Origin of the sequence: Pseudoalteromonas sp. XI10 (assembly GCF_001469895.1) — a bacterium.
In the GTDB taxonomy this organism is placed as follows: domain Bacteria; phylum Pseudomonadota; class Gammaproteobacteria; order Enterobacterales; family Alteromonadaceae; genus Pseudoalteromonas.
Map to the genome: position 1 here is coordinate 115,343 of NZ_LOPY01000039.1, position 57,671 is coordinate 173,013.

General features: G+C 40.0%; 56 protein-coding genes (1 of these 56 cut by a window edge). 21 read left to right on the forward strand and 35 right to left on the reverse strand.

The features are described 5' to 3' along the window. The 3 genes in view from AUR67_RS09015 to AUR67_RS09025 are tightly spaced (at most 8 nt apart) and all read left to right on the forward strand, a layout consistent with a single transcriptional unit that may run on beyond the window. Positions 1 to 687 carry the 3' portion of a DUF58 domain-containing protein gene (locus tag AUR67_RS09015; RefSeq protein ID WP_058585017.1) on the forward strand. The gene continues 273 nt to the left of window position 1, outside the view, so 687 of the gene's 960 nt are visible here — the last part of the coding sequence; its start codon lies beyond the left edge, outside the window; its stop codon occupies positions 685 to 687. Positions 688 to 689: 2 nt separating this feature from the next. Next, positions 690 to 2,630, forward strand: a complete 1,941-nt coding sequence (locus AUR67_RS09020; protein WP_058585018.1) for a transglutaminaseTgpA domain-containing protein — start codon at positions 690 to 692, stop codon at positions 2,628 to 2,630. 8 nt (positions 2,631 to 2,638) lie between these two features. Then, entirely contained in the window at positions 2,639 to 3,961 is a 1,323-nt protein-coding gene (locus tag AUR67_RS09025) for a Na+/H+ antiporter family protein (RefSeq protein ID WP_058585019.1), read from the forward strand. A gap of 41 nt (positions 3,962 to 4,002) precedes the next feature. Here AUR67_RS09025 and AUR67_RS09030 read toward each other — a convergent pair whose 3' ends face one another. After that, positions 4,003 to 5,973 carry a response regulator gene (locus AUR67_RS09030; RefSeq protein ID WP_058585020.1) on the reverse strand — a complete coding sequence of 657 codons (1,971 nt, stop codon included), beginning with the start codon at positions 5,971 to 5,973 and terminating at the stop codon, positions 4,003 to 4,005. A gap of 173 nt (positions 5,974 to 6,146) precedes the next feature. On the opposite strand from AUR67_RS09030, the gene AUR67_RS09035 reads away from it, so the two are divergent. After that, positions 6,147 to 7,052, forward strand: a complete 906-nt coding sequence (locus tag AUR67_RS09035; protein ID WP_058585021.1) for a gluconeogenesis factor YvcK family protein — start codon at positions 6,147 to 6,149, stop codon at positions 7,050 to 7,052. Here the strand turns inward: AUR67_RS09035 and AUR67_RS09040 are convergent. After that, entirely contained in the window at positions 7,017 to 7,349 is a 333-nt protein-coding gene (locus AUR67_RS09040; RefSeq protein ID WP_058585022.1) for an Hpt domain-containing protein, read from the reverse strand. The two genes, AUR67_RS09035 and AUR67_RS09040, sit on opposite strands and share 36 nt — an antisense overlap. 20 nt (positions 7,350 to 7,369) lie before the next feature. On the opposite strand from AUR67_RS09040, the gene AUR67_RS09045 reads away from it, so the two are divergent. Then, positions 7,370 to 8,404 carry a glycosyltransferase family 4 protein gene (locus tag AUR67_RS09045; protein ID WP_058585023.1) on the forward strand — a complete coding sequence of 345 codons (1,035 nt, stop codon included), beginning with the start codon at positions 7,370 to 7,372 and terminating at the stop codon, positions 8,402 to 8,404. Here AUR67_RS09045 and AUR67_RS09050 read toward each other — a convergent pair. The 14 genes from AUR67_RS09050 to AUR67_RS09115 all read right to left on the reverse strand — a co-directional run bounded on the left by AUR67_RS09050 (position 8,373) and on the right by AUR67_RS09115 (position 25,838). Further along, positions 8,373 to 9,827: a sigma-54-dependent transcriptional regulator gene (locus tag AUR67_RS09050; RefSeq protein ID WP_058585024.1), complete on the reverse strand. Its 1,455-nt coding sequence runs from the start codon at positions 9,825 to 9,827 to the stop codon at positions 8,373 to 8,375. The genes AUR67_RS09045 and AUR67_RS09050 overlap by 32 nt on opposite strands. 103 nt (positions 9,828 to 9,930) lie before the next feature. After that, complete coding sequence (locus tag AUR67_RS09055; protein WP_058585025.1) at positions 9,931 to 11,388, reverse strand: SpoIIE family protein phosphatase; 1,458 nt, start codon at positions 11,386 to 11,388, stop codon at positions 9,931 to 9,933. A gap of 8 nt (positions 11,389 to 11,396) precedes the next feature. Continuing rightward, entirely contained in the window at positions 11,397 to 12,095 is a 699-nt protein-coding gene (locus AUR67_RS09060) for an AAA family ATPase (protein ID WP_054561487.1), read from the reverse strand. Next, positions 12,092 to 14,158 (reverse strand): SLBB domain-containing protein, encoded by a 2,067-nt coding sequence (locus tag AUR67_RS09065; RefSeq protein ID WP_058585026.1) that lies wholly within the window; start codon positions 14,156 to 14,158, stop codon positions 12,092 to 12,094. The genes AUR67_RS09060 and AUR67_RS09065 overlap by 4 nt, the downstream gene beginning before the upstream one ends. A gap of 1 nt (position 14,159) precedes the next feature. Continuing rightward, positions 14,160 to 15,017, reverse strand: coding sequence for an OmpA family protein (locus AUR67_RS09070; RefSeq protein ID WP_054561489.1), 858 nt, complete (start codon positions 15,015 to 15,017; stop codon positions 14,160 to 14,162). Between the two features lie 8 nt (positions 15,018 to 15,025). Further along, positions 15,026 to 15,346: an STAS domain-containing protein gene (locus AUR67_RS09075; RefSeq protein ID WP_054561490.1), complete on the reverse strand. Its 321-nt coding sequence runs from the start codon at positions 15,344 to 15,346 to the stop codon at positions 15,026 to 15,028. Between the two features lie 186 nt (positions 15,347 to 15,532). Beyond that, entirely contained in the window at positions 15,533 to 17,344 is a 1,812-nt protein-coding gene (locus AUR67_RS09080) for a sugar transferase (RefSeq protein WP_058585027.1), read from the reverse strand. A 9-nt stretch (positions 17,345 to 17,353) separates the two neighbouring features. After that, positions 17,354 to 18,433: a glycosyltransferase gene (locus tag AUR67_RS09085; protein WP_058585028.1), complete on the reverse strand. Its 1,080-nt coding sequence runs from the start codon at positions 18,431 to 18,433 to the stop codon at positions 17,354 to 17,356. Next, positions 18,430 to 19,905 carry a GumC family protein gene (locus AUR67_RS09090; protein WP_058585029.1) on the reverse strand — a complete coding sequence of 492 codons (1,476 nt, stop codon included), beginning with the start codon at positions 19,903 to 19,905 and terminating at the stop codon, positions 18,430 to 18,432. The genes AUR67_RS09085 and AUR67_RS09090 overlap by 4 nt, the downstream gene beginning before the upstream one ends. Before the next feature lie 169 nt (positions 19,906 to 20,074). Continuing rightward, the gene (locus tag AUR67_RS09095) at positions 20,075 to 21,211 is read right to left on the reverse strand and encodes a glycosyltransferase (protein WP_058585030.1); all 1,137 of its coding nucleotides are present in this window, start codon (positions 21,209 to 21,211) and stop codon (positions 20,075 to 20,077) included. Next, complete coding sequence (locus tag AUR67_RS09100) at positions 21,208 to 21,918, reverse strand: acyltransferase (RefSeq protein WP_058585031.1); 711 nt, start codon at positions 21,916 to 21,918, stop codon at positions 21,208 to 21,210. The genes AUR67_RS09095 and AUR67_RS09100 overlap by 4 nt, the downstream gene beginning before the upstream one ends. After that, a complete protein-coding gene (locus tag AUR67_RS09105) occupies positions 21,911 to 23,275 on the reverse strand; it encodes an O-antigen ligase family protein (RefSeq protein ID WP_058585032.1) in 1,365 nt (454 codons plus the stop codon). Before AUR67_RS09105 ends, AUR67_RS09100 begins: the two co-directional genes overlap by 8 nt. Beyond that, a complete protein-coding gene (locus tag AUR67_RS09110; RefSeq protein WP_058585033.1) occupies positions 23,259 to 24,677 on the reverse strand; it encodes a lipopolysaccharide biosynthesis protein in 1,419 nt (472 codons plus the stop codon). The genes AUR67_RS09105 and AUR67_RS09110 overlap by 17 nt, the downstream gene beginning before the upstream one ends. Positions 24,678 to 24,686: 9 nt before the next feature. After that, positions 24,687 to 25,838: a glycosyltransferase gene (locus tag AUR67_RS09115; RefSeq protein WP_058585034.1), complete on the reverse strand. Its 1,152-nt coding sequence runs from the start codon at positions 25,836 to 25,838 to the stop codon at positions 24,687 to 24,689. Positions 25,839 to 26,058: 220 nt separating this feature from the next. Between AUR67_RS09115 and AUR67_RS09120 the strand changes: the two genes are divergently transcribed. Then, entirely contained in the window at positions 26,059 to 26,976 is a 918-nt protein-coding gene (locus AUR67_RS09120) for a glycosyltransferase family 2 protein (RefSeq protein ID WP_058585035.1), read from the forward strand. Then, positions 26,973 to 27,377, forward strand: coding sequence for a response regulator (locus tag AUR67_RS09125; RefSeq protein ID WP_058585036.1), 405 nt, complete (start codon positions 26,973 to 26,975; stop codon positions 27,375 to 27,377). Before AUR67_RS09120 ends, AUR67_RS09125 begins: the two co-directional genes overlap by 4 nt. Here AUR67_RS09125 and AUR67_RS09130 read toward each other — a convergent pair. The 4 genes from AUR67_RS09130 to AUR67_RS09145 form a co-directional block, all read right to left on the reverse strand. Then, on the reverse strand, positions 27,350 to 28,264 hold the full coding sequence (locus tag AUR67_RS09130; protein WP_058585037.1) for an endonuclease/exonuclease/phosphatase family protein: 915 nt from the start codon (positions 28,262 to 28,264) through the stop codon (positions 27,350 to 27,352). The two genes, AUR67_RS09125 and AUR67_RS09130, sit on opposite strands and share 28 nt — an antisense overlap. A gap of 144 nt (positions 28,265 to 28,408) precedes the next feature. After that, on the reverse strand, positions 28,409 to 28,843 hold the full coding sequence (locus tag AUR67_RS09135; protein WP_054561502.1) for an acyl-CoA thioesterase: 435 nt from the start codon (positions 28,841 to 28,843) through the stop codon (positions 28,409 to 28,411). Positions 28,844 to 28,848: 5 nt separating this feature from the next. Beyond that, positions 28,849 to 29,667 (reverse strand): M23 family metallopeptidase, encoded by an 819-nt coding sequence (locus AUR67_RS09140; RefSeq protein WP_058585038.1) that lies wholly within the window; start codon positions 29,665 to 29,667, stop codon positions 28,849 to 28,851. Beyond that, positions 29,660 to 30,517 carry a 6-carboxytetrahydropterin synthase gene (locus AUR67_RS09145; RefSeq protein WP_058585039.1) on the reverse strand — a complete coding sequence of 286 codons (858 nt, stop codon included), beginning with the start codon at positions 30,515 to 30,517 and terminating at the stop codon, positions 29,660 to 29,662. Before AUR67_RS09145 ends, AUR67_RS09140 begins: the two co-directional genes overlap by 8 nt. Positions 30,518 to 30,724: 207 nt before the next feature. Here AUR67_RS09145 and fabA point away from each other — a divergent pair, with 207 nt between their 5' ends. Further along, positions 30,725 to 31,240 carry a bifunctional 3-hydroxydecanoyl-ACP dehydratase/trans-2-decenoyl-ACP isomerase gene (gene fabA / locus AUR67_RS09150; RefSeq protein ID WP_054553819.1) on the forward strand — a complete coding sequence of 172 codons (516 nt, stop codon included), beginning with the start codon at positions 30,725 to 30,727 and terminating at the stop codon, positions 31,238 to 31,240. A 78-nt stretch (positions 31,241 to 31,318) separates the two neighbouring features. Here the strand turns inward: fabA and rmf are convergent, their stop codons facing one another. Next, a complete protein-coding gene (rmf, locus tag AUR67_RS09155) occupies positions 31,319 to 31,489 on the reverse strand; it encodes a ribosome modulation factor (RefSeq protein WP_036968408.1) in 171 nt (56 codons plus the stop codon). A gap of 374 nt (positions 31,490 to 31,863) precedes the next feature. Between rmf and AUR67_RS09160 the strand changes: the two genes are divergently transcribed. The 4 genes from AUR67_RS09160 to gloA all read left to right on the forward strand — a co-directional run bounded on the left by AUR67_RS09160 (position 31,864) and on the right by gloA (position 34,840). Further along, complete coding sequence (locus AUR67_RS09160; RefSeq protein WP_058585040.1) at positions 31,864 to 32,496, forward strand: TetR/AcrR family transcriptional regulator; 633 nt, start codon at positions 31,864 to 31,866, stop codon at positions 32,494 to 32,496. 61 nt (positions 32,497 to 32,557) lie between these two features. After that, on the forward strand, positions 32,558 to 33,550 hold the full coding sequence (locus tag AUR67_RS09165; protein ID WP_058585041.1) for an MDR family oxidoreductase: 993 nt from the start codon (positions 32,558 to 32,560) through the stop codon (positions 33,548 to 33,550). A 90-nt stretch (positions 33,551 to 33,640) separates the two neighbouring features. Then, a complete protein-coding gene (locus AUR67_RS09170) occupies positions 33,641 to 34,057 on the forward strand; it encodes a VF530 family DNA-binding protein (protein ID WP_055021352.1) in 417 nt (138 codons plus the stop codon). A 252-nt stretch (positions 34,058 to 34,309) separates the two neighbouring features. After that, positions 34,310 to 34,840, forward strand: a complete 531-nt coding sequence (gene gloA, locus AUR67_RS09175; protein ID WP_058585042.1) for a lactoylglutathione lyase — start codon at positions 34,310 to 34,312, stop codon at positions 34,838 to 34,840. 33 nt (positions 34,841 to 34,873) lie between these two features. On the opposite strand, the gene AUR67_RS09180 is transcribed toward gloA, so the two are convergent. From AUR67_RS09180 to AUR67_RS09235, 12 genes are all read right to left on the reverse strand, one after another. Then, entirely contained in the window at positions 34,874 to 35,326 is a 453-nt protein-coding gene (locus AUR67_RS09180; protein ID WP_058585043.1) for a hypothetical protein, read from the reverse strand. A 22-nt stretch (positions 35,327 to 35,348) separates the two neighbouring features. Next, complete coding sequence (locus tag AUR67_RS09185; RefSeq protein WP_152996511.1) at positions 35,349 to 35,762, reverse strand: hypothetical protein; 414 nt, start codon at positions 35,760 to 35,762, stop codon at positions 35,349 to 35,351. A gap of 281 nt (positions 35,763 to 36,043) precedes the next feature. Beyond that, complete coding sequence (locus AUR67_RS09190) at positions 36,044 to 36,304, reverse strand: hypothetical protein (RefSeq protein ID WP_058585045.1); 261 nt, start codon at positions 36,302 to 36,304, stop codon at positions 36,044 to 36,046. 61 nt (positions 36,305 to 36,365) lie between these two features. Further along, positions 36,366 to 38,180 carry a protein kinase domain-containing protein gene (locus tag AUR67_RS09195; RefSeq protein WP_058585129.1) on the reverse strand — a complete coding sequence of 605 codons (1,815 nt, stop codon included), beginning with the start codon at positions 38,178 to 38,180 and terminating at the stop codon, positions 36,366 to 36,368. 55 nt (positions 38,181 to 38,235) lie between these two features. Continuing rightward, complete coding sequence (locus AUR67_RS09200; RefSeq protein WP_058585046.1) at positions 38,236 to 38,724, reverse strand: hypothetical protein; 489 nt, start codon at positions 38,722 to 38,724, stop codon at positions 38,236 to 38,238. 108 nt (positions 38,725 to 38,832) lie between these two features. Further along, the gene (locus AUR67_RS09205) at positions 38,833 to 39,594 is read right to left on the reverse strand and encodes an SDR family oxidoreductase (RefSeq protein WP_058585047.1); all 762 of its coding nucleotides are present in this window, start codon (positions 39,592 to 39,594) and stop codon (positions 38,833 to 38,835) included. 9 nt (positions 39,595 to 39,603) lie between these two features. After that, positions 39,604 to 40,494, reverse strand: a complete 891-nt coding sequence (gene mmsB / locus AUR67_RS09210) for a 3-hydroxyisobutyrate dehydrogenase (RefSeq protein ID WP_058585048.1) — start codon at positions 40,492 to 40,494, stop codon at positions 39,604 to 39,606. 17 nt (positions 40,495 to 40,511) lie between these two features. Beyond that, entirely contained in the window at positions 40,512 to 41,654 is a 1,143-nt protein-coding gene (locus AUR67_RS09215; protein WP_058585049.1) for an enoyl-CoA hydratase/isomerase family protein, read from the reverse strand. Continuing rightward, entirely contained in the window at positions 41,654 to 42,433 is a 780-nt protein-coding gene (locus AUR67_RS09220) for an enoyl-CoA hydratase (protein WP_058585050.1), read from the reverse strand. Before AUR67_RS09220 ends, AUR67_RS09215 begins: the two co-directional genes overlap by 1 nt. A gap of 10 nt (positions 42,434 to 42,443) precedes the next feature. After that, positions 42,444 to 43,601 carry an acyl-CoA dehydrogenase family protein gene (locus AUR67_RS09225; protein ID WP_058585051.1) on the reverse strand — a complete coding sequence of 386 codons (1,158 nt, stop codon included), beginning with the start codon at positions 43,599 to 43,601 and terminating at the stop codon, positions 42,444 to 42,446. 106 nt (positions 43,602 to 43,707) lie between these two features. Next, positions 43,708 to 45,198: a CoA-acylating methylmalonate-semialdehyde dehydrogenase gene (locus tag AUR67_RS09230; protein ID WP_055197193.1), complete on the reverse strand. Its 1,491-nt coding sequence runs from the start codon at positions 45,196 to 45,198 to the stop codon at positions 43,708 to 43,710. A 91-nt stretch (positions 45,199 to 45,289) separates the two neighbouring features. After that, entirely contained in the window at positions 45,290 to 46,471 is a 1,182-nt protein-coding gene (locus AUR67_RS09235; RefSeq protein WP_058585052.1) for a thiolase family protein, read from the reverse strand. Between the two features lie 341 nt (positions 46,472 to 46,812). On the opposite strand from AUR67_RS09235, the gene AUR67_RS09240 reads away from it, so the two are divergent. The 9 genes from AUR67_RS09240 to AUR67_RS09280 all read left to right on the forward strand — a co-directional run bounded on the left by AUR67_RS09240 (position 46,813) and on the right by AUR67_RS09280 (position 56,388). Further along, on the forward strand, positions 46,813 to 47,247 hold the full coding sequence (locus AUR67_RS09240) for a MerR family transcriptional regulator (protein WP_054553803.1): 435 nt from the start codon (positions 46,813 to 46,815) through the stop codon (positions 47,245 to 47,247). A 44-nt stretch (positions 47,248 to 47,291) separates the two neighbouring features. Next, positions 47,292 to 48,467: an isovaleryl-CoA dehydrogenase gene (locus tag AUR67_RS09245; protein ID WP_054561519.1), complete on the forward strand. Its 1,176-nt coding sequence runs from the start codon at positions 47,292 to 47,294 to the stop codon at positions 48,465 to 48,467. A gap of 9 nt (positions 48,468 to 48,476) precedes the next feature. Further along, positions 48,477 to 50,084 (forward strand): carboxyl transferase domain-containing protein, encoded by a 1,608-nt coding sequence (locus tag AUR67_RS09250; protein WP_054561520.1) that lies wholly within the window; start codon positions 48,477 to 48,479, stop codon positions 50,082 to 50,084. Between the two features lie 10 nt (positions 50,085 to 50,094). Further along, positions 50,095 to 50,865 (forward strand): enoyl-CoA hydratase/isomerase family protein, encoded by a 771-nt coding sequence (locus AUR67_RS09255; protein WP_058585053.1) that lies wholly within the window; start codon positions 50,095 to 50,097, stop codon positions 50,863 to 50,865. An 8-nt stretch (positions 50,866 to 50,873) separates the two neighbouring features. Then, positions 50,874 to 52,838, forward strand: a complete 1,965-nt coding sequence (locus tag AUR67_RS09260) for an acetyl/propionyl/methylcrotonyl-CoA carboxylase subunit alpha (protein WP_058585054.1) — start codon at positions 50,874 to 50,876, stop codon at positions 52,836 to 52,838. Next, positions 52,838 to 53,743 (forward strand): hydroxymethylglutaryl-CoA lyase, encoded by a 906-nt coding sequence (locus tag AUR67_RS09265; protein WP_058585055.1) that lies wholly within the window; start codon positions 52,838 to 52,840, stop codon positions 53,741 to 53,743. Before AUR67_RS09260 ends, AUR67_RS09265 begins: the two co-directional genes overlap by 1 nt. An 11-nt stretch (positions 53,744 to 53,754) precedes the next feature. After that, positions 53,755 to 54,453 carry a CoA transferase subunit A gene (locus AUR67_RS09270; protein WP_054553797.1) on the forward strand — a complete coding sequence of 233 codons (699 nt, stop codon included), beginning with the start codon at positions 53,755 to 53,757 and terminating at the stop codon, positions 54,451 to 54,453. An 11-nt stretch (positions 54,454 to 54,464) separates the two neighbouring features. Next, positions 54,465 to 55,121, forward strand: coding sequence for a 3-oxoacid CoA-transferase subunit B (locus AUR67_RS09275; protein ID WP_054561524.1), 657 nt, complete (start codon positions 54,465 to 54,467; stop codon positions 55,119 to 55,121). Between the two features lie 388 nt (positions 55,122 to 55,509). Next, positions 55,510 to 56,388: a LysR family transcriptional regulator gene (locus tag AUR67_RS09280; protein ID WP_054561525.1), complete on the forward strand. Its 879-nt coding sequence runs from the start codon at positions 55,510 to 55,512 to the stop codon at positions 56,386 to 56,388. A gap of 45 nt (positions 56,389 to 56,433) precedes the next feature. Here the strand turns inward: AUR67_RS09280 and AUR67_RS09285 are convergent, their stop codons facing one another. Next, positions 56,434 to 56,781 (reverse strand): hypothetical protein, encoded by a 348-nt coding sequence (locus tag AUR67_RS09285; RefSeq protein WP_058585056.1) that lies wholly within the window; start codon positions 56,779 to 56,781, stop codon positions 56,434 to 56,436. A gap of 98 nt (positions 56,782 to 56,879) precedes the next feature. Then, on the reverse strand, positions 56,880 to 57,332 hold the full coding sequence (locus AUR67_RS09290; protein WP_058585057.1) for a hypothetical protein: 453 nt from the start codon (positions 57,330 to 57,332) through the stop codon (positions 56,880 to 56,882). Positions 57,333 to 57,671 lie beyond the last annotated feature (339 nt).

Consider the following 57,671-nt stretch of genomic DNA (forward strand, 5'->3'; position numbering starts at 1 on the left):
TCGGTCAAATACCAATCAGTTAATGATAGTTATGCGCCAAAAGCCCCTTTTGCTCGTTTTCAAATTCAAGCACAATCATACTGTGAACTTATAAAACTGGTTAATGATAACCTTGAATCTGAAACTGTGTCACTGCAAAGTAAAGAGAAAAAAAACGTTGAAATATCGCTTAAATGTAGTGAACGTGGTGCATATGACTTTGATAGAATAAAAATCATTAGTCACTTTCCATTTGGTTTGGTGTCTGTGTGGAGTTATATAGAGCCAACCGAAACGGTTTATGTTTACCCACAGCCTATCGCCGTTGAAAAGCTTGATACTCAGCTCCATGACAATGACGTACACGACGGCGATAACGCACAAGTTAAAGCCGGTAATGATGACTTTTATCAGCTTACTCCTTTTGTACAAGGTATAGCGCTTAATAAGGTATCGTGGAAACACTACGCTAAAACTCAGCAACTATTAACGAAAGAATTTACCAGTGACGCATCACAGGAATTAGCACTTAATTTCAATATGTTGAGTGGCAATAATGAGCATAGATTAAGCCAGTTATGTTTTTTGGTGAACCAATTAACCGACCAACATATGGCGTTTTCGTTAACCTTACCCAATAAACACATTGCGAAAGGCCAAGGGATCAACCATCAAAAAGCCTGCCTACAAGCATTAGCGGAGTTTTAATTATGAATACACCGCTTATAAATACCGTTTTATCTCTGCTGTTTATTGTTACCAGTGGCTTTTTGTTTACTGAAGTAGCGACTCCATTCTTAGCCATATTGGCGGGCCTAAGCTTTTTAAACCTGTTTTTAGGTAAATTTTATAAAAAACTAAATGGGTTGGTGGCGAATATTTTGGCTGCAATTTGCTTAGTTGCCTTATTTGTTCTGGTTGGCGTGAGCGATACGGTCAAGTTATTTGTATCCATGATGCTACTTGCTAGCAGCTTTAAATTGCTACAAGCGAAAACCGTTAAACAGTATCAAACTGTGTGTTTACTGGTGTTTTTTAACCTTTCAACGGTGTATTTGTTTCACCAAGGGTTATTTGAAACCTTGGTAGTCAGTGTACTTTATATTGTTAACTTCGCAGTACTTGGCTATTTAACTAGCCCGCAAAGCTTTAAGGCCGCTAACAAACAAAGTTTTAAAACCATACTACTAGCCTTACCCATAGCGGCATTTTTGATTTTATTTTTACCTAAAATTCCAGCGTTTTGGCAGCTACCGGGGCCAAAGCTTGCTAAAACGGGGTTATCAGAGCAAGTTAACCCCTTTTCTATTGCGAAATTAGCTGAGTCAGATGACTTGGTTTTTCGGGTAGAGCAACAGCCAGGGCAAGACCTACAAGCCCCCTATTACTGGCGCAGCCTTATTCATGATGAGTTTAATGGTAGCGAATGGCTAATATCGGACATTTTGAAGTCTCAACAATTTAACCCAATTCGCCGTACAATTACTCAAAGTAATAGCGTTAATTATCAGGTTATTGCAGAGCCCTCATCATCAAACTGGTTGTTTGGGCTTGGCTTTGCGCAAAGTGCTAATTCTGATGTGCACTCAACCTACAATGGCTTGTTAAAACGTAAAGGTAACTTAAACAAAAACATTAAATACGCGGTAACCAGTAGTGAGGCTATGCTAAGTCTAAATGACTTTGAAAAACGCTTATATACCCGCTTACCGAAAACAACTAATCCACAAACAACGGCACTGGCAAACGAGTTGGCTGCTGAGCATGAAAATGCGCAAGCTTACTTTAACGCGTTGCTTGATTATTTTAATCAGCAGCAGTTTGCTTACACATTAACCCCTACATCCATGTATGGTGATAATACGCTAGACCAGTTTGTGTTTGATACCAAACGTGGCTTTTGTGGCCATTATGCCAGCACCGCTGCATTTATGTTTCGTGTTGCCGGTTACCCCGCCCGTGTTGTGTCTGGTTATTTAGGCGGAGAACAAACTAAAGCCGCTACGCTTAACATTTACCAATATGATGCACATGCTTGGGTTGAAGTGTTCTTTGATGAAAAATGGCATATTTTTGATGCTACCTCTGTTGTTGCCCCGGAGCGTTTAAACGGTTCGTTATCACAACTAGGTGATTTAAACGAAAGCTTTAACGACAATCTTAACTTTGGCCTAAAGCGCTGGAGTCATTTTAAAGCAATAAACTGGCTTAGAATTCATCTTGAAGAGCTCGACTATAAATGGACTAACTGGGTGCTTACGTTTGACCAAGAATCACAACAAAGTTTATTTGATTCACTGTTTGGTAATAAGTCAGCATGGCTAACGCCTTTAATTGTGTTAGGTACATTATTACTGAGCTTTACTGGCTATTTCTTATATAACAAACGCCCTTTTCGAAGTAGAGAGCCGCTGGTTGATGACATAACTAAGCTTTATCTGTGGGCAAAAAAGCAAGGTATTGAGCCAGTTGATACCAACACACCACTACAAAATATTGCTTTAATTAAACAGCAAAAACCTAGAACAGAGGCATATTTAAGTGAGTTTGAGCAAATAATCATCGAAGTACGTTATCAACAGCAATCATATAACCAAAATCGCAAAAACCGCGTACGAGTTCTGTTAAACTCTCTCAAAACAGCCAAATAGAGAACAATATGAATGCAGTAATTGTCGGCGTTATGTTGATGCTGATCCTGACACTTTGTCGAATTAATGTCATTGTGGCGATGACGGTAAGCGCAATTGTTGCGGGTTTGACCGCAGGCCTTGGTTTATCACAAACCGTTAATGCATTTAATGATGGCTTATCGGGCGGCGCTGAAATAGCACTTAGCTATGCGATGTTAGGTGCATTTGCGGTGGCTATTTCTAAGTCGGGTTTAACACGTATTTTAGCGTCTAAGTTACTAAAGCAAGTAAACGAGAATAGCCATAAAGGCGAAACAACGCTTAGTTATCTTATATTGAGTATTATTTTGCTGTGTGCGATCTCGTCGCAAAACTTGATACCCGTACATATCGCTTTTATCCCAATTCTCATTCCGCCATTACTTGTGGTGTTTAACAAGTTACGCCTTGATAGACGTGCCATTGCGTGTATCTTAACCTTCGGCTTAGCCACCTCTTACATGGTGCTACCTTATGGTTTTGGTGGCATTTACTTATACTCGATACTACACAAAAACCTCACTGAAAATGGCTTAGAGATTATTAATACTCAAGTGCCGATGGCAATGATCATTCCAGCCATTGGGATGTTATTTGGTTTATTGGTTGCAGTGTTTATATCTTATCGAAAACGCCGTAGTTATGAGTCTCACAGTCTGACAGAACAACAGCAAGAGGTTGTCATTGAGCAGCCTAAAAAGGTGTTAGCAGTGGGCATTACCGCCGTACTTTGTTCATTAGTGGCACAAAATATTAGTGGCTCTATGATCCTAGGTGGTCTTGTTGGGGTAGCTATATTTACCTTATTCGGTGTTGTAAAGCTTGAGCAAAATGGCGATGTATTTAGTAAAGGCATTGCTATGATGGCGATGATTGGCTTTATTATGATTTCTGCGCAAGGCTTTGCTTCGGTGATGAAAGCAACCGGTGATGTAGCTTCATTAGTTAGCTCTGCCGCAGGAATGATTGAAGGTAACAAGCCCCTTGCCGCAGCATTAATTTTACTCGTAGGATTATTGATCACCATGGGCATTGGTAGCTCGTTTTCGACGGTGCCAATTATAGCCACCCTGTTTGTACCACTTTGTATGGAACTAAACTTTTCTGTTATGGCTACTGCAGCACTGGTTGGTACTGCTGGTGCGCTAGGTGATGCAGGCTCCCCTGCCTCTGACTCAACACTTGGCCCAACATCTGGCCTAAATGCAGATGGCCAACACGACCATATTTGGGATTCAGTAGTACCTACTTTCATCCATTTTAATATTCCGCTACTTGTTGCTGGCTGGGTTGCGGCAATGGTGTTGTAGAGTCGAGTTACTTTTTGTTAAAAGCCCCATTAGGGACTTTTTTATTGGCTAAACAAAATACGAAGTGCGCGGTTTAAATCATGAAAGCGAATGGGTTTTGTCAGCACTTTGTTCATTCCTGCTTCTAAGCAAGTGGCTTTATCTTGATGTGATGCATTGGCTGTTAAGGCGACAATGGGTAAAGTCATTTTTAGTTCTTCACGCATGTATTTAGTTGCTGTAATACCATCCATTACTGGCATCATCATATCCATCAAAACTAAATCAAAGCTTTGCTGCTGAACTTTATCAATGGCTTGTTGGCCATTATCTGCAAGGGTGACATGGTGATTGAGCTTTTCTAAAAAGGCTTTTATAAGCACTTGGTTGGTTTTGTTATCTTCTGTAACAAGAATAGCCATTGGCTCAAGAGTTTGCTCATGTTCAATAGCTTGCTGATCATCCGCAACGATAGAGTATGGTATGTAAATATTAAATTTAGTACCAATATTGATTGCACTTGCTACTCTTATCTCGCCTTTCATTAAATCAACTAGGCTTTTGGTAATGCTAAGCCCAAGACCAATCCCTTCTACTTGTCGATTTACACCATAGTCATGCTGTTTAAAGGCATCGTAAATGCTGGCTATTTGAGATTGAGAGATCCCCTGCCCTGTATCTGCTATCTCAAATAACAAATGGGTGTCATTGAAATCAGCTGTGAAATTGACGGTGCCTACTTTGGTAAACTTAAAGGCATTATCTAAAATATTAAACAGAATTTGCCCGACCCGAACCCCATCAATATTAATTTTGTTGGGTAAGCCATCGCTTATCTCTGTGGTAAACAAGACATTAGAGCCTTGAGTGGTTTCTTGAAACTGTGCAGTAATATTTTTAACCAGCGCATTTATATCTGTTGCTTTAACATCAAGCTCCATCGAGCCACTTTCAATTTTTGAAAAATCCAGCACATCACTGATCAAATCAAGTAATAAATCAGCGCTTGAGTTTGCGTAATCGAGCCAACGTGTTTGCTTGTCATTAAGTTCTGAATCGGCTAACAACTCCAACATGCCTACAATTGCGTTCATAGGAGTTCTGATCTCATGAGACATCACCGTTAAAAACTGAGACTTTGCTTGGTTTGCTTCTTCTGCTTTTTCTTTTGCTAATTGTAGTGCTTGCTCGCGGTCTTTATTTACAGTGATATCTTTGGCAATACCTAAATAGCCGCGAAATTTCCCGCTTGAATCAAATTGTGGCTTACCACTCAAAGAGACCCAGGCCGGAGGCGACGAATTAACTTCAAATTCAAAATCTAAAAACTCAGCATGATCAGCCAGCAAGTGTTTAAAGTGCGACCATTTTTTTAACTGACTCTGTTCCTGCTCAGTGATGATGGCATCGAAATTTTTATGTAAAAAATGGCGTTTATATAAATTGCTATGGCTGGCGGTAGTTAAAACATTAATAAAGTGCTCATCTCTATTGGTACGCCAAAACCATTCGCTGGCAAAGTCTCTGAATAGTTCTGATAGCTCGCCAAGTCTTGTTAGTAAAGAGGTTGAGTGAAACTTTTGCCTGTTAAGCCTTGTTTGCGCAGCTAATTGAACCGCTACTTGCTGTAATAAGATCTTGATTGCGGTTTGTGATTTATCATTAAAACTAGCCTGCTCTTTTATATCGAAAAAGACCAAGCACTGCGTTGTGTGTTCAGAAATATCAACATGAAAAATTAGGTTATTTACGAACTCATTACTATAAAACAGCGAGTTATCTTCATTAAGTAACCACTGTGACTGCGCTTGTTGTAACTTAGACTTTAATATTGTTTCGTCAAATTCAATGTACTTGATAGTGCGCATTTCGAGGGATGCTTTTGAATCTTCGAAGTTTATTAAGCAAAACTCTTTAAACGAAAAATATGGCAGAAGCACTTTTTCAAGCTGAGCTTTTAATGCACGGCTATCGTTTATGCCATGAAATGCCGTTAGCTCAAGTTGTAATTGCTCTAAGTTTAACTCTGCCATTGCCATTCCTAGTTAATATTGCATCGCATATTGCAAATATAGAAAACAGTTCTCAGTTTAGCCATAAAAATATCAAAATAAATTATTTAAATTTCATTGTGTTATATAAATCCGAACACTTGGTACGGGCCATGCTAACTAAATATTAATCAAGTTTAACCAAGGTGACTGTTATGAAAATAGTATGCATAGGCGGCGGACACGGTTTATCCCATATGTTAAGTGCAATTAGACCTCACTGCGCCGAACTGACAGCGATTGTTGCAACCACAGATAACGGCGGAAGCACAGGTAAATTACGTCAAAGCCAAGATGTAGTTGCCCTTGGTGATATTAGACGTTGTTGTTTGCAATTAGCTGATAGTGACTCATTAATCCATCAAGTTTTTCACCACCGTTTTGATAGTGGTGAACTCAATGGCCACAGCCTTGGTAATTTAGCCTTATTAAGCTTAACCCAACAAACTAACTCAGCAACTCAAGCGGTTGCATGGTTCAATGCCATGTTGGGTAATTCAGAAACGATTCTACCTATGTCAGACGAACCGACTGATTTATTAGCGGTTATGTCATCAGGCATTAAAGTATTTGGTGAATGCGATATTGATTCACAAGAAGAGCTCCCAGACTATTTAACCCTCTCACAAGATGTGAATGCTGCTCCTGGTGTGGTTCAAGCTATTGAAAACGCCGATATGCTAATAATTGGCCCTGGAAGTTTAATTACCAGTGTAATGCCTGCCATGTTAGTTGAAGACATAGCTAAAGCGGTGCAACAAACATCAGCATGCCGATTATTTATCGAAAATATTGCCAAAGAAGCCAGCGTAATTAAATCGCTCGATATGCAACCGGTTGATTGGCTCGAAGGCATGCTTGGTTACCGGTTTTGTGACATGAGTATCTCTTTAGATGCGCTTAGTGAAATTGTGTCTCACTTTGACGATGTTGTTAAATCGCCAAACCAGCAGCACGACATTGAGCAGCTAAGTAATGTATTTGGCGAAATATTAAAAATGCCGTTAAGCCTAGAAGCTGAGGAACTAGTCAGTAGCAATCAAACTTTGCGCGTGAGTTAGCGTTTGTGCAAATTGGTCTTGCAGTAAGGCTATTAAGCTTTGTAGTTCATCGTCAAATTGTGATGCCTTCGCTTTTTGCTCAATTTGTTCTGCAAGGCCGCCTACGGCTAATGCCCCGTAACTACGGCTACTGCTTTTTAAACTGTGGGCATTTATTTCGATTTCAGACTGTTTCGTTGCGTCAGCAAGATCAGCAACGATTTGGCAGGACTCAGTGATATATACCTGCAAAAGTTGTTTTGCTAAGTCGTCACCAACATCCTGTTGTAATTGCGTATAGGTCGCAGTATCTATCATGGTCTCACCTTGGAGTGAATATGAAATATAGTGTTATTTTATTCGTAGATTCAAGCTTAATTGGTGGCATCGAAAGCCATTTGATTGCCATGAGTAAGCTGTTAGAACGATATAATATTATGAGCTCGGTACTATTTTATCAAGATCATAATAACCGTGAATTATATAAGCGCTTAGAAAATGCAAATATCACTTTCGGTTTTGCTGGCGGAAATTTAAAAAGCTTGAACGAAATACTAAAAATGTTTCCTCGCTCAGCGTTACTCCATACCCATGGGTACAAGGCAAGTATCATGGGCAAGTTAGTGTGTCGCTGGCAAAACCGCCCTTGTATTTCAACATATCATGCCGGTGAAGCAGGCACGGGTAAGGTTTATTTTTACAATAAGCTCGACAAACTACTAAGTTACTTTTCACTTAACTTTGCTGTTTCTAGCAAACTCACCGAAGAGCTTTACAATGCTGAATTACTTGAAAATTTTATTCCAGTAAATGAGCATACTAAAGAATTAGGTCTAAAAAATAATGATCAATTAAACGTTGGATTTGTTGGTCGTTTATCCCATGAAAAAGGCCCTGACATTTTTATTGAAACAGCCAAACGATTCAACACACCTAACTTAAAATTTCATATATTTGGTGATGGCCCTATGGTCAATGAGCTTGATTTGTCAGCGGTGAATTATCATGGCCAGTGTGAGCAACAACAAATATGGCAACAACTTGATGTATTGGTGATCTGCTCTCGGGCTGAAGGTCTACCTATGGTGGCATTAGAAGCAATGGCACACGGGGTACTCGTTATTGCATCGCCTGTTGGTCAGTTACCACAGATAATAAAGCACCTATCAAATGGGTTAATGATGACTGAAAGTACAAGCGATGCTTTACATAAACAGCTAAACAACATACTCATGTTGAGTGCTGATCAAAGAAGTTACATGCTAGGCAATGCACAAATACTTGTTCAACAACGTTTTTCTGGAGAGCAGCAATTTAAACAGCTAGATAGAGTCTATAGCTCTAGCTTACTTGCATCTCTTCCCAGCTTTTAATTTTACGATAAATCGTAGATGGACTCACATCCAAAAGAGCTGCAGCTTTAGGAATATTGTTATCACAAGCATCAATGGCTTGCTCAATATAACGTTTTTCTACCAACCAAAGCGGTTCAATATCGGCTTGAGAAAATGCTGTTGCAACTTCGCTGATAACAGGAGTGGCTTCAGTTGATGGCGATGTAAAGCTTTGTGAAGGCGTCACCTCCGAGGCTACAGTATTAACAGTTGCTGCTACTGGTTGTGATTGATTTTGTGCGTTTGGTAGTGCTGGTATCATACTCGCTTCAATGTAGGCTTCATCATGCAAAACGAGAATGTTACGTATGGTGTTTTCTAATTGGCGAACATTACCAGGCCAGCCATAGCTCAAAAATAGATTTTTAACGCCTTCTGACATGCCTTTGTATGCACGGCCTTCTTCTTTACTTATTTTTTTAAATAATGCATCGGCAATTTCGATCACATCTTTGCCACGCTGATTCAACGGTGGTAAGGCAATAGGGATAACATGTAGGCGATAATATAAGTCTTCACGAAAACGGCCTTCTTGCACTTCTAATAATGGGTCGCGGTTGGTGGCGCACACAAAGCGCACATCAACTTTAACTTCTTTTTCGCTGCCTACCTGCTGGTAACAACCAGTTTGAATAAAGCGCAGTAGCTTACTTTGCAGATTGATGTCCATTTCACATAGTTCATCTAAAAACAACGTACCACCGTCAGCTTGGCCAGCCGCCCCTTCACGATTGGCAATCGCGCCAGTGAACGCCCCTTTTAAGTGACCAAATATTTCACTTTCGATTAGATCTTTTGGTATTGCTGCACAGTTAAGGGCTACAAAGGGTTTATTCGCACGCGGTGACGCTAAATGTACTGCACGGGCGCACAGCTCTTTACCTGTCCCGCTTTCACCAGTGATAAACACAGTGGCTTTACTTGCAGATGCTGATTTTATGATTTGGTAAACAGATTGCATTTCTGATGAGCTACCAATCAAATCATAGTATTTACCGTTCTCGTAAGTTGTTTGATAGCTTTTGACTGTTTGTTTTAAATCTTTAAGTTTTAATGCGTTGTTTACTGTAATGCGAAAACGATCGGCTTCGATTGGTTTTTCTAGAAAGTCACTGGCACCGAGTTTAATGGCTTTGATTGCCATTTCTTTAGTGGCATGCCCTGTTAAAACAATCACTTGTGGAGCTGAGTCTGGGTCTAAAGAGGATAAAATATCTAGCCCGTTCATATCTGGCAGCATAACATCTAAAATCACTAAATCAGGCTCAAATTCCTGTAGTGCAACGACGGCTTGTTCGCCATTGTAGGCAATGCGTGTTTCGACCCCGGTTGGGATCAAATATGATTGGTACATCAGCGCTAGCGACTCTGTATCTTCAACAATGAGTATTTTAGGTGGCATTAAAGACTTCCTTTATTATCGTTTTATGCTGAGATAAAGTGATTATTTAACAGTTCCTTATTAGTAGCTTAGTGCGTATTTGACCGGTTTGTAAACTCAAACTTTAGTGTTTATTGATCACAATTAATGAGGCATCGTCTATTTCAGCAGTTAACTCAACCTGGCTTGCCTGCCAAAGTGCATAAGCAAACTCTTCACTTTGCACATTTTCGTCAGTTAATTTAGTAATAATTTGGTCTACATCGCTTAATTGCTGATTATCAAGCCAACCATCGGTGAATAATAAAATGTGTTCAACGTCATTTAAGTCATAACTATAATGTTGATAAACATGATCATCACTAAGGCCAAGTAAGGGATCAGTACCGCTTAGCTGGATCAATTTGCCATTTTTGGTTATCACACAGGGGGCTGGGTGGCCTGCGTTAAACCAGTGAAGTGTGTTATTTTCAATAAAACTTATTAGTAAAGTGACTAAACTAGTTTTACATAACCGCTGTTCATACAGGGCTTGGTTTAAGGTTGTTAAAACGTTTTGTAATGGGATTTCTGTCGCTAAACAACCACTTAAAAAGCCCTTTATGGCAAAACTTTCTTTTAGTGCTGTTATACCGTGCCCCATCATATCGCCAATGATCACAGGCGTTTGCTGCTGGTGGGGGTACATACAAAAATCACCACCATTTTGGCTGATAATAGAGCCAAAATTATAGGCATTAAACTCCCCTATTTTTTGCCTTGTTTGCATGCGCTCTTCGTTAATTAAATACTTTAATGCGGAAAAACGATGCACAATGCGCTCAATACTCTGCAATAAGCGAGTTTTGCTAACGGGTTTTACTAAATAATCATCAACCCCTAACAGGTTTATACGTTTTATAAGTTCTTCACTGTCATCACCTGTCAGCATAACCACAGATAAATTAGTTTTTAGGTTAGATTGATTGAGTTTTTTAAGTAAAGGCTCACTGGTGCCATTTTTCAGTTTATGATCAAGCAATAAAATTGTTGCCCCAGAGGTGAGAATTTCTTGCCACCCCGATTCACTATCCTCACAGCAAATAACCTGAAAATGCTCAGATAAATAAGCATTCAGTAAAGCAAGTTGTGCCTTATCATCATCTATGTATATAAGCGTGGGTCGTTTATCGATATTGGTTAAACAAAAAGAGAATGTATTCTGCTGGCCGACAGTTTTATAACAAGCATTTGGAAAGTAATGCTTGATGAGTGCAACGCCCATACCCCCTTCCACTAATTCACCACTGTCTAATTGCCACCCTGATGCTTGTTGATTAAATAAATCATAGCTTGGCATGCTGTCTTTAAATTCTATTAGCAGCTGTTTATCGGGCAGTTTATGCATAGCAAACTGCACATTCATTGACGTTTCTTGGCTATGGCGTAACAGATTAGTTAGGTATTCGGTTGCTACTAAACCTGCTGCATCAATATCTTGATTTTTCACACTGATCGCCGTTAAAACATGTTTTAAAATATGGCGGATCTCACTGACTGTAGGCCAGTCTAAACTAAATGATTTTTGATATAAGCAGTCCATACAGGTTCTCAATAAGGTAAAAACAACCAGCGCTGTTTAATAACTTTGTTTAATAAGTACTCTGTGAGTTTAGGCCATTTTGGTTGAAACGCTTTGAGCGTTTTCACGATGCGGCTACCCAATGGAGCAAACTGATGCTGCGCAACAACAATCTTTACGTTATTGACGCCTGCGTGTTCTAAATTTGCCATACCGTGACATAAAGCTTCTTCGTCGTTATAACCAAGCGATACCGTTAAAAATGTCAGTTCGGTACATAAACTAAGCGCATGCAGCGGTACGTTACCGCGATTACATTTAAGAGCTGGGCTCATATCTAAAAATATATAGTCATACTCTTGTTTTATGCGTTCTATTGCATCATTAAGTACGCTTTTATTTTTCACCGATTCAAGCTCTTTAAGGTGCGCCATGGTGAGCAGGTCTACCTGCTCAGTATTGATGATATTCAGCTGACAAGAAATATCACTAAAGCACCAAGACTCTGGTTTTTTTGGTTCATCAAACTTAAATGGATTTAACGGATTTAAGTCGATTATAAGCACTTTGGCAGCTTGCAAACTTAAGCGCTGTGCAACACTAGCACAAAGTGATGTAGAGCCTTCGTTGCCGGTTAACGAAATAAAGCAGATGCAACGGGCTTTACTGTTATCTATTTCGTTACACACGGCTTCAAGTTCTTGGTATTGCGCTGGTATTAGTTTCATAAGCCCACCACTAAAGCTACAACAGTAATAAAATCTAAGAAGTTTGATTTAAACTGGCTCATTAAATCTTGGCCTTTGTCTGGTACATATAAAGTATCGCCAGCACGTAACACAGGGATATACGCTGAGTTAGGGTTTTTAACGAATTCTTCTAAATCAAATACACGAGACTGTTCTTTACAGCATGAATGATTTACGACAACGATTTTGTCGATAAGCGCTGAGCTTGATGGGCCGCCCGCTTCTGCTAGTACGTCAAGTACCGTCATAGTGTCATCAAAGCTGTAACGACCTGGCTTTTCAACAGCACCCATGATGCGAACTACTTGCTCTTTTGGCGTACGTAACCAGTCTTTATCTTTTTCTGGGATATAGATGGTATCGCCCGGTAAAACGTGTGGAAATAAGGTTTCATCACCGGTTTCAAAATACAGTGCAAGGTTTAATTTACTGACTCTTGCTGCATTGCCGTTACGATGAGTAATACGAATATTGCGTAAGTCAGCGTTATCTGTAGGGCCATCAGCAGCGGCTAAAATGTCGATAAAGTGCATATTTGTATTAAATGCATAGCGACCTGGTGAGCCCACCTGACCCATAATGTAAATAGACTTGCTTGATTCTTGACGGATCCATTGAGATTTATTGTCTGCAGGGTCAACCGGTAACTCTTCAACAATAATGGTATCGCCAGCCATTAAACTTGGCAGTTCATATTTGCCCGAATCATTAATAGTGTATTGCTCTAAATCGAAACGTTTGGTCACCTCACCGTTTCTTACAATTTTAATATCATTGATATTGGCACCCTTAGTTGGGCCACCGGCATGAGCAAGTAAATCGGTAAAGTCCATTTCAGGGCTCCACTCATAACGACCCGGAGATAAAATGGCACCGATAATTTTGATGGCACGTTTTGGCGGTACTTTTAACCAGCTTTTTTCGTTTTGATCGGTTTTCTCTGGTACAAAAATCACATCGCCCGGGTTAAGGCTTGGCACTTTTACTGTAACTATGCCTTCGCTGTAACCTTGTAAGTCAAATAAGATGCTTTCTCCTGCTGGAGTTAAGATTTTAATCTGACGAGTTTCAGCAAAACGGGTTGGGCCACCTGCATTAGCCAGAATATCTAAAAAGCTGGTGCTTTCGCCTGCTTCATAAGCGCCCGGCTTTTGTACTTCGCCCATGATATAAACTGTTCTTGAAGTGGTATTTACATCATCCACCATAATAGGCACATAAATAGTAGAACCCGCTTTTAGCTCTGGCATAGTGTCGTTATTAGGTTTATCTAAATACGCTTTTAAATCGAACACGACAGGGGTTTTATCTACGATAACGCGAATTTTGGTTACATCTGCATAGCGGGTTACACCCTCAGCACGCATTAGCGCATCAAGTACACTCATGTTTTCTTTAAATGAAAAGCTACCAGGGTTGTGCACCTCACCAAGCAAAGTAATAGCACTGTTATCACTTGCATCACCTGACGCACTTAAGGTTTGTGCATCAAAGTCAATTTGTACGTTACCTAACAGCGGAGACACTGGCACAAAGACTGTGTCAGCACTTTGTAATGCAGGTAATAAGTCAATGTTGCCTGAATCTAAGTAGGCTTTATAGTTAAACTCAATCATCTCGGTGCCACGGCGAATTTGTAAGCGGTCTAATTGAGCGCCTGGTTTTAAGCCTCCAGCACGGGCGATGACCATTTGAATGTTGCCATCTTTAGGAATACTTACTTGTGATGGGTCGTTCACATAGCCCATAACATTGATGAAAATATCTCGTGAATGAATTTCGACATAAAAGTCATCCATCGCCACATACATTTCACTTAATGCTGTGCGTAGCTGGCTTTGTACATCATCTAGCTGTAAGCCTGCTACTTTAAAACGACCTAGCTCTGGTAAGGTAATAGCCCCTTCTTTATCAACTTCAAACGGTTCGCTAAATTCAGCTTCGCCTGGTAGGTATAAGTAAAGTTTATTACCGACTTCAATCTCTTCAGCGAAAGTAGGTAACGTGAATATAAGTAAGCAAAGTAAGATTAACTGTTTCATGTTATTGCTCCTTAGGACCATTTAAGATTTTGGTCCAGCTGGATAATGCATGTTTTTGTTTAGTGGCTTTATCGTCACTCATGTCGATAATAATTGCCTCTACTCGTCTATCTGAATGACGTTTTGAGCGTGAGTCAGGTTCGTCGCTGTACGGTGTTAAACTACCTTGCGTTAAGGTTGTTATTGTCGCAGGGTTTACACCATAAATACCTAGCCAGTGTTTTACTGTTTCGGCACGCTTAAGTGCTAACTCATAGTTGTTTTGTTGCTGACCACTAATGTCAGCATGACCAACAAGCAGTAAGTTAACTTCATCAACTTGTTTAATTAAGTCAGCCGCTTGTGCTAAACGTGTGATGTATTTAGGAGTAACCTGAAAATCATTCAGCGAGAACTGGTTATCACTATTTAAAAGCTCAGTTATCTGGTCTTTAAGTGATGCTGTCATGTTTTTTTCAGTATCAGTAACGCCTGCACATTGGCTCATCGCATTAACAGTTTCAAAGTGCTTCGCAAGCTGATTTAAACCGTGATAGTGAATAAGTAAATCATGCTCAGCATCAGACCACATTTGCGCTGCTATTAGGCGTCTTATACGGTTTTCGTATATTTGTGCTTTTAGCAGTTGTGCTGGCATACATTGCTGTATCCCTTGTGCTTTTAATAAATCTAACTTTAAAACATGATGTTCAAATTCGCTTAGCACCACGGTTTCTTGTGTGTCGTAAATCATCTCGTGTTGTTCATCAGTAAGCGGATAATTTTGATATTTTTCAGCCCAGCCTCCTTGCCCCTCATCAGGCCAAGAAGCACATCCACCAAGCGTTAGCAAAATGATTGTAAATAGTATGTGCTTCATAAATCACCTCACGCGATATCAGCTTGTTCGATAAATGGAATCGTCTTATCAACTCTTAATAGACTCATTAGTTTGTGTGGTTGCCCAGACACATTAAGCAGTGATAGCTTTTGCCCTTTTTTCTCAATGCGTTTGTATAGGAACACCATGGCACCAATGCCAGATGAATCAATAAACGTAGTAGAGCTAAAATCGAGTACCACACTTTGTTGTTTGCCGTGTGCAACTTCTTCAAACTGATCTTTAAAGCCATCGACGGCTAGACCAGAAAAGTCACTAGGTAGTGAAATTAGTTTGGTATCGTTAGAAAATGATGTGTTGTTAGCCATGATCTTCACCTTAGTTAAATTGGTTAGTCATAGTAACTAGTACAACTAAAATGCCAGTTTATAAGGTTTTGAAATTTAAAGGCTAAATGATGCAGCGATGCATAATGCAATTAACTTTTTGCTGTTAATTTGCATTATGCAACGTGATTTGCTTAATTTATTTGGTAAAAAAGACGTGGATTGGTATCACTGCCCTTTGCCTGTAAAGACAACTTGTAATGTTTTAATCACAATTGAAAACTCAAGCTTCGCCCAAGCAAGAGGTGATGACATACTCAGTGAATAGGCGTAATCCCAGCCAATTTTACTACGTGCATCGTCTATGGTTTCGTCATAGCCGTTCATCACTTGAGCAAGACCAGAAATACCTGGTTTAACCCCGTAAGTACGCTGGCAAAAATAAGGAATGTCTTTTTCTAATTTACCATAAAACACAGGGCGCTCTGGTCTTGGGCCAATTAATGACATCTCGCCTTTAAGCACATTAATCAATTGCGGAAGTTCGTCAATTCGTGTTTTACGCATAAAGCGCCCTACTGCCGTTATTCTTGGGTCATCTTTACTGGCCCATACAGCACCAGAACGTGACTCAGCATCAACTACCATAGAGCGAAACTTATAAACATAAAATAACTCAACGAATTCATCTGAGCTTTCACCCACTCTTAGTTGCTTAAAAATGATAGGCCCTTTAGATGTAAGCTTTATAGCAAGCGCTGCAATTAAACATACAGGCCAAACTAGACTTAACGCAAATAAAGCGCCTGCAATATCTAAGCTTCGTTTTATGACTTTAATAACAGACTTTGTTTGTGCTTTACTCGCAGATTTTACACGTTGCCAAGGAGTGTCAAAGTAACCTTGTTCATAGCGAATGATCCCCCAAAGTGCTAAAAAGTAGCTATTTAAGATGTAATTAACTTTATCGACGATAGGAATACGTTTTTTAAAGGCGAATATAGTTTTAACCGCTTGTACTGTATGAAGCGATAAAATGCTTGTAGCAATCAATTGTGACCATACAGATTGCGTGACGATAGCTTCTATAAATACACAAGCATAAATACAGGCTAAAATAATTGGCATAACCCCACGTAATACTTTGTGCGAGAAAAAGTTCATACAAGTCCAGCCTAAACGCGGGTTAAGTAATATAAGCAGCGCTTTTATTTGTTGCCAATTACCGGCACCTAACCTTACACGACGTTTATAATCTTCACTTTGCTCATCGCATTCGCGCTCGTAAATGACAACGTCTTCATCAACAACAGCTTTCCCGCCTTTGCTTAAAGCTTTCATTGATAGCACGAAGTCGTCGTTAATTGTGTTATTCTCTAATTCATTTGCATACTCAGCGCGCATTGCAAACATTGCCCCTGGTACGCCAATCACAGCGCCAAGGTTCGACTCTGATTTTTTCACTTGGTTTTGGTACTGCCAGTAGGCTTTTTGCGCATCTGGTGCATTTTCATCTAAGGTGTAAACACCTGTCGAAATTGCCACTTGCGGATCACTAAATTGCTTAGCTACTTTGTTTAATGCATCAATACTCAATAAAGCACTAACATCGGTGAACAGTAAAATATCATTGTGATATTTCGCCATCCCCATCAAGGTATTTAACCCTTGTACTTTCCCTTGGTTTTCATCACGATGGTGAAAATAACACTGCACGCCTTGCTTATGTAATACCTGCTGTGCTTTAAGAGCTTGTTGATAGCTTTTATCGGTGCAACCATCAAAATAAACATGAATAGAATAATGATGAGTGTCATATACCAGTGATGCTAGGTTATAAAGCTTTTCTGCAATATGCTGTTGTTCATTGTAAGCACACATCAAAACAGCAATATTCGGTGTGTAGTTGTCATCAAAAACGGTTTGCTTGCTTGGTTTTTTCTTTTTGCCTGCAACACATTTTAGTAATAATGGGTAGCCAACATGATGATATGCAGCAATACACATTAAAATGATAAATAATGTAGTAAAAATAGTCATGGTTGGCTCCTACACTGCTAATGCAGAATATAAATTGTCGTATTTACTACTCATGGTTCTTGCATCAGCGACTGCAATAGCATGATGACGAATGCAAAGACCATGTGGCAGTTTACATGCTCTCAAAATAGCCGGTGCAAGCTTGTTAAACTCGTTCAAAGACACAAGCTCACCTTCGTTATCGGTGACAACTTCATGAATTCCACCTACATCAGATGCTACAACTGGAATACCACATGCCATGGCTTCAATAATCGATAATGGCAAACCTTCACGCTGTGAATACAAACACATTACGTCGATACTCGAATAAAAGGCTCGCATATCGTGAACGTTACCTAAAAAGTGCACACGTTCGTTAAGCCCTAAATTACGTACCAAATTCATTAAAATGACTTTTTGATCGCCATCTCCAGCAAACACCATATGGTAATCTTCAGGTAAGTAATGCAATGCATGAATAAGATCTTTGTGTCCTTTACCTTCAATCAACCTTGCAGCACAGCCAACTAGCTTAACTTTGTGGGGTAAATTGAGCTGACTTCTGGCGGTTGATTGATTAATTGCGACAAAATTATCGCAATCTATACCATTTAAAATGGTGCGCTCAGGAATGATTGCTGTTTTAGCTCTAAATTCATCGGCAACAATACGTGCATCTGCGACCCAATAAATATTCGTTAATGAGTTAAGTAACTTAGTGAAAGTACATTGTTTAACGTTATTTAAATACCAGGCATCATGAATTGTTGATATATGACGAACCGAATCACCGGTTAACGCACAAGCAAGGCCGGCATAAATAACAGGGCCAACATGATGACTGTGAATAATATCGATATCATGCTCTTTTATTAATGCCTTTATCTTTGCGATAACAGAAATACTCACGCCTGGTTTTTTGTTTAAACAAATCACTCGATGGCTATATTGTTCAAGCTCTGGCCATTGCTCAAACGCAGATTGTCTGTCTCCCTCAAGAGAAACAATAATACTCGAGCTACTAAATTGACTGTTTTTGAGTAAAGTAATTGCCATTTTTTCTAGGCCACCTACTTGTAGGTGTTGAACTAAGTGCATGACATTCATGATTTATCTCCTTCAATATTACCGAAGTTAGTTTCGGCATTGACGATAGGAAGTACTGTTACCACCTCTGCGCTGGTAAGTTTTTCGATGGTTTTAATATCTTTTAAGTGACTGTCACAAAGTGCAGCAACAAATACGCTTGCACTACCTGTGAAAATCCCAAGAACAATGCCAACGATAACAGTCATTAGCATTGAGGTATTGATAGGTTGTGTTGGGCTATAAGCTCGCTCGATAGTTTTTACTTTGTCAGGTCCTTCGTATTTAACTAATTTGCCCGTAACTTTGGCCATTTCGTAACGGCTAAGCATGTCTTTATAAAGTGACTGTTTAACATCGTAATCACGCTCTAGTTTACGTAATTGTTTTTCTACATCACTGGTTACTAACAGACGTTCACTGACGAGCTGCACTTGCTCTTCGAGCATTGCAAATTCTTGCTCTTGCTGAAGTAAATTATTACGGGCCTCTTCAAGCGCAAGAAGTTGAGAAACTAAAACGCTGCTCTCTTTACCATCACCAGACGGAAGCGTATTAACCATTTGCCATAACTGATCAAGATTCGTTGTGTCTAGCTCTTCACTAGATGCTAACAGCGCCTGTTGGCGACTTTTTAAGTTTGCCAGTGTGCGTTTTTTCTCGATAACCTTGCTATGTTTATCGGTATAGCGTGTTCTCAAAAGACTTAATTCAGATTCAGTACGAATTATCTTTTCTTCTAAATTGCCTAAAATGGGATTGGCTTGCCCTACTTTACTCACTAAGGCATTCAATTTTGCTTTAGCGCCTGAAAGAGCAATCAGCTTTTGTTGTTTTTCGCTTAGTAAGCTGTCGAAGGTTTGGCGATTGCTATGTAAAACATCGGGTAAGGTGTTACTGTTTTTGGTTTTAAAATCAGCAAGTGCTTCTTCAGATAACTCAAGTTCTTCGCGTAAACTATCCAGCTGTTTAAAGAAAAACTGCTCAGAAGTATCAAGTGATGCCTTTGTTGGTGCTAATAAACGTTCAATAAATTTTTCTACCACCTTTTCAAGCACTGGCTTCATTTGTGATTGGTCATGCCAAATAAAGTTAATGCGGACCAGCTCATCACCAATTAACGAAAGTGATAGTGCTTTAGATAGTTTTTGATGAATTTCTTCAACTTGCTTTGGCGTAGCATCTTCAGCTATTAATTGGGTTTCTTTTGCTACTGCAATAAGTACCTTACGGCTGATAACTAAGGTACGCAGTGCTGCCATACGGTCAGAAAGCTGAAACGAGAAAGACAGATCATCTAAGTAAGGATTAAGTAGTGCTGACTCTTCAATTAAGATGGTGGCGTGATTGGTATATTGTTTTTGCGCAGATAAACCAAGTGCAATGACGACGATTGGCACAATGCAAAACGGAATAATAAAAAGCTTAATACGCGTGTAAAGCGCATAAAGCCCTAAATAAATTAACCGTTTGATCTGCTCTTTAACTAACATACTTTACCTTTTGCTTTGCATTTTGCGAAATTGCTCGGTTTTAATTTGCAAATTGATAAAAACAACCGAGATTTCTATAGATAGTTAGTTAATTGCAGTTAGTGAGCCAAAATGAAAAAAGCCGCATCTTGTAGCGATACAAGATGCGGCTTTGGGTTGAAAGGTTTATTTAGCAAAACCTAAGTTGTTTACAGACTAACTTGGCTTTTGCTTGCCAGCTATGATCACTCGCCTGCTGAGATTGGTTGGCTCGCCAATTCAAGTTATGTGATTTACTTAGGCTTACAGCATAGTCTACACGCTCAATAAAGCCTTGGTGGTTGTCTGCTATTAATATGGTCTCTTGGTACGGATTAACCGCAGCAAAGCGTGTTGTCACAATTGGTGTGCCTGTGGCTATGTATTCTTTTAATTTAAGTGGATCACAGGCTCTGATCTGCTCATTATCAACAAATGGCAAGATAGATACCTGCCAATGCTGAGAAAATGAAGCTAAACGACCATGCTCTACAGCTTGTATATGGGTTACATTGTCTAACTTGAGTAGATCAGAGAAGTCTTCGACAAGGTGGCCTATCAATACTAATTGATACTCAGGCCTATCTTTAGCTAGCCTTAACAATAAGGCTTTATCAAGCCAAGCATTCAAGGAACCATAGAAACCAATAATTGGTTTGCTTATTTGCTCAAGTTCAACGGCTTTTGTGGTTTGCGTGGTAAAGAGCTCTAAATCGACACCATGAGAAAGCATTTTAACTTTAGATTTCGGCATTTTGTTGGCAAGAAACTCACTCACAACATAGATGGTGTCAGCTTTTTCGATAAGGTCGCTTTCAAAAGGCGCGACCATTTTATGATCAACACCCGCAAGTGCAGAGAAATCATCTCCACAATAATAAATGACTTTATCCTGCTCTCGAGGTGAAATTAGACTAATTGCAGTAGGCACACTAAGCCAATAAACAATTGGCTCATCATCTATGAAACCTTTTCGATTAAAAATCCATTTATTAAATAGCCTTACTATAAGGTTATCGTGCCAGGGTAAAACAGCTAATGTGTGTGATGTTAAATTAATGTTTTGGCTAGTATTCGTTGTTTTAGCATTTGACCCTGTGCGCTTTGATAAAAAAAGGCTTTTTAATTTATTAAAAACTCGTTTCACATCAATCAAGCGAAATGTTGGTTTTCGCATACCAATCGAGTTAATCCAAATAACCTGATGTTGTTTTGCTAGTTGTTTAAATAGGTGCTGTGTACTACTTGGGTGACTTTGCCAGTCTTCGCCGAATACAATAAATTTCATAGCGTGCCCTCCAGCTTTTTAACAATTTTTGCTGGATTGCCAGCAACAATAGTATTTGCTGGCACATCTTTAGTAACTACAGCGCTTGCAGCAACTATAGCACCCTCGCCTATTGTTACACCTGCAAGCACAGTTGCGCCGGTGCCTATCCAAGCGCCTTTTTTAATTATGATATCGCCAACTTGGCATTCATCATCAGGCTCACCAAGGGCACGTCTTTCAGAGTTTAGAGGGTGACCAGGAAAACCAGCTAAAAATACCCGCCCAGCAAGGCGAACATCATCTTCTAAAACAATTTTTCGACCAACAGAAAACGCATTCTGCCAACCAATATCAACATTACTGCCAATTATAAGTTTGGGTGTGTAATTACCATGACTACGCCCACAAAAAGTACTAATGCCACTAATTCGCGTGTTGTCATTACAGCTAATTTCAAGTTTTCCTAAAATTTGCGGCATGCCAGAATAAAGGTATAAATTTGCTTTTGAGCCCTTGATTTGGCTTTTAAATAGTGGTGTGTAATAAAAAATGCGCCCTAGTTCACTCACTACTGTTTTAACCAATAAATGCAGTTTATATATAACTGAATGAATACCTGGGATAACCCACATTTGTGGATTGCGAATCGATTTCGCAAATTGAAAAAGCGATTTTGCAAATGGGCTGTCACTTGTTTTAAGCCATTGTTTAATATTTTCACTCATGTGTAGTCTCCCTTTGTTTATCGATTACAAGCTTTTCTAAGGCAATAGTTAAAGCAAGAATGATATAAATAGGCCATGTAAATGCCTGAGTTAAAAAGGTTCCTGACACCATAAAGCCAATTAGGCCGCCCTTTAGAGCTTTCGCATTTACATCAATTTGTTTGTCATTAATCTGTTTATTCATTAAGAAAACACGGTTCAAGGTGCGATAAATACAGGCAATCACTAATACAAAAATACATATTCCAACGATGCCTGTTTCACCTAATACCTGAAACCACGTACTGTGTACTGCATGATTCTTGCCATCCCAATGTGGGCTGTAAAAATAGTAATTAACGACAAAGTTATTAACCCCAACCCCAGTTAATGGATTATGTATTGCCATATTGATTGCAGCTTGCCATGCGTAAATACGGCCCATAGCAGATTCATCAACACCACCTTCATGGGAGCCGCCACTTTGTCTATCTGCAATACCTGCAAAAGCAACCATGGCTAACATGCCCACGGCACCAATGCAGCCGACCACTACAGGATTTTTAACTTTCTGGTAAATAAAGAAACTAAGTACAGCAGCAATGCCAAGTAAGCCTCCTCGGCTTTGTGTTGCAATAACACCGCTGATTGCGATAACTAAGCAAATAAATGCAATGATGCGTCTAAATTTATGGGCACTTGAATCAAATACTTCAGCAGCTAAAAAAGACACGGGAAACATCATTACAAGTGATAAATCGTTAGGATCTCCAAGTTGTGAGCGAAGTTCTCGCGAAATAGTGACGCGGGTACCTTCTACTAGGCCAATACCATTCATTTTGTTACTCAGGGCAACTAAAGCAATGGCGGAACCTGAGATCATGATGCCAATTCTAACCACATTAAAATGCTTTAATGTGCTCATCCACCACGAGATTGCAAATACCATAATGAGTACTTTTGTCAGTACACCTGACCAATACTCCATCGCTAAACCGCGATTTGAGGCACTAAAAACGCAAACAGTAAGCCAAATAAACCAAACAAAAAATATCAGATGATTGGTATGCCAATGTGGCTTTAATTTTTGTGAGATAAACAGGTGCCAGGCTATTCCCAATAGCGACGCAAGCGCGAGTAACTTAGGAATTTTAAAAGGCATTAAAAAAGGAAAAGCTTCATGTAATCTAAAATAGCTAAATAAAATAAACAAAATTATAAAAGCCACACTTACCTTTACTGCAGTGAAAGCGGCAAAAGGTAATAGTAGCAATGCAAAAACTGCTATTGGGCCCAAAATGGCATAGGTAACAACCACAAGTAAGGTTACTAAAATGCCATTAATGAATAACTGATTTTGTTTATAGTAATTGAGCATGGTGATGCTCCTTCATTAAGCTTTTTATTACTTGCTTAATTAATGCTCTATATTGATAAGCCAAACCAGCAATATAGATAAAACATACGATCCATTTAGCCAAACTAAGTTCGCTAAACTGTAAAGTGATCTGTGTTATAGATCCTAATGCTAACCAGCTTGGTACTAATGCTGCAAAGTTTAGCTTTAGAGGCTCGAAATGCTGACTAACTGAATAAAGGCAAACTAATTTAAAACTTTGCATAATGATTAGTGCCAAAATAGCGCCTTCAACACCAAGTTTTGGCACTAAAAAGTACAGCAGACTAAGACCTAAAAGTGCTGTAAAGAAGTTTATAATTGATACAAACACACCATTCTTATGCATGTAGCATCCAATATTGAAAATATCGCTGTGATGGCGTATAGCAACAACAATAATTAATAAAATCAGCCAACTATCTTTGCCATGGTATTCAGCAGGAAGTACTGAGTTTAATGCGATTGGTGCCAGTAAACTCATCAAAACACACATAGCTAAGCCTGCATTTAATGAGGTTATTGCATAATTTTGATATTGCGTTTTATCTTGCTTAATTAAGCTAAAGCGTTTGGCGAACCACCAAAGTCTAATCGGCTCAAATGTGAACGAAGTTATTATGGCAAATTGCGCTGCAACGTAATAACTCGCTAAGACACTCTCGTTAAATTCGGCAACGATAAACCAGTTTTCAGCCCCATTACCGGCATAAACAAACAAACCTGATGCGATAATTGAAGTTAAGAATACAGTCTGTGATTTTTTTATTCTCCAGCTAAAACGAGAATAGCTCACTTTAAGTGCACTTCGCATATCACTTAAGGTTAAACACATAATAATGAACGTGCAGACAACACCTGAAACCATTACACCGGTTACATTAAAACCAAGAACTAACAAAGTGATTGTTAAACAAGTTTGTATGACAGCATGCGCAATACTATAAAAACAATACTTTTGCGCGTAACCAAATAACCGGTAGTAGGTGTACGGGATAGCAAGTACCGAGGCAAAAGTTAAATTTAAAATAAGTAACCTAAAATCAATCACCTTTATTTGTGCAGGTAAGGTTGCAATAATTTGCTCGCTAAATATAAAGCTACAGCCTAAAAAAAGCGCACTAAAACAGATTGTTAATACCAGAGAGTCTCTAAATAACGCCATTTTTTCACGAAAAGATGGGTACTGTTGTTTTAGTAGTAGCTCAGGTAAACCAAGAGAAACCACTAAAGAGCATAACGCCGACATGGTCACCAAAAAATTCAGCTCACCAAACTCGCTCTTTTCTAAAAAGCGAGTTGTAATTGGTAAAAGTAAAAAGCCAAACCCTTTTACTGCAAAAATAGCTAAAGCAAAGTAACCAATTTGTTTTAAGTTACTCATAAAACCTCCCTATAAAGATTCAACCCATTTGGAAAGTTGCTGAGCTTGCTTAACTGCGTTGTAATGCTCGTTAACATGTTGCTTAGCATTTTGACCAAGTAGATAACGCTTATGTGGAGATAATTGGTGAAATTTATAAAGCATTTTGCTGAGTCCTGAGATACTACCTGGCATACATTTCATACCAACACTTGGGGTTACTATTTCGTTTGCTCCCATTAAGGTGGTAGTGAGAACAGGAAGGCCACAAGCCATGGCTTCTTTTAAAACTAACGGGCCTGTATCACGGTCGCCATTTTCTGCGACGCAAAAAGGGGCGATAAGCGCAGAATAATAAATTAGGTTTGAGCTAACCCAATCATGAGGTTTTTCGCCTAGAAAACGGATAGATTTACGAATACCAAGCTCTTCAGCCATATACATTAAATCGTTCAGCATTGGCCCGTCCCCTACTATATCTAGGGTTATACCAAACTCTTTTGGAATATGCTTAAGTGCCGGTAGTAGAAATTGCAGCCCTTTCTTCTCGACAAGACGGCCGATGAAAATCAAACTTACAGATTCATTTAGGGACGATGGTACAAACTTAAATTGGCTAGTATCGATACCGCAATGTAACAATTTAACATTGCTCTTAGAAAAGCGTTTAAATTGCATAGCCATTTCTTCACAAACTGCTATTGAAAAATCACAAAGAGCTAATTTGGGTTTTAAGTCTGCGTTGTTTACGTAAACATCATGGCCATGACCAATAGAAGATACTGTAATGTCAGCAAGTTTTGCCGCAACGATACCGTATGCAAGAGGCCCATGCATAAAATGGCAATGTAAATGATCTATCTTTGCAGCTTTTATATAACGTGCAATTTGATAACCATAAGCAAGCAAGGATTGTGTTGAAATTGATTTAAATTGAGCTGCAGTATGCGTTGCCCTTGCTAACTTATAAATATTAAACATAGAAGGTAAAATCAATTTAAACGCAGGTTTAGTGATTTTTTTAACTTCAATGGCACTGGTTAAATTAATCATCACACAGGTTTTTTCAAATGTAAGAACTGTCACCTTATGCCCTGCATTTAGAAGAGCTTTAATTTCCGTTACAACAAATGTTTCTGATGCAATTGGAAAGCTTGGGACCAAAATAGCAATGTGCTTCATAAAAACGCTCCTATAAAAACTGTTATAGGAGTTATGGCAAATTCCATACCCGGCTATTAAACCTTTAAATTCCCGAAATGAGATTAAATTTTGCTGGAGATTTGCAAAATGCAACGCACAAAGAGAAAAGGCTGAGTAATTTAAAAGAAAATACAGATTTAAAGCTGGCGTCTAAATTGCGTAACCTTTACTACGTGAAGAAATGCTTTTGGGGCATATTATGAACAGCCAAGTCAGTATTATCATTCCTAACTACAACTGTTTGCAGTATCTAGATACCTGTATTAACAGCATTTACCAGCAAAAAAATGTAAATTTCGAAATCATTATTGTTGATGATGGCTCTACAGATGGCAGTAAAGAATACCTTGAGCAACTTGCTGCCGACAAAAGTGAGGTACGCATCTTTAGCCAACAAAGAAAAGGTGTTGTCGCTGCTCGTAACCTAGCAATTACACAATCAAAGTCAGAGTATTTAGCTTTTTTAGATGCCGATGATTATTGGTCAACCAATAAGCTTGCAGCTCAGTTAGCATTTCATAAAAAACACCCAGACTGTGTTTTAAGTTTCACTGACTACATGCATTTTAATGAAAACAACGAAGATATAATTGGCTGTTTTGATTATTGGCCCGAATTTAAATGCAATAAAGAAAACAGAGACTTCCAGTTTCTAGATAATCCAATAAGCCAAATGATCACAACCAATATCGTTGGCACTTCGTCAGTCATGGTTAAACGCTCAACCATTGTTGATGTGGGTGGTTTTGATGATAAATTAAGTAGCGCTACAGATTTAGATTGCTGGTTAAAAATAGCTAAAAAAGGTTATGTTGGTTATTCAACGCTTTGTGCAATGCACTATCTAATGCGTGCTAATTCTATAACATCAAATAGAGAAAATAGACTAGCGGCTATGGTTGAAATTATTAATCGTAACCAATCTGTTGTATCAAACAATGAACTTAAAAAAATCAAAGCACGTTTAAGTGAATGTTATGGCGAGTTCTACCGTGAACTTGGTCAGTATTCAAAAGCACTTATGTATTCGAACAAAGCCTTTTGGCTATTTCCTCATAAACGAAACTTTAAACATATGCTCTATGACTTAAAGCACTTATTTGGAGCGCATTCATGAAAAAAAACATTGTAATCATTGATGATGATGAAGCAATTTTGCGCTCGCTAAAACGATTATTAGGTACTAATAACCATGTAATTTGTTTCAGCGACCCTCTATCGGCAATTGAGTATGCGAAACAGAATCCAATTAGTTTAGTCATTTGTGATCTGTTAATGCCTGCAATCAGTGGTTTTGCTGTTTTAGAGGATATTAAATTGCTACAGCCGAACTGCTCTCGCCTTTTGATTACCGGCTATGCAGAGCTAGAAGCTTCTAAAAGTGCGCTTAACAATAATATAGCTAATATGATTACCGCAAAACCTTGGGATAACTTTGAACTAACTATGCTGGTTGATATATTAATTGAAAATAGTCACCTTAAATTTAATCAATGCGTAGAAAATGTGAGTTCATAGTGCAGCAGTTTGTGGTCGCTGCCGTTTACTGAGTTAACACCAACATTAGATAAAGAAATATCTTCACTCACTAAACAATGATCTATTGGTAAACCCAAAATTTTTAAATCACTTAGCTTATTTTTCAAAGACCAAGTTGTATAAAAACCTGCTTGCTTAAAACAACTGCTTTTATTATTAATAAAGTACCGTGACCAAGGTACTGTATTAAAATCACCAGCAACTAACCAACTCCCCTTTAACTTTTTAATTTCTGAAGAAACTTCACTTAAAACTAAGTTTCTCTGACTCCACAAACTTTGGGTTCTAGGTGATGGAGGATGTAAAAACACACTATTTAACATAACGTTATTATGTAAAAAACTAAGCTTTACGTAGCCAAGCTTAGGATTATCAAAGCGTTTAATTTGCCTTTGTACGATTGGAAGTTTTGAGAGAACTATAATGCCAAATGGCGCCCCTTCAACTTCAGCATAACCAAATAAATGATATTTCGTGTTTAGCTCATCAAGCACATGCCGCTGCGTATCATTGAATTCAAACAATACTAAGATATCATTTTGAGCATTTATAAATTGGCTAGTGATGATATTTGCTAAGTTAGGGTTACTATATTGCAAATTTACCTGGGCGACTTTGATATCGGTGTTTTGTGTCGCTTCAGATGATGAGTAAGGTTTAAAATGAAATAGCACTAAGCCAATACTTAGAGCAATTAAACTGAGAGATAGTTTTTTGTTCCACCACAACAAAAAAAATGCAGGTAAAAAACTACATACAATCAGCAACCCTCGTAAAGCGGCGGCCAAATCGAATAGGTAACCATCGAATTGATTAAAGGCTAACACTAATATAGCTATATAACTGAATAAAAATATTAAACGCATCGTTCTCCTCCTCTGATAATTTATAGCTGCATATTTTGTTCCTTGCTGAGATATACTTAAAACAAACATAGTATGATGTGTTCTTACTGTGTATTAAATTAAGTACCCGAAGGTACTTAATTTATTTAAAACTTACTATAAGTCTTATTCGAATCCGTTGATCATTTTGTCGCACACTACCGGAGTTGGTCTGTGGTTATCATCAACAGCAACAAACGTAAAGCTACCTGAAATAGCTAAGTGTTTATCGTCTTTGTGCATTGTTTCTAAGAAGATTTCAACATCTACTTTAAGGCTAGTGTTACCTACGTGTACAACTTTAGAAATAAGCTCTGCAAATGTACCAGCCGGAATGGCTTCTTTAAAATCAACACGGTCAGACGAAATCGTTACAAGTGGCTTACGGCAAAAACGTGTAGCAGCAATAAACGCTACTTCATCCATCCATGCTAACGCGTCACCGCCAAACAAAGTATTGTGGTGGTTAGTACGGCCAGGAAAAACTGTTTTTGTTACCGACGTTGTTGAGTCAGCAATACGCTTTGCAATAATAGCGTCACGATCGATTTGTTGTGTCATAGTCTCTACTTTTTATTAGCTAATGTGTCTTGCATCATTAGCGCAGGGTCAAGGCGTTCATTTTTCCAATTAAAACGCCAGTCTAAATGAGGGCCAGTTACGCGACCGGTCGCACCGATCTCGGCAATTTTATCGCCACGCTTAATTTCGTCCCCTACTTTTACATCTAATTTGCTTAAATGAATATAAGTAGAGGTAACACCATGGCCATGGTCAAGAATCAAAGTACCACCAGAGTAATATAAGTCAGCATCAGCAAAAACAACTGTCCCGCTCACTGGCGCATATACTGGACTACCCGTTTTATTGGCAATGTCTAAACCAAAGTGCGGGCGGCGAGGCTCACCATTAAAGTAACGCTGGCTACCATAAACACCTGAAATACGCCCCGTTGCCGGCTTATAAACAGGATCTAAAAAGTACCGTAGGTCAGAATTGACTTGCCTAGCTTTTCGTACAGCTATCGCTTCACGGCTAATACGCTCAGACACTTCTTTAGGTGGCGAAACATATTTTTTTGCTACACCGGTGATTTTATCAATTTTGTAATCACGCTTAGTGATCACAATTGCTTGTTCGTGGCTTACACCTGCACTATCAACCCAAGAAAGGTTATGATTTGTCTTGGCATCACGACCAAAGCCAAACACAAACTCACCATTTGTCGAAAGCTTAAGTGGCTCACCATTGAAGCTTACACTTTTAGCACCTTCAATTTGGCCTGTTACTAAACCGCCTTGAGTTAAATGTCCTTTTAATTCAACAGCACTTGCAGTTAAAGAAAACAATCCTGCAAATGCTGCTATTAATAGTCCTTTACGCATAACTGATTGACCCCTTGCCAACCCCTTCGTAAGCTGTAATTTTAACTTCTGAATCAGGGTATTGGTTTTTAACTTGTGAACTTAAGTAGTCTGCAATGCACTCAACCGTAGTATCGCAAGGTAAAATGTCGCAGCGTGATTTGTCTATCGCCATTTCAAAATAACCCTGCTGTGATGTATAAGCAAAGCACACATCGTTATCTTGTGCAGTTACATGCTTAAGGTCTGATTTATTGATTTCATCTTCAGCTGTTGCTAGATAAATGTCTTCCCATTTATCTGCCCACTCTTTTTGTAAGCGAGGCATAGCCATACCATCAAGGCTAATACCAATCTGAGAGCGATGACCATGAATAATACGCTGACAATTACCATCGTGCTTTTTAAGACCATGGCTGTAATGATAATAAAAACTTTGGCTATGCTCTGGGTATAAATTAATTTCAATCTTTTCGATATTACTAGGGAGCTCAGGCATAATAGTTTTAATTAAAAACTCGGTTACCGATTTTTCATCAATAACATCAGCATCGATTAGGCAATATGCTTGGTTAGGAGCGCTCATAGCTAAGTGATAATTATCACCAAAATGACAATCTAGCACGCTGTGCTCAGCATGTTGTGTCAGTGAACCGTTTAGAGAAGCTGGCACAGCAAGCTTATGGTCGATACAGTTATCAATAATGCCCTTGATTTGCTTTTTAACTAAGCCAAAATCAAGCACCATCGACTCATCATTTAATTGACCGTGCAGAGTTAAATCCACAATCCAGCTCTCGCCAACTGCGCCGCGTTTATTACACAAGTAAGAAAAATCAATCACTGTCAGTGAGTTTACAAAAAGGATCATAAATTTCCTTTAGACTGGTTAAAGAATCACAGCAATTATAATGATTTTTACTTCACAATGCGCGGTTTTATCTCCCTTTATCAGCGACAGTTTAATTAAATGGTCATAAAACAAGCGAAAAATAGCAAATAATTAACTGCTCCGAGTTGTTTAGCGTACAAGTGTACGCTAAAGTGTGGGGCAATTTCTAAGCGATGAATGAGAGTTATGGAACCTAAAAACAGCTATACAAAAGAAGAATTGGTCCTTTGCGGTCAAGGTGAAATGTTCGGTGAAGGCAACTGTCGTTTACCAAGTGACAACATGTTGATGATGGACCGCATTATCTCTATCACTGCTGATGGTGGTGAGCACGGTAAAGGCCAAATCGTTGCAGAACTAGATATCAACCCTGATCTTTGGTTCTTCGACTGTCACTTTAAAGGTGATCCAGTAATGCCTGGTTGTCTTGGCCTTGATGCTATGTGGCAATTAGTTGGTTTCTTCCTAGGTTGGTCTGGTGGTCCAGGTCTTGGTCGTGCACTTGGTGTAGGTGAAGTTAAATTCACAGGTCAAATCTTACCAACAGCTAAAAAAGTAACTTATCGTTTAGACATGAAGCGTGTTATTAAACGTAAATTATTCATGGGTATGGCTGACGGTACTGTAGAAGTAGATGGCCGCGTAATCTATGAAGCAAAAGATCTTAAAGTAGGTCTTTTCCAAGATACATCTGCGTTTTAATCTTTAATTTAAGATACAAAATAGCAGATACAAAAAAGCCCCTAAATGGGGCTTTTTCGCGTAAATAAGGTGCCTATATTAAGTTTTAAACATGTTTCGGTTTTCAATAGCTTCTCGCCAGCCACCTAACCACTCAGATTTAGGGTCGATTTGTTGATAAGGGCATTGTTCTTTGGAACGGCCTGCCAAGCCTGCTTTATAACCTTGAGAATGAGCTCTTTCTAAACGATCTCTTTTCTGTCTCTTCATAGGTAATATCCTCACCTTTTTATATTTATAGATATGTAGCGAAATTGACATCTACATTTAATGAATAGTTAATAAAACTGTTAAATTCAAATAGCAAAAAGCAATTAAATAAATTGACAATAACTAACGTGCTGATGCTCAAATGAATTAACATTTTAAATGACTAAGTGGTCGTACCTCTTCAACTAAAACCATCTATTAATACACATAAATTCAGCTAAAAACGATACAGCTCTTTTAGCTTCATTATTTGTGACCAAGCCAATTTCGGCAAAGTTCCCAATTAAATTGTAATCATGACAAATTCATGATGATTACAATTTAGTCAATTTAATGCTTGCATATTAAAAACCGATCGGTCTAATATAGTTGCCATGGAAACAAATAACTCTGTGCCAAGCCGTCGTGGCAGGCCACCAAAAATAGCGCGTTCAAATGCAGATACCCGTTCCCTTTTAATTAATACGGGGCTAGCTGTATTAACCGAAAAAGGCTTTAGCGCAACCGGTATTGATTTAATCTTAAAATCAGCTCAGGTACCTAAGGGCTCTTTTTATCATTACTTCAAAAGTAAGAATGATTTTGGCTTAGCACTCATTGATGCTTACGACAGCTATTTTCAGGCAAAGTTAAAACGCCACCTAAACAACGATACAACAACCCCTCTTGAGAGGATTGTGCTGTTTGCCAATGACGCCAAGCAAGGCATGGCAAAGTTTGAATTTAAACGCGGCTGCCTAATAGGTAATTTAAACCAAGAAATCAGTCACCTTGATGAGCCTATGATTGACCGTATTAAACAGGCTTACGCCAACTGGCAAGCTTTAATTGAGCAATGCTTAGTTGATGCTAAGAAGCAAAAGCAAATTCCTCAATCATCAGATTGTAAAATGCTTGCTGAGTTCTTCTGGATTGGCTGGGAAGGCGCAGTGATGCGCTCTAAACTTGATAAATCAAGTGAACCGCTTACCCTTTATACAGCACAATTTTTACGCTTAATTTTATAAAGCCGTTTAAATACGGCTTTATTTTAACCATTAAAAGACGATCGGTCTAAAAGGAGTCACCATGACAACATCAGTAAAATCGGTAGTTATCAACAAAGATGATCAAGGCTACCGTGCCGAATACACAGACTTTCCTGTAGAGAGCATCCACCAGCAAGATGTAAATATTGATGTTGACTACAGTACATTGAATTACAAAGATGCCCTAGCCATTACAGGTAAAGGCCCTGTGGTAAGAACATTTCCTATGATCCCCGGGATAGACCTTGCAGGCACAGTAACAGACTCTAAAAGCGATGAATTTAAAGTAGGTGATAAAGTTCTGTTAAATGGCTTTGGTGTTGGGGAAAAATACCTAGGTGGTTTGAGTTCAAAAGCATCTATGAGTGCTGATTGGATCATCCCCCTCCCTGCTAATTTAACACCAAAACAGGCTATGCAAATTGGTACTGCAGGTTATACGGCAATGCTGAGTATCATCGCTTTAGAAAAACAAGGTATCACACCCCAAAGTGGCGAAATTCTTGTTACCGGTGCTAATGGCGGCGTGGGTAGTTTTGCTATCTATTTATTAAATAAACTAGGTTTTGATGTAGTTGCAACAACAGGACGAATGAACGAAGCAGATCACCTTGAAAAATTAGGCGCAAAACGCGTTTTATCACGCGAAGAATTCTCAGCACCTGGGAAACCACTCGCTAAAGAGCAATTCGCTGGCGCAATTGATTCTGTGGGTAGCCACACCCTTGCAAATGTGTGTGCATCGATTAAATATGGTGGCGTTGTAACAGCGTGTGGTTTAGCACAAGGTATGGACTTTCCAGCAACGGTAGCGCCGTTTATCCTTCGTGGCATTAGCCTAATGGGTATAGATAGTGTAATGCGCCCTAAAGCTGACCGAATTGAAGCATGGCAACGTCTAAGTGAGTTAGTTGAAGCTCAGTACCTCGATGCTATTTCGCAAGAAATTCCACTTTCTGAAGCCGTTGCAAATGCAGAAGCCCTTTTAAAAGGTGAAATTCGCGGCCGTGTAGTAGTTAATTGCAAAGAATAAGCTCGAATATAAACATTCTTAGCAAGTTAGCTATAAAACTAGGGTAAAGGCAATTATACTTACCCTAGTTTTGTAATCTCGGAAAGTCTAATGAGTAATAAAGAAATTTTCAGCAATAACCCACTGCAAGGTGTTGGTATCGAGCAAGTCGTGACAGAGCTTGTCGAACAATATGGCTGGGAATTACTCCACGCCTATATGCGTTTGAACTGCTTTAAGAATAACCCAGATGTAAAATCTGCGGTTAAGTTTTTACGTAAAACCCAATGGGCACAAGAAAAAGTAGAAAACTTTTATTTGTATCGTCTTAAAAACTTACCACGCCCAGACGATGTAAACTATGAATTACCGCCGCGCGATCGTGTGATCCCTGCTGATCAAAAACCTGGTGAACCTTGTGAGTTAAGTTTTACCGACGCTAAACGTATTCACGCTAAAAAAGAAGCCAAACAAAAAGCCCGCACCCGTAAGCAACGTTCAAGTGCGAGTAATCCTTGGGGTAATTAAGCTTAAAGTTTTGAGCTATAAGCTTTTAGCTGTAAGTCGAAATAAGCCGCCTTTAAGGGCGGTTTTTTATTTGAGTTAGCAAGTTAGCAAGTTAGCAAGTTAGCAAGTTAGCAAGTTAGCAAGTTAGCAAGTTAGCAAGTTAAGATTTGAAGGTCTATTTAAAGACGTCAATATTATTTTTATTAATTTAAGGGTAACGTGGTTATGTTAGACTGAATTAATCATCATTAATGTCATTAAAAAAGGATGTGTATGTCTAACTACAACGAATCACCTGAACAAATCGCAAACGCAACGCAAGATTTCGTGATGCAACAAACTATGTTGCGTATTAAAGATCCAAAGCCTTCTTTAGATTTCTATCAAAATGTTTTAGGTATGAAGTTACTTGGTAAATATGACTTCCCTAAAATGGAGTTTACGCTGTACTTTTTAGGTTATGAGCAAGACATGCCAACAGGCAGCGATAAAGAAAAAGCACAGTGGGTATTTCGCCGCCCTGCTCTTATCGAGCTTACGCATAACTGGGGCACAGAAAACGACGACAGCTTTGCTGGTTACCATAGTGGTAATGATGAACCAAAAGGCTTTGGTCATATCGGTATTACCGTGCCAGACGTATACGCAGCATGCGAGCGTTTTGCAAAATACGATGTGGAGTTTGTCAAAAAACCAGACGATGGCTCAATGAAAGGCTTAGCTTTTATTAAAGACCCTGATGGTTATTGGATAGAGATACTCTCCGCAGAGGGAATCACTGAGATTATTGAAGAGCACAAGTAAGATTGCCCCGTTAATAACCTGCTAATTAGCAGGTTATTTTAATTTACACTGTTGATATGTAGTAGTCAGTGTTTGTATGTTTTGCATTAGTAAGTGAAAGTCAGGCTCTATAAAAAGCTTTTTATTTGGAATAAATAAATAACACTGTAATTTTTTAGCGAGTTGGCAAATTGAAAAGCAAAAATTACTTATGTCTTTCCTTAAGTCAACTCTAATTACAATTTCATCAATCGATTCATCATTAACAGAAATAGTAATTTCATTTGATGAACTATTACCCCACATTTTAAAATCGGAAATATTACTTTCAGTTCTTACTAAAACATTATCCAACAGCTTGTCTATTTGCACATTTGGTTGTTGGTGTTTCCACACGCAGGCAGTATCGAAATAACCATCGGCATTGTAGAGTGCCTCAACTGAATAATTTTTATCTTCTACCCATTGTGCAGGTATTAGAACTATTGTTCTTTGCCAAATAGCCATCGTTTTTTAAATACACTTATAATTAAAGAAAGTGCCAAGAAACATCATAACAAGGGCCATTTAAATCATATTGCAGTTCTTGATCATTCCGGGTAAAGGTCGCTGTAGCTTTAAATTTAAAGTTTGAAGTATCTTTTCTGTTAATTGCCAAAGCTTGCTCTATTTCATCCCATCTTTGAGATATACCACCATGCCCAGGATGACTATCGGCTTTTAATTCACCTGACTGATATTTTTTATGCCATTTAACAAAAATTTGCCATTGCTCTATCTCTAACTTAAGTTCAGATTCTGATATTAAATAAAGCGAAAACTCATCAGTAAAACCAATGTCATCATTGAAGTCTGAAACAAACCTGTAATGTCTCCCCTCAATAGATGTGATACCCCCTCTTGGCCCATCATAATATAAATTTTCGACAAGGACTTTACACATTAGCATTCACTAAAAGCCTTTAGATAAATTGAAAGGATGAATAAACAATACCTATGATAGTCAGTACAAAAGAGCTAAATGCAGATCATGTTGCAATTGATGGTTATTGCTCTTTAATCATGTGTATTTACATCTATAGGAGTTATATTTTCGAACGTGTAGAATGAACATACCTAAGTTCTACATTTTTTATAGTAAAAGCGAAGCAATAAAATCAAAGTTTTTACTTTTCTTTGGATTAATTAATAACACTCAAATGCTAAATAAATCCTAAGCCATAACTAATCGCAAAACTTGAATTGATAAATACCATCGGCACTTATTTCGACCTTAAGCCCAATTTTTTTTTCGAGAAATCTAATATGCTCATCAACAGCCCCCCTGCAGGTTTCAAGCTGTTCTCTTCTCGCTCCAACTAATAATAGAGCCTCAATTTGAGCTGCACCACTACCAGACTTTCTGCCTAGCCAGTTTTTACCACTATAATGACCGCCAATTTTTTCAGCTAAAAACTGTAATTCTATTTCCCTTAAACTTTTCATGTCATTTCCTTATCTAATTTATTATCAATTGAAATATAGCTGAAAAAATACAATTATTAAATTAAACCCTTTTGGGATCTCGCGGATAAAACTCATCGGGCTGTTTAGTGCATAAATCAAATTCACGGGTATTTTTGTAAGGTAGCTTCATAAAGCCTGCCACACCTACATCTGTTATACTAACCGCGTATTGCATAAGCTTACTCAATAAACGTTTAAATTCAGGCTCTTTACTGGCATCAAGCAAACGATAGTAATGATGTATTTTCATCCTATCAGGTAAGGCTTCAAAAATGATACAGCCAGTATGATGTATTTGGTTTAGCTCAAATACGCACTTTATAACCTTTTTAGGGAGCTGTAATTGCTCATCCGGGTCTTTACCATCTTCAAAGTAAGAATGCGGTCTGGTTACATCTGAGGCTTGGATATCCATTACTTCATAATCAAGCTCAGGTAAATTTTCAAATTTAAACGCCCCTGTGCCATCTCGTTCTAGCTGAATGGTTTTACGCGCATCAAACAAGCAACATTTAAAGAGACCTTTTTGTTCAATTCCCTGCGCTAACATCACCGTGTTGTTAATCGCATCGGTAAACGCAGTACCCAGAGTTTCATCATGCAAAATAAGGGAAGACTCAACAAACAGTGAGTTTTCTTTCCAATGAAAACTCAAGCCCCCTACTACTGGGTATTTTGCTAATCGGCTAATAGAGGCCAAGAATGCTTTTTCGGTGTCGCCGGTATCAAATAAAAACTCTTTGTAGTACCTGTCGAGCTGGGCATCGTTTACATCAAGTAATTGTTGATTATGGTCAGCTTGTCTTAAAAATTGCTTACGTGAGCTGTATACCACCGTATCTGGGTGTTCATCAAACTCACTAAACCAATAAGGAATATACGGGCGAATGACCTTACGGGGCAGCTCAGGAAGGTAAGCTTTAGCCATTGTAGGCATGTTTCGCATAAAATAATCACCGGCCCCATCGCGAGTGGCCTTATTTTTTGAAAGCATACCGTCAATAACCCTGGCAAGTTCCATAGGTAAATTTAGGCTAGTAGCCGGAATAACCGCCGCACCAAACCTGCAAGATTGTGCAGAGGCCAGTGCATAAAGAGTTGAGGCAACACCTTGCTCATCAAAACGTGGGGATGACTGCCCGCCTGACATTTGCTCATCACCAATAAAATACACATCACCCATACGTGCATTAGTGGTGCTGATATCAGCAGACATAAGATCCATAAAATTGCAGGCAACCGGATTTCCTTCAGCGTCTATTTGTGCATAAACAGAGCTGCCCCAGTCTACCAACGACAACTTATTGGTTTGTTCATCATAAACGATGTTAGAGGGCTTGATATCGCCATGCACAATTGGCTGTGGGCTTAAGCCATTTTTATGTTCACGTAAATCTACAAGTACATTACGTAGCCTAAGAGCCAGTGCCATTACTTTTGCTGCACTAAAACGCCCTTGTTTGATGGAGATTTTTTCTAAGTCTTCACCTAGAGCGCGCTCCATCATTAAAATGCCTTGCTTTTTAATGCGCTCAAAGGCATAAAATTTTGGCACCAGCGGATTATTAACTTGCGAGAGCATGTAAGCTTCGTCTTCTAGACGATCACGTACACTTTGTGCAAGGGTTATACGTGAAAACTTAAATACCCAAGGTAAGTCTTCATCATCAACACCGGCAAAAACAAATCCAAACGCACCAGAGCCAATTAATTCAACATCACGGTAACCAAGCAAAGTAAGTTGTTTAATACAAATGTTAAGCCATTGGCGGTGCTTTTTAGCATCATGGTGAGACAGTAAATAAACAGACTGTTCTTCATTGATATAAAAATTGCGGATTTGTTTGGGATTCACTGCATCTCTCAAAGTTAAGCGGCTTTTAACCGCTTAATTATTGAATGCTAAACAGTTAATTACAAGGCTTTTGCTCTTCGATGATCCAGCCCTGATCTTTCATAAGCAGCTCTGATACTGCAAAGGTTAAGCAAAAAAAGATAACCAACTCTAATAAGGTAAGAATGTCAGCGGCAAAACACCAGCCTAAAACCCCTGCAAATAAAAATGGGATTGTTTTTAAATACCAAGCAATTTGTCGGGTTTTACCATATGTGAGTTGATAACTGTGAACTAGCTCACCCTCACACTCTAATGTGATGGTAGAAGAAAGCTTCCTGAATAAAGTCACTGAAATTGTTAATTGGCAGGCTTTACCATCAATATTAAACTCATGAACAGATTTCGTTTTAAAGTTACGTGATTCAGCTATTAATTCACCGTCTACTTTCAGAACTTCTTTACCTGAGTAAGCAGAACCCCAGTATTCAATTAAATGTTCACCCAGCTTGAAGTTGGCTTTAATTCCCTTGCTCATTGATACTGTAATGCCATCCGTGTTCATAACAAATCTCCTTATCATTATGAATTTAAAATACTTTAAAAATAAAAAAACGGCAAGCTAGGCTTACCGTTTTGGTACTTTCAATGGGTAAAGGGTTACCATTTCAAACTAAAGGCGGATACCGCCATCAATTTCAACAACACGACCCGTAAAGAAGTCATTCTCTACAATGTATTGTGCTGTTTGGGCAATTTCTTCTGCTTCACCAAAACGACCCACTGGTGTTACCGCCATCATGCGTTGTTTTGCTTCTGGTTTCATTGCATCTGTCATTGCTGTGCGAATAACACCCGGTGCGATTGCACCAACACGGATACCAAAGCGACCTAATTCTTTCGCCCAACCTGTTGTCATAGCAACAACACCTGCTTTAGACGCAGCATAGTTTGTTTGGCCAATGTTACCAGCACGTGCAACACTCGACATATTAACGATAACGCCGCCTTTGCCAGACTCAATCATGTGGCTCGCAGCTTCACGACCTGCTAAGAATACCCCGGTCAGGTTCACATCAATCACAGATTGAAATTGAGCCAACGACATTTTATCGACCACTTTGCCTTCTTTTGCTTTGATAAACATACCATCGCGTAAGATACCTGCGTTATTAATTAACACGCCGATATGGCCAAAGTCTTTGTTGATAGTGTTAAACGTTGCTACCACGGCATCTTCATCTGTAACATTAGCAGCATAAGCCATGACTTTTGTGCCATATTTAGCAAGCGCTGAGACTGCAGTATCAAGTACGTCTTGTTGCATATCGATAAGAGCGATGTTCGCGCCAAGCGATGCAAATTTCTCGGCCATCGCAAAGCCTAAACCTTGCGCGCCACCGGTAATTACGATGTTGTTGTTTTTAATTTCCACAACAATCTCCTACTTCGAGAATAATTTAAAAATAGCGCTAAAATCATCACTACCCGCACCTTGATGCTGAAGCATAGTGTATAGATTCTTCGCCATTGACCCCATTGGGGTAGATGAATTACTTTGCTGAGCCGCTTCCATAGCAAGACCTAAGTCTTTCGCCATTAAATCAACCATAAAGCCAGGTTTATAATCATTACTTGCTGGTGCTGTTTCCATTACACCAGGGCATGGATTGTAAAGCTCAAGCGTCCAGTTACGGCCAGAGCTTGCAGTCATGATGTCACTTAACACTTTTGGATCGAGCCCGTTGTTAATGCCCATTTGTAGTGCTTCGCTAGTACCAGCCATTAAAATGCTTAGCAGCATGTTGTTACAGATTTTTGCGACTTGGCCTGCGCCTATATCACCAGCATGGAAGATGTTTTTACCCATATCTACTAGAGCAAGCTTGGCTTTTTCAAAGTGGCTTTGCTCACCACCGACGATAAAGGTTAAAGTGCCCGCTGTTGCACCTGCAACACCACCTGATACCGGCGCATCAACAAAATCAATGCCTTTTTGAGAAAGTTCACTACCCACTTGACGCGCTGATTCTGCATCAATGGTTGAGCAGTCAATCACTAAAGTTTTGCTATCAAGTAAGTTGATAAGACCTGTTTCGCCTAAGTAAAGCGATTTAACGTGTTTGCTTGCTGGTAGCATACTGATAAAAATATCAGCGCCAATGGCACACTCTGCTGCATCGTTTGCAGCAATTGCACCTTTATCGGCAAGCTCACTGACCGCTGCTTTATTTAAGTCAAACACGCGAACTGTATGACCTGCATTTACAAGGTTTGCCGCCATTGGGCCACCCATGTTGCCTAAACCAATAAATCCTATTGTTAATTTAGCCATTTGTTTACCCCTTGGACTTAAGATGACGTTAATGTGTTAAGTGGGTGTGATTGCTCATCCCAGCGTGCTGTAAAGAAGCTATCTACAACTGCTTCGTCGATATCGCTAAGCGATTTAAACTGCCAGTTAGGTGCACCGTCTTTGTCGATTAATAGCGCACGAACGCCTTCTTGGAACTCGCCTAATTCGCCACAACGAACTGACATGCCTAACTCCATTTTGAAGCAATCTGCTAACGTCATCTCTTTTGAATTAGCTAATTGACGTTCTACCAGCGCACAACTAAGCGGACAACCATGCGCTAATGACTTTTGCGCACGAGTAAGCCATTTATCTTCTGTTTCTAAAGCTTGAATGTAGTCAATTTTCCCCTGCAATGAGTCAAATTCAGCCAGCTTTTGAATAACCGCTAAGTTATCTTTTACATTGCCTTTAGGAACACGGCCTGAAATATTATCAATCGAGATTAAAATTTTAGTTAGCTTTTCGTGATTTAATGAGGCTGTTTTGCCCCACTTTTCAGCGGTGATAGCAGTTAAAATAGCGTCATATTTATCTGCTGTTGCATAGTGATCAGCAAGATTAACAAACAAGGCATCTTCAGCATTGATAGACGCAGCAGTTAACCCTAAGAATAGACCCACTTGCTCAGGCATTTTATGTAAGAAGTAACTGCCGCCCACATCTGGGTATAAACCAATGGTTAGCTCAGGCATTGCGATACGTGATGTTTCTGTTACCACTCGGTGACTTGCCCCAGCCATTAAGCCAAGGCCGCCACCCATAACAATGCCATTACCCCAAAGTAATATTGGCTTTTCATAGCAGTGAATTAGGTAGTCTAATTTGTACTCAAGGGTAAAAAAGTCTTCAATGTAGTTAGCAGGCTCACCTGTGCTCATTGCTTTATGCAGGCTTACTACATCGCCACCGGCACAAAATGCTTTTTCGCCAGCCCCTTTTAGAACGACCATGGCAACGGCGTCATCGTCAGCCCATTTTCTAAGCTGCGGCTCAAGCAATTGGATCATGTCGTAATTTAAAGCGTTTAAAGACTTCGGCGCATTGAGTGTCGCAATTGCAATGAGGCCGCTCTCGGCCTCTGCAGTTTCAAACACCACAGGCGCATCTTGATGATTTAGTAGTGTTACATTATTCATTAGCCATTTACCCAATTTGCTTTACGCTTTTCTAAGAATGCATTCACGCCTTCTTTTTGGTCTTGCGTATCAAACAACTGCACAAATAACTCACGCTCTAGTGGTAATGCATGAGCCATAGGTTGTGTACGACCTTTTTGAATAAGCTCTTTACATGCAGTCACAGCAACCGGGCTTTGCTCACCCACTTGGTTAGCCAGTTTCATTGCCGCAGCTAAGCTTTCGCCAGCGCCAACCACTTCTTCAACAAGGCCAATTTCGCGTGCTTTGTCTGCTTTTAGGCGCTCGCCACATAAGATCATGCGTTTTGCCCAGCCCTCACCAACAAGCCATGCAAGGTTTTGCGTACCGCCAGCACAAGGTAATAAGCCAACTTTCGCTTCAGGGAGCGCCATTTGAGCTTGCTGTTCAGCAATACGAATATCACAAGCAAGGGCCACTTCAAGACCGCCACCCATGGCATAACCATTAATTGCCGCGATTGATACACCACGGAAATTTGTTAGTGCCTCAAATGCATCGCCAAACACTTTTGACATAGTAGCAGCAACGCCTTTATCACCACTGGCAAATACGTTCAGATCGGCACCTGCGCTAAAGAACTTTTCACCTTGACCTGTGATCACTAATGCATAGACATTTTTGTTAGCATTTAGCTCGGTCACAGTGTCTTTTAATGCAGTTAATGTATCTTGTGTCCAGGTATTCGCTGGCGGGTTATTCATGGTTAAAACCGCTACGTTACCTTCAATATTTAAATCAATCGATGGATTAGACATAGGTTGCTCCTTATAGAATGTCGCCAGCTGACTCAGCTAAGATACGACGTGCGATAATCACACGCATGATTTCGTTTGTGCCTTCAAGAATTTGATGCACTCGTACGTCTCTGAAATGACGCTCTAAAGGGTATTCTTTGATGTAACCGTAACCACCGTGAATTTGTAGTGCGTCGTCACAGACTTTAAAACCAACATCTGTAGCAAAACGTTTTGCCATTGCACAGTAAGTGGTTTTTTCACTGTCACCCGTATCAAGTTTAAATGCCGCTAAGCGCACCATTTGACGAGCGGCAACAAGCTCGGTGTTCATATCGGCAATCTTAAATTGCAGTGCTTGAAAAGCAGCTAATGGCTTACCAAATTGCTCACGTTCTTTTAAGTATTCGCGCGCAGTATTAAGAGCTGCTTGTGCTGTACCTAATGAACAGGTAGCAATATTAATACGACCGCCATCTAAGCCTTGCATTGCAAACTTAAAGCCTTCGCCTTCTTGACCTAATAAGTTAGCCGCAGGAATTCTCACATCTTCAAAGCTAATTAAACGTGTAGGCTGTGCATTCCAGCCCATTTTTTCTTCAGCTTTACCGTATTCAATACCTGCTGCGTCTGCAGGTACAACAAATGCCGAAATACCGGCTGCGCCTTCACCACCAGTGCGCGCCATAACCACAAGTAAATCAGTTTCACCAGCACCCGAAATAAACATTTTAGAGCCTGAGATTACATACTCATCGCCCTCTTTTACCGCTTTAGTTTTTAGTGATGCTGCATCAGAGCCAGAACCTGGCTCCGTTAAACAATAAGAAGCAAGTAACTCACCCATTACTAATTGCTCACAGTACTGGGATTTAACGTCATCAGTACCAAAGCTTGCAATCATCCAGGTTGCCATATTATGAATGGTCAACATAGCGGTGGTTGCTGTACAACCCATGGCAAGCTGTTCAAAGATAATGCTTGAATCTAAGCGAGATAAACCTAAGCCACCCGCTTCTTCTGGGGTATATAAACCACAAAAGCCAAGCTCACCGGCTGCTTTAATGGTGTCTTTAGGAAAAATGTGTTCTTGGTCCCACTTAGCAGCATGTGGAGCAAGTTCAGACTCTGCAAACTGACGGGCTGTTTCAGCAAACGCTTGCTGATCTTCGGTTAAATTAAAGTCCATAGTAGACCTCTATTTGTTGTCTTATTCTTTAAAGAATTATTGTTGTCGTGTAAATGTGTGTTCTTTGAGCGAGCGTGTGCTCGCTCAGCAGTAAATTAATTACGGCTTATTTAAGGTTGATACTCATGTTCGGACCTGAGGCGATATCATCCTCGAACCAACGTGAAGTAATTGTTTTTGTTTCTGTGTAAAAACGAATACCTTGCTTACCATAGGTGTGTTGATCGCCGTAGAATGAGCCTTTCCAACCTGTGAAAGAGAAAAACGGTAGTGGCACAGGAATTGGCACATTGATACCAACTTGACCTACTTCGATTTCATGTTGGAATTTACGTGCAGCAGCGCCGCTTGATGTGAATAACGAAGTACCGTTACCGTAAGGCGAGTTATTGATAAGCTCAATCGCCTCTTCAAGAGTATCTACAAACATACAAGCCAGTACTGGACCAAAGATCTCTTCTTTGTATAAATCCATCTCAGTTGTTACATCAGTAAATAGCGTTGGACCAACCCAGTTACCTTGCTCGTAACCTTCAACAGTAAAGTCAGAGCCATCAATTAAACACGTTGCACCTTGTTCTTTACCACTTGCGATAAGTGATAAAATACGATCTTTAGCTGCTTTTGATGTTTGTGGGCCGTAAGCCGCGTTAGCATCATCCCATACACCTGGACGTACGTTTTCAAAGCCTGCTTTAATTTCATCAACCCAGTCTTTTGCTTGACCAACGAATACAGCAACCGAAATACCCATACAGCGCTGACCCGCAGCACCTACAGACGCTCCTACTAGGTTGTTTACAACATGCGATTTACTTGCATCAGGCATAATAACCATGTGGTTTTTTGCACCTACACAAGCTTGCACGCGTTTAAGGTTTGCTGTGCCTTTTGAATAGATGTATTCACCTACACCACACGAACCAACAAATGAAATAGCACGTACTGCTGGGTCTTCTAATAAACGGTCAACTTGTGGTTTGGTACCATGAACAACTTGTAACACCCCTTTTGGTGCACCCGCTTCAACAAATAGTTCAGCTAAACGCATTGGTGTTAGTGGATCTTGCTCTGATGGTTTCAGAATAAAGGTGTTACCACACACAATCGCCAGTGGGAACATCCATAATGGGATCATCGCAGGGAAGTTAAATGGCGTAATACCCGCACATACACCTAGTGGTTGCATGTAAGAATAAGTATCGATTTTACGCGCTACGTTTTCCATTGTTTCGCCCATCATTAATGATGGTGCATTGGCTGCTTGCTCAACAACTTCAATACCACGCCAAACATCACCTTTGGCGTCTTCAAATGTTTTACCCAGCTCATGACAAATAATCGTCGCAAGCTCATCATGGTTTTCTTTTAGTAGTGCTGCGTATTTCATCATAATGCGCGCACGCTCAGAAATTGGCACTTCTTTCCATGTTTTAAATGTTTCTTTTGCAGAGGCAATGGCTGCATCCATTTCAGCATCTGTTGCACACGGAACTTGAGCTAACACTTCTTGGTTTGCAGGATTGATAACATCAATCAGCTGCGATGAACTTGATTGGGTAAATTCGCCGTTGATAAATAAAGGTACTTGGTGCATGAGGCACTCCTCCCCAGTGGGTATAAAGAGGCCGCAACATGATAGTTTTTAAAATACGTTGCGGCTGTGAGAGATTAAAATTCTAAAGCGATTAAAGAGCTTCGACTGCCATAGCAACAGCTTCACCACCACCGATACACAATGAGGCAATACCTTTGCTAAGACCACGATTCTTTAATGCATGAATTAAGGTAACTAAGATACGCGCGCCGCTTGCACCGATTGGGTGACCAAGTGCACAGGCACCGCCGTTTACGTTTACTTTGCTTTCATCAAGTTTTAACTCGTTAATTGCAAGCATAGTCACCATGGCAAACGCTTCGTTGATTTCCCATAAATCAACATCATTAACAGACCAACCGGCTTTTTCTAAAAGCGATTGCATTGCGCCAACCGGTGCTAAAGTAAATTCGCTTGGTGCTTGTGAATGTGTGCTGTGAGCAACGATACGACAAAGTGGTGTTAAACCTTGTGCTTTAGCATCAGATTCACGCATTAACACAAGCGCTGCTGCACCATCAGAAATTGATGACGAGTTTGCAGCTGTAATCGTGCCGTCTTTTTTGAATGCGGGACGTAAACCTGGGATTTTATCAGGACGTGCATTGCCTGGTTGCTCATCAATCGCAACGGTCACATCACCTTTGCGTGTAGAAATAGTGTGCGCGGCAATCTCGTTTGCAAATGCACCTGTTTCAATCGCACTATTCGCTTTAGTCAGTGAGCTAAGTGCAAAGTTATCCATTTGTTCACGACCAATTGAATATTGATCGGCAGTGTCTTGTGCAAAACAACCCATTGCTTTGTTGTCGTAAGCATCTTCAAGGCCATCACACATCATGTGATCTTTTACTTCGCCATGACCCATACGCATACCTGAACGTGCATTTGGTAACATATAAGGAGCATTACTCATGCTTTCCATACCACCAGCAACCGCTGAGTTGATAGAGCCTGATTTAATTAAGTCATGAGCAAACATTGCAGCCTTTAAGCCAGAGCCACATACTTTGTTGATTGTTGTTGCACCAGTACCTTGATTAAGGCCTGCTTTTAACATTGCTTGGCGTGCAGGTGCTTGACCAAGACCAGCTGGTAATACACAGCCCATGATCACTTCGTCAATCTTATCGGCAGATAAACCGGCTTGCTCTAAGCTACTTTTAATAGCTGTAGCACCTAAATCAGTTGCGTGTGCACCACTTAGTGCGCCCATAAAACCACCCATAGGGGTACGTTTTGCGGCAACAATAACAACGGCTTCAGTAGTCATAATTGGCTCCATGTAAGTGGTTATCATCATGTGTTCAAATCATGTGTAACCAAACAGTTAATTTGTTATAGTTTAATTTCGATTTAATTCAGCATACATAATATTTACGTTTACGCCAACGTAAATCTAAAATCAACATTTTTGCGGCCGGTAAAACTGTAAACTTATCTGTATTTTGTTGTATGAAAAATCGAACATCTGCTTACAAGGCTAGATAAATAAAGCTTTTCAACAAATCCAACCAGTTATCTTTATAAGTCTAAAGTATAACTCCCAAATCATCCTTTACCTTTACGTAAACTTCACTTATATTGGTGTTATTCGAATGAGGTAAATAAATCATGAAACAAGACAATCAAACAAACTTTGAAAGCGCAGCAGTTGAACCTGCTAGCAATGAGCAAACGTTTAGTATCAGCGAACTAGCAAAAGAATTTGATATAACGACCCGCTCTATCCGCTTTTATGAAGACCAAGGCCTGATCTCACCTGATCGCAATGGTCAAACCCGTATTTATTCAAAACGCGACAAAGTAAGACTAAAACTTATTCTACGTGGTAAACGCTTAGGTTTTACCTTGGCTGAAACGGGCCGTTTGTTTGAACTTTACGATGCAGATAAATCGAGCGCTAAACAGCTAGTCACTATGCTTGACCTTATCGCAGAGAAAAAAGCGGACCTAAGCCAACAAATGGACGACATTAAAGTTGTACTAATGGAATTGGTTACAGCAGAACGCCGCTGTCGTGAAACCCTTAATAATTTAGACGAATAACCTGACAACAATCTCGTCAACAGACTCTCACAGGAACACACATTATGAGCACTATTTCACTTTATAAAGAAATGAACTTCGGACTTGGCGAAACAGCAGACATGATCCGCGATCACGTTAATAGCTTTGCTAGCCAAGAAATTGCCCCACTTGCAGAACAAACAGATGTAGACAATGCCTTCCCTAATCAACTTTGGCCACAGCTTGGCGAAATGGGTTTATTAGGAATGACAGTGCCTGAAGAATTTGGCGGTGCTGGCCTTGGTTACCTTGAGCACGTAATCGCAATGGAAGAAATTAGCCGTGCAAGTGCATCGATTGGTTTAAGTTATGGTGCTCATTCAAACTTATGTGTAAACCAAATTAACCGTAATGGGTCACAAGCACAAAAAGAAAAGTACTTACCAAAACTTATCAGCGGTGAGCACATTGGTGCCCTTGCGATGAGTGAGCCAAATGCGGGTTCTGATGTTGTATCAATGAAATTAAAAGCTGAGAAAAAAGGCGATGTATTTGTTCTTAACGGTAACAAAATGTGGATCACCAATGGTCCAGATGCCGATACCTTTGTTATCTATGCAAAAACAGATTTAAATGCCGGTCCTAAAGGTATCACAGCGTTCATCGTTGAACGTAACACACCAGGGTTCTCTACTGCGCAAAAGCTAGACAAACTTGGTATGCGTGGCTCTAACACCTGTGAATTAGTGTTCGAGAACTGCGAAGTACCAGCAGAAAACATTCTAGGTAACTTAAACGAAGGCGTAAAAGTACTTATGAGTGGCCTTGATTATGAGCGTGTTGTTTTAGCTGCAGGCCCGCTTGGCATTATGCAAGCATGTATGGACATTGTGGTTCCTTATATTCATGAGCGTAAACAATTTGATAGCCCAATTGGTCAGTTCCAACTTATTCAAGGCAAAATCGCTGACATGTACACGCAAATGAATGCAGCACGTTCATACGTTTACACGGTAGCTCGTGCATGTGACCGCGGCGAAACAACGCGTAAAGATGCCGCTGGTGCAATTTTATATGCCGCAGAGCTTGCGACTAAGATGGCCTTAGATGCTATCCAAATCTTAGGTGGTAATGGTTATATCAACGAATACGCGACAGGTCGCTTGTTACGTGATGCAAAACTATATGAAATTGGCGCAGGTACTTCAGAAATCCGCCGCATGCTAATTGGTCGCGAATTATTCACTGAAAGCCGATAGGACCTTGTTATGACGATTTTAAAATCGAGTGTAAATCCACACGATCCGCAATTTTTGCAAAATCACGACAACATGGCCGCTCTCGTAAGTGATTTACGTGAAAAAGTCGCTGATATCCGTTTAGGTGGGGGCCCTGCCCTTATTGAGCGTCACCAAGGCCGTGGTAAGTTGTTTGTTCGTGACCGTATTGAAACGCTACTTGATGAAGGCTCGCCATTTTTAGAGATTTCTCAATTTGCTGCCTTTGGTGTGTACGAACAAGCTATTCCATGTGCCGGTGTTGTTGCTGGTATTGGTCGTGTGAAAGGCGTTGAATGTATGATCATCGCCAATGATGCAACCGTAAAAGGCGGTACATACTTTCCGCTAACGGTGAAAAAACATCTACGTGCTCAAGATATCGCAGAGCGTTGTCATTTACCGTGTATTTATTTAGTTGATTCAGGCGGTGCAAACCTGCCTGAACAAGATGATGTATTTCCAGATAAATTACACTTTGGCCGTATTTTCTATAATCAGGCTCGTATGTCTGGTAAAGGCATTCCACAAATTGCGGTCGTAATGGGTTTATGTACCGCAGGTGGTGCTTATGTACCAGCAATGGCTGATGAAAGTATTATTGTAAAAGAGCAAGGCACAATTTTCTTAGCAGGCCCGCCACTGGTTAAAGCGGCTACAGGTGAAGAAGTGAGTGCTGAAGAGCTCGGTGGTGCTGATGTTCACTGTAAAACATCTGGTGTTGCCGACCACTATGCTGAAAACGATGCCCATGCACTTTCTATCGCGCGCCAATGCATTGAACGAATAAACTATCAGCGCCCTACTGCACCGTTACTTGATGATGTTAAACCGCCGCGTTACGACATTAACGAAATTTACGGCATTGTGGGTACCGACCTCAAAAAGCCATTTGATGTACGCGAAGTAATTGCTCGTGTTGTTGATGATTCATCATTTGATGAATTTAAACGTTACTTTGGCGAAACACTAGTAACCGGCTTTGCAAAAATCTTTGGTCACCCTGTCGGTATTGTTGCCAACAACGGCATTTTATTCAGTGAATCAGCGCAAAAAGGCGCGCACTTTATACAACTATGTGCACAACGCAAAATTCCTTTAGTGTTTTTACAAAACATTACTGGCTTTATGGTTGGTAAAAAATACGAAGCTGAAGGCATCGCCAAACATGGTGCGAAAATGGTAACCGCTGTGTCATGTGCTGATGTGCCAAAATTCACCGTGTTAATTGGTGGCTCGTATGGTGCGGGTAACTACGGTATGTGTGGCCGCGCGTTTGAACCTACCATGATGTGGATGTGGCCAAATGCCCGTATATCTGTAATGGGTGGTGAACAAGCAGCAGGCGTGCTTGCACAAGTTAAACAAGATGGTTTAGCCCGAAAAGGCGAAAGCATGACTGATGAGCAAGTCAGTGAGTTTAAAAAGCCAATTATAGAGCAATACGAAAAACAAGGTCATCCATATTACGCCAGTGCCCGCCTTTGGGATGATGGCATTATCGATCCTGCTGATACCCGCAATGTATTAGGGCTTGCCTTGAGTGCAGCTAAAAATGCACCAGAGCGCGATTCGCAGTTCGGCGTATTTAGAATGTAATGGAGGCCTTATGTCAGTAACACTCGAAATAACAAAATCAAATGTGGCTGTACTGGTACTAAGTCGCCCAGAAAAACACAATGCATTTAACGAAGAAGTCATCAGTGAGCTGATCCGTTTAATTGAACACGCAAATAGCTGTGATGTGCGCGCACTGGTTTTAAAAACCGAAGGTAAGCACTTCTCTGCTGGCGCTGATTTAAACTGGATGAAGTCGATGGCTGGCAATGACTTTGCAGAAAACTTAGCGGATTCTATGCAGCTAGCAAAGCTTATGAAAGTTCTTGCTACAAGCCCACATCCAACAATTTGTGCCGTACAAGGTGCTGCATTTGGCGGTGCATTAGGCTTAATTGCGTGTTGTGATATCGCAATTTGCCAAGACGATGCACAGTTTTGCTTAAGTGAAGTAAAGCTTGGTCTTATTCCTGCGGTTATCAGCCCTTATGTCATTAAAGCCATTGGTGAACGCGCTGCACGTCGTTATTTTTTAACGGCAGAGATTTTTGACGCGCATACAGCCAAGCAACTGGGGTTAATTCACCAAATCACCGGCGATTTACAAACAGCGCTCGATAAACACTTACAAAGCCTTGTTAATAATGGCCCTGTTGCTGTTAAAGCAGCGAAGCAGCTAATCAATGATGTCGCTGGCAACGTAATAGATGATGCACTGATTGAGTTAACCGCTGAGCGCATTGCTCGCATTCGTGTATCTGAAGAAGGCCAAGAAGGCCTAACTGCATTTTTTGAAAAACGTGCCCCTAACTGGCAGAAATAGGAACCATTATGACAACAAAATCATTGAAAAAAATTCTCGTTGCCAACCGTGGTGAAATTGCCTGCCGAGTTATGCGTACAGCAAAGCAAATGGGCTTAACAACGGTTGCAGTGTACTCAGATGCAGATAAACATGCTCAGCACGTAAAGCTTGCTGATGAAGCGTATCACATTGGTCCTGCGCCAAGTAAAGACTCGTACTTAGTGGCAGACAAAATCATCGATGTGGCAAAACAAGCAGGTGTTGATTGTATTCACCCAGGCTATGGTTTTTTATCTGAGAACTGTGACTTTGCGCTTGCATGTGAGAAAAATGACATCGCCTTTATAGGCCCGCCAGCATCAAGTATTGAGGCCATGGGCTCAAAAACCCGCGCTAAAGAAATTATGCACCAAGCAAATGTACCTTTAGTGCCTGGGTACTATGGTGACAACCAAGATACTGAGTTCTTACAAGCTGAAGCTGAAAAAATTGGTTACCCGGTACTGATTAAAGCGGCTTTTGGTGGCGGTGGTAAAGGTATGCGAGTTGTAGAACACGCAAAAGACTTTATCGGTGCGCTTGAAGGTGCAAAACGTGAAGCTAAAGCCGGCTTTGGTAACGATTTAGTGCTTTTAGAGCGCTATGTCACTAAACCTCGCCATGTTGAAGTACAAGTGTTTGCCGATAGTCATGGTAACTGTGTGTACTTAGGCGACCGTGACTGCTCATTACAGCGTCGTCACCAAAAAGTAATTGAAGAAGCCCCTGCTCCGGGTTTATCAGATGAACTTCGTAAAGAAATGGGTGAAGCGGCAGTACGTTGTGCCCAAGCGATTAACTATCGCGGCGCAGGTACGGTTGAGTTTTTATTATGCGGTGATGAATTCTTTTTCATGGAAATGAACACCCGTTTACAAGTAGAGCACCCAGTAACAGAAATGGTAACCGGTGTTGATTTGGTGAATTGGCAAATCAACATTGCGGCAGGTGAAGCATTACCACTTAGCCAAGCAGATATTCAGCTACAAGGTCACAGCTTTGAAGCACGTATTTATGCAGAAGATCCAAGTAATGACTTTATTCCGTGTTCTGGCCACATTGACGCCCTATTCACACCGAACGAATCTGAATTTGTACGTATAGATACAGGGATTGCAGCGGGTGATGAAATTAGCCCGTTCTACGACCCTATGATTGCTAAATTAATTGTTCATGACGATAACCGTGAGGCAGCGCTTGGGCGTTTATCAAAAGCACTAGAGCAATTCCACCTAGCAGGTTTTAGCTGTAACGTTAATTTCTTACATAATCTTGCTAACCACCCTACTTTTCAAGCTGGTGCACCCGATACGCACTTTATTGAAGACCAAGGTGAGCGCCTTGTTGCTAAAAACGAGCAACAGTCTGTTATTGCAACCGTTGCGGCAGCCTATGCGTATGCATATCAACTGAAAGGTGAAAGCAGCAGCCCATGGCAACAATTAACAGGCTTTATGCTAAACAGTGACGCTAAAACAACAATTCCATTTGTAGATTTTAACGTTCATGCCGTTAAGACCTCAGATGGCTTTAAAATCAGCCTAGATGGAGTTGACTATACAACCTCGGGCAAGGTTGAAAATGGCCTTGCAAACCTTGTCGTTAATGGCGAAAAAGTTGTAGCTCATATTAATCAAGCAGACTCACACATTACAGTAATGTACAAAGCACAGCAAACGGTGCTTGAGCTGATTGATAAACACTATATTAGTGAACATGAAAGTGATGCACTACCACTTGCTGCACCACTCAATGGTACTGTTGTTAAACATTTAGTTGAAGTGGGTAGTACTGTCGCTAAAGGTGACGCTGTTGTCATCATAGAAGCGATGAAAATGGAATATACCCTTAATGCCCCGCATGATGGTGTATTAACCAGCTATTGCTTTGCTGAAGGTGAATTGGTGAGCCACGGTGATATGCTCGCCATTGTTGAAGAGCCGGAGGCGTAATGGCACAGTTTCCTGATTTTGTTCGCATTGTAGAAGTTGGCGCTAGAGACGGCTTGCAAAATGAAGCTGCCGTTAGCACTCAAGATAAAGTCGCGCTTATCAACGCACTAGCAGATGCTGGGCTTAAAGATATTGAAGCAGGCGCCTTTGTGTCACCTAAATGGGTGCCACAAATGGCTGACTCAAGCGATGTAATTAGCGCGTTAAATTTGCCTCATGTTAACTTAAGTGCCCTCACCCCGAATCTACGGGGTGCAGAGGCGGCAAAACAAGTCGGCATACAAGAATTTGCAATCTTTACAGCAGCAAGTGAAGCGTTTTGTCAAAAGAACATTAACTGCTCTATTGATGAAAGTATTGACCGCTTTAAAGATGTCATGGATTTTGCCAAAGCGAATAACATTCGTGTTAGAGGTTATGTTAGCTGCGTCATGGGTTGTCCATATCAAGGTGATGTCGACTACAATGATGTATTAAAAGTATCAGAGCGATTACTCGAGCTTGGTTGTTACGAAATTAGCCTTGGCGACACCATAGGTGTGGGAACGGCGAAAAAAGTCGATGAGTTATTAGATTTACTCTTGCTACATATTGATAAATCAAAACTCGCTGTACATTTTCACGACACCTACGGACAAGCGCTCACAAATATTTACACCGCCCTAAGCCGCGGTATAGCAACGGTTGACAGTGCTGTTGCAGGCCTTGGTGGCTGCCCTTATGCCAAAGGCGCGTCAGGAAATGTTGCCACTGAAGATGTAGTTTACTTACTACAAGGGCTTGGCATAGAGCATGAAATTGATTTAGAAAGACTGGCTAAAGCTGGTTGGGCTATATGCAGTGCACTAAATAAACAACCTGTCAGCAAGGTATCACTTGCTCTAAAGAACACTCAGAATAATTAAGGAGTAGGCTCATGGCCGGTTTCGATAAAGTGGTTTCAAGTTATGAAGCTGCAATGGAAGGTTTAAAAGATGGCGATACAATTATCGCTGGTGGCTTTGGCTTGTGTGGTATTCCTGAGGGACTTATCAGTGAAATTAAGCGTAAACAGACTAAAAATCTAACCGTTGTTTCGAATAACTGCGGTGTAGACGATTTTGGTTTAGGTGTTTTACTTCACGATAAGCAAATTAAAAAAATCATCGCTTCTTATGTGGGTGAAAATGCGCTTTTCGAAAAACAACTACTCGATGGCGAAATTGATGTTGTTTTAACACCACAAGGTACACTCGCTGAGAAGATGCGCGCTGGTGGTGCGGGTATTCCTGCGTTTTATACAGCTACAGGTTACGGTACTCCTGTTGCCGAAGGTAAAGAAGTCAAAGAATTTGATGGTCGCCCATATATCTTAGAAGAATCTATTACTGGCGAGTTTGCCATTGTTAAAGCATGGAAAGCCGACCGCTACGGTAATCTTGTATTTCGCCACACAGCAATGAACTTCAACCCGATGGCCGCGACAGCCGGTAAAATTACCGTTGCTGAAGTAGAAGAGATTGTTGAGCCAGGTGAACTTGAACCGAGCCAAATTCATACCCCAGGTATTTATGTTAATCGCGTGATCAAAGGCGACTTTGAAAAACGCATTGAACGTGTAACAACTCGCGATTAAGGAGCAATAAAATGGCATTATCACGTGAACAAGTTGCAATGCGTGTTGCACAAGAACTACAAGATGGCTATTACGTAAACCTAGGTATTGGTATCCCTACTCTGGTTGCTAACTATGTACCTGACGGTATCGAAGTTATGTTGCAGTCTGAGAATGGCTTATTAGGTATGGGTGCGTACCCAACCAAAGACCAAGTTGATGCAGATATGATCAACGCGGGTAAAGAAACCGTGACAGCAGCCACAGGTGCAGCAATATTTAATAGTGCAGATAGTTTTGCCATGATACGGGGTGGTCATGTAGACTTAACAGTATTAGGTGCATTTGAAGTTGACCAGAACGGTAACATCGCATCGTGGATGATCCCAAAAAAGCTAATTAAAGGCATGGGTGGCGCGATGGACCTCGTTGCTGGCGCGAAGAATATTATTGTTACGATGACTCATGCAAGCAAGCATGGCGACTCTAAGTTATTAGAAAGTTGCACTTTACCGCTAACTGGGGTTAACTGTGTAAAGAAAATCGTAACTGATTTAGCCGTACTAGAAGTTAAAGACGGCGCATTTCATCTAATTGAACGCGCTCCAGGCGTGTCTGTAGATGAAATTATTAGCAAAACGGCAGGCAAATTGCTTGTTGAAGGTGATGTTCCAGAGATGGCTTTTTAAGCCACTCACATCCCATGTACCGACCTCATTCCCAGTGCCAATGGCGCTGAGTTACCCAAAATCCCTCGCAAGAGGGATTTTTTTTATCTAAAGCCAGCCCTTCGCCGCACCATTTTGTCACATAAATAGTATAAAATGCCCTGCTTTAGTGAATTGGCAGTATCTAATACTGAGACTATGACGAAATAGCTAAAACTGCTAAGATCACTTTTTTGCTAAACATTTGCCTAAACATAGATTAAACGAGCGATTCACGATTGTTTTTTATACAATATGGCAAGAGTTAGCTATATTCATTCTTTACTCTCTATTTTTTTACATTTTGGGATAATAATTGCTTAGCAGTTAATTAACTAACAAGCGCTATTGAGACTTACTGAAATTAACTATGCAAACACCTATTCGTGGCCTACGCTCATTTTGTTTTGCTGCACGCACCCTTAGCTTTAAAGATGCTGCAAACCAACTTTACCTTACACCGTCTGCCGTAAGCCATCAGATCAAACAATTAGAAGAACAATTGGGTATTGAACTATTTGAACGTCAAACCCGCTCTATCCGCCTAACTGCTGCGGGGAAGAATTTTTATGACTCTGTATCACCGCTGATCAAAGCGCTAGAAAAAACCATCAATGAGTTTAGCCAGTTACAAGAAAACGTAACGATCAGTATTACGCTACCCGAGTTTTTCGCCAGTGAGCTTTTAATGCCAAAACTGAGCGAATGGACCAGTGAGCACCCAAATACTAACTTACAGCTTAATACCTTAAAAACACGTAAAGAGCTGACTAAGCAAAGCGATTTGTCGATAGTATTGTCTTCGTCTAAACCGCATGAAGGCGTTGTACATGAGCTGTTTTCGCTATCGTACACTCCAGCTTGCAATAAAGAAAACTGGCAAGCATGGCAAGAAAATCCGTTTCAGGCATTAAATGAAGTACCTCTTATACTTCATAAAGCGCGTCCTTGGGCTTGGCACCAATGGGCAGAGCATGCTGGTATTGAAGACTTTGCACCAAAACAAATTATTCAAGTTGATAGTATGTTTGGTGTGGCACGTGCCGCGCAACAGGGTATGGGTATTGCCCTAATCCCCTTACCTATCAGTCAGACTTGGTTTGATGAGCAGTGGTTATTTAATTTCACCGATATGCCATTAAAAACGAAAGATAAATATTACTTAGTGCAACACGATCCTAGCGAAACTAATGCTCAATTAGAGCTATTTATAAAATGGATGATTGATACTTTTAAACATCTAAAATAATAGATAAAAGACCCTCAATTTTGTTGAGGGTCTTTTATTGTTAATTTAACTTTTCGACTTGGTTACTAAAATACTCACTTTGTTTTCACCAATTTCGAAAGACGCTTGTTTACCATATTCCACAATAAAAGAAGGTGTAAAATAGCTGCCAGCGAGTGTGATAGATGTTTCTATAGCCGCCGTATTCTCTTTTTGTGGTGTAACTTTAACTTCATAGCTAAACCCCTCACCTATAGAGATGGTCGCAGGTTGTTTTTCTTCCACCAGCATTACTGGCGATGCTAGTAGCTCATTTGCTTTATAAACAGAGGTTTCAACTTGAAAACTATCAGCTGCGAAACAACTTGTTGAAGCTAGTAATACCCCTGCTACTAAACCTAACTGTTTGTTCATATTTATTTCCTTATCTCATTTATAGGGTTTATCCGTAATTAATATCAGTTAGTGCGTTTATTTGATACACGGAAATTTCTGAATGTTAACTATCTCTATCAAAGCTCTCGATAATAAACATCAATGGTATGTGATATAGCTTCATAGCGATTGTTATTATGATTAAAGCATGCTTTGCGCAGTTCCTTCTCTTCGTAGTTTTTCCCTGCTACTACGACCTTATCTAAAGTTTGTGAACTTGCACAGAATTGCTGCTTTGAAATTGTTTCTATTTTAACTGATTTAGCTTTTGAGCGCGGTAATGAACTAGGCTTAGGATTTTGCTTCATGCCTTCAAGTAACTGAGCTTTAGTAACAGGTACAGTATCTGACCCTATGCCTGGAATATGCAATGTTTGTCTAATCGTATAGTTTTTACTTAATAATGGTGCAAACAAAGATACATCATTGCTCAAATAAGCCTGCTCAAAATTAAGATAAACAGCAAATTTATCTTCAGCTGCATTGGCAATAACAGGCCCTAAAAATAACAACGCAAATATCAGTTTCATGGTTATACGCTTATTCTGAATAAATTAAGTCATCAACTATACATACCATCATAAAGTACCGATTTTATTTTTGATTAACAACAATTTGTTTGTTTTGCGTACTCTGCTACTTTATTGTTCTTTATCGTAAACTTTAGCTATTTAAACCCCATGTCTACTTTATCGGGGTCAGATCAGACGGCTGACAACTGACGGCTTTAAGACTAACTCATTACATTAGACTAAAGTCTATAGGTTAAATTTCTTCATCTATTAGGTCATTTTTTATCGTTTGTTGAATTTGCGCTATTCAATTAAAGTTCATTTGTCGGCGATTGATACCGATTCAAATAGAGGAAA

Coding starts and splice junctions, on each gene's coding strand:
- AUR67_RS09070 (WP_054561489.1), bottom strand. CDS start 15,017: ATGAAGCACATACTATTTACAATCATTTTGCTAACGCTTGGTGGATGT.
- AUR67_RS09220 (WP_058585050.1), bottom strand. CDS start 42,433: ATGTCTAATCCATCGATTGATTTAAATATTGAAGGTAACGTAGCGGTT.
- AUR67_RS09085 (WP_058585028.1), bottom strand. CDS start 18,433: ATGAATGTCATGCACTTAGTTCAACACCTACAAGTAGGTGGCCTAGAA.
- AUR67_RS09105 (WP_058585032.1), bottom strand. CDS start 23,275: ATGCTCAATTACTATAAACAAAATCAGTTATTCATTAATGGCATTTTA.
- AUR67_RS09270 (WP_054553797.1), top strand. CDS start 53,755: ATGGCCGGTTTCGATAAAGTGGTTTCAAGTTATGAAGCTGCAATGGAA.
- AUR67_RS09050 (WP_058585024.1), bottom strand. CDS start 9,827: ATGCCACCTAAAATACTCATTGTTGAAGATACAGAGTCGCTAGCGCTG.
- AUR67_RS09235 (WP_058585052.1), bottom strand. CDS start 46,471: ATGACTACTGAAGCCGTTGTTATTGTTGCCGCAAAACGTACCCCTATG.
- AUR67_RS09020 (WP_058585018.1), top strand. CDS start 690: ATGAATACACCGCTTATAAATACCGTTTTATCTCTGCTGTTTATTGTT.
- AUR67_RS09260 (WP_058585054.1), top strand. CDS start 50,874: ATGACAACAAAATCATTGAAAAAAATTCTCGTTGCCAACCGTGGTGAA.
- AUR67_RS09280 (WP_054561525.1), top strand. CDS start 55,510: ATGCAAACACCTATTCGTGGCCTACGCTCATTTTGTTTTGCTGCACGC.
- AUR67_RS09135 (WP_054561502.1), bottom strand. CDS start 28,843: ATGACACAACAAATCGATCGTGACGCTATTATTGCAAAGCGTATTGCT.
- gloA (WP_058585042.1), top strand. CDS start 34,310: ATGTCTAACTACAACGAATCACCTGAACAAATCGCAAACGCAACGCAA.
- AUR67_RS09075 (WP_054561490.1), bottom strand. CDS start 15,346: ATGGCTAACAACACATCATTTTCTAACGATACCAAACTAATTTCACTA.
- AUR67_RS09275 (WP_054561524.1), top strand. CDS start 54,465: ATGGCATTATCACGTGAACAAGTTGCAATGCGTGTTGCACAAGAACTA.
- AUR67_RS09115 (WP_058585034.1), bottom strand. CDS start 25,838: ATGAAGCACATTGCTATTTTGGTCCCAAGCTTTCCAATTGCATCAGAA.
- AUR67_RS09185 (WP_152996511.1), bottom strand. CDS start 35,762: ATGTGTAAAGTCCTTGTCGAAAATTTATATTATGATGGGCCAAGAGGG.
- AUR67_RS09065 (WP_058585026.1), bottom strand. CDS start 14,158: ATGAAACAGTTAATCTTACTTTGCTTACTTATATTCACGTTACCTACT.
- AUR67_RS09025 (WP_058585019.1), top strand. CDS start 2,639: ATGAATGCAGTAATTGTCGGCGTTATGTTGATGCTGATCCTGACACTT.
- AUR67_RS09265 (WP_058585055.1), top strand. CDS start 52,838: ATGGCACAGTTTCCTGATTTTGTTCGCATTGTAGAAGTTGGCGCTAGA.
- AUR67_RS09130 (WP_058585037.1), bottom strand. CDS start 28,264: ATGCGTTTAATATTTTTATTCAGTTATATAGCTATATTAGTGTTAGCC.
- AUR67_RS09215 (WP_058585049.1), bottom strand. CDS start 41,654: ATGAATAATGTAACACTACTAAATCATCAAGATGCGCCTGTGGTGTTT.
- AUR67_RS09120 (WP_058585035.1), top strand. CDS start 26,059: ATGAACAGCCAAGTCAGTATTATCATTCCTAACTACAACTGTTTGCAG.
- AUR67_RS09040 (WP_058585022.1), bottom strand. CDS start 7,349: ATGATAGATACTGCGACCTATACGCAATTACAACAGGATGTTGGTGAC.
- AUR67_RS09080 (WP_058585027.1), bottom strand. CDS start 17,344: ATGACTATTTTTACTACATTATTTATCATTTTAATGTGTATTGCTGCA.
- AUR67_RS09060 (WP_054561487.1), bottom strand. CDS start 12,095: ATGAAACTAATACCAGCGCAATACCAAGAACTTGAAGCCGTGTGTAAC.
- AUR67_RS09140 (WP_058585038.1), bottom strand. CDS start 29,667: ATGCGTAAAGGACTATTAATAGCAGCATTTGCAGGATTGTTTTCTTTA.
- AUR67_RS09245 (WP_054561519.1), top strand. CDS start 47,292: ATGAGCACTATTTCACTTTATAAAGAAATGAACTTCGGACTTGGCGAA.
- AUR67_RS09110 (WP_058585033.1), bottom strand. CDS start 24,677: ATGAGTAACTTAAAACAAATTGGTTACTTTGCTTTAGCTATTTTTGCA.
- fabA (WP_054553819.1), top strand. CDS start 30,725: ATGGAACCTAAAAACAGCTATACAAAAGAAGAATTGGTCCTTTGCGGT.
- AUR67_RS09055 (WP_058585025.1), bottom strand. CDS start 11,388: ATGGACTGCTTATATCAAAAATCATTTAGTTTAGACTGGCCTACAGTC.
- AUR67_RS09165 (WP_058585041.1), top strand. CDS start 32,558: ATGACAACATCAGTAAAATCGGTAGTTATCAACAAAGATGATCAAGGC.
- AUR67_RS09230 (WP_055197193.1), bottom strand. CDS start 45,198: ATGCACCAAGTACCTTTATTTATCAACGGCGAATTTACCCAATCAAGT.
- AUR67_RS09180 (WP_058585043.1), bottom strand. CDS start 35,326: ATGGCTATTTGGCAAAGAACAATAGTTCTAATACCTGCACAATGGGTA.
- AUR67_RS09045 (WP_058585023.1), top strand. CDS start 7,370: ATGAAATATAGTGTTATTTTATTCGTAGATTCAAGCTTAATTGGTGGC.
- AUR67_RS09035 (WP_058585021.1), top strand. CDS start 6,147: ATGAAAATAGTATGCATAGGCGGCGGACACGGTTTATCCCATATGTTA.
- AUR67_RS09100 (WP_058585031.1), bottom strand. CDS start 21,918: ATGAGTGAAAATATTAAACAATGGCTTAAAACAAGTGACAGCCCATTT.
- AUR67_RS09125 (WP_058585036.1), top strand. CDS start 26,973: ATGAAAAAAAACATTGTAATCATTGATGATGATGAAGCAATTTTGCGC.
- AUR67_RS09190 (WP_058585045.1), bottom strand. CDS start 36,304: ATGAAAAGTTTAAGGGAAATAGAATTACAGTTTTTAGCTGAAAAAATT.
- AUR67_RS09145 (WP_058585039.1), bottom strand. CDS start 30,517: ATGATCCTTTTTGTAAACTCACTGACAGTGATTGATTTTTCTTACTTG.
- AUR67_RS09240 (WP_054553803.1), top strand. CDS start 46,813: ATGAAACAAGACAATCAAACAAACTTTGAAAGCGCAGCAGTTGAACCT.
- AUR67_RS09160 (WP_058585040.1), top strand. CDS start 31,864: ATGGAAACAAATAACTCTGTGCCAAGCCGTCGTGGCAGGCCACCAAAA.
- AUR67_RS09030 (WP_058585020.1), bottom strand. CDS start 5,973: ATGGCAGAGTTAAACTTAGAGCAATTACAACTTGAGCTAACGGCATTT.
- AUR67_RS09255 (WP_058585053.1), top strand. CDS start 50,095: ATGTCAGTAACACTCGAAATAACAAAATCAAATGTGGCTGTACTGGTA.
- AUR67_RS09250 (WP_054561520.1), top strand. CDS start 48,477: ATGACGATTTTAAAATCGAGTGTAAATCCACACGATCCGCAATTTTTG.
- AUR67_RS09225 (WP_058585051.1), bottom strand. CDS start 43,601: ATGGACTTTAATTTAACCGAAGATCAGCAAGCGTTTGCTGAAACAGCC.
- rmf (WP_036968408.1), bottom strand. CDS start 31,489: ATGAAGAGACAGAAAAGAGATCGTTTAGAAAGAGCTCATTCTCAAGGT.
- AUR67_RS09095 (WP_058585030.1), bottom strand. CDS start 21,211: ATGAAATTTATTGTATTCGGCGAAGACTGGCAAAGTCACCCAAGTAGT.
- AUR67_RS09200 (WP_058585046.1), bottom strand. CDS start 38,724: ATGAACACGGATGGCATTACAGTATCAATGAGCAAGGGAATTAAAGCC.
- AUR67_RS09285 (WP_058585056.1), bottom strand. CDS start 56,781: ATGAACAAACAGTTAGGTTTAGTAGCAGGGGTATTACTAGCTTCAACA.
- AUR67_RS09290 (WP_058585057.1), bottom strand. CDS start 57,332: ATGAAACTGATATTTGCGTTGTTATTTTTAGGGCCTGTTATTGCCAAT.
- AUR67_RS09090 (WP_058585029.1), bottom strand. CDS start 19,905: ATGTTAGTTAAAGAGCAGATCAAACGGTTAATTTATTTAGGGCTTTAT.
- mmsB (WP_058585048.1), bottom strand. CDS start 40,494: ATGGCTAAATTAACAATAGGATTTATTGGTTTAGGCAACATGGGTGGC.
- AUR67_RS09170 (WP_055021352.1), top strand. CDS start 33,641: ATGAGTAATAAAGAAATTTTCAGCAATAACCCACTGCAAGGTGTTGGT.